Origin of the sequence: Kitasatospora sp. NPDC088264 (genome assembly GCF_040685715.1) — a bacterium.
Lineage (GTDB): Bacteria > Actinomycetota > Actinomycetes > Streptomycetales > Streptomycetaceae > Kitasatospora.
On record NZ_JBFBIR010000003.1, the window covers coordinates 110,713 to 167,619 of the forward strand.

Below are 56,907 nucleotides of genomic sequence, written 5' to 3' on the forward strand. Positions count from 1 at the left end.
CGTACCGAACGGCTGACCCCCGGGGCGCAGAACGGCAAGTCCACCGTCCTCCACTCGGACTACGGCACGCCGGTCACCGCTGCGGTGCCGGAGGCGGCCGACACGGTGGAACTGGCCGAGCTGGCGAAGCTGGGCAAGGGGGGCGCCACCGGCTGATCCGGGGCAGGGTGGCAAGGTGGCCGGAACGAAAGCCGCCGACGCGGCGCCCGGGCGAGAGGGGACCAGACGATGGCGGGACGACGGCGGTTGGCGGCGCTGGCCGCGGTCGTCCTGCTGGCGAGCGGGCTGGCCGGATGCGGCGGGGGTGGCGGCACGCCGGCCGTGCCCTCCGGCAGCCCGACCCCGACCAGTTCCTCGTCGACCGAGGCGGCCAAGCCCAGCGACCGCTCGCCGCACGGCGTCCTGGTCTCCGCCCAGCTGGCCATGCAGACCGCCCGCCGGGCCAAGGTCAGCTACCGGCTGGGAGCGGACGCCGGGGCCGGGCCGCTGTTCTGGCAGCCCAAGACGGCGCTCCAGATCAAGCGCTCCACCCCGGCCGACGCCGAGCAGCTGATCGTCGTGGACACCGTCGCCTACCAGGGCGGTGACGCCGCCACCGCGGCTCGCCAGGGCGGCCGGCACTGGGAGCGCTTCTCCGTCCCGCCGGACCCGGACGGCCACCGGGAGGTCCCGTACGCGGGGCTGATCGACCTGCTGAACCCGGTCGAGGCGCTGGCCGCCGCCACCGCCGACGGGGTGGACCCGCGGTTCGTGGGTGAGGAGAAGTTCGACGACTCGACGGTCGAGCACTACCGGATCACCACCACCGCCGAGCGCTACGCCGCCGCCCAGACCCAGCTGACCCAGGCCCGCCGGGACGGCCTGCGGGCCGCGCTGGCCCCCGGCGGCTCGATCTCGCTCACCGTGGACCTCTGGCTCAACGACAAGGACCAGCTGGTCCGGCTCCAGCGCACCGGCAGCGGTGACAGCGGCCGGGCGGACGACTCGATCCTCTACTCCGACTTCGCCGGCGCCCTGCTCTCGGTGCAGGCCCCGGCCGAGGCGGACACCGTGGACACCGGGCCCCGGACGGTCTCCCCACTGGCCCGCTGAGCCCCGTCCGGCGCGGCCGGCCCGGCGGGGATCGGCCGTTCAGAGGCGATTTGCCCCGGACGGCCGAGTCCGGTTACTGTTACCGAAGCCAAAGACCGCTGGTTGTCACCGTTCTCGCGAGGGATTCGGTGGCCGAAGGATCTGCGCTTCGTCGCAGGCAGCCCGCGCAGGTGTGTCTGGAGCTTCGACTTCCGGGTCCGCGTTCGCGCGAACATCCGTTGAGGTCGTTTCGAGCCCCGTGCGCCCTGCGCACCGGGGCTCATCTGCTTTTCCGCAGGCTTTCCTTCCGTCCGGTTGGTTCGAGGCGTGAATGGTCGACTTTCGCGGTCGGCCGGATTTCGACATCACGGAAGGAGGCGTAAGCCTATGGCAAGGCCCGACAAGGCTGCTGCCGTCGCCGAGATCACGGACAAGTTCCGTGGCTCCTCCGCGGCGCTGCTGACCGAGTACCGCGGTCTCTCGGTGAAGCAGGTCAAGACCCTGCGTCGCTCGCTCGGCGAGAACGCCGAGTACGCCGTGGTGAAGAACACGCTGACCAAGATCGCGGCCAACGAGGCCGGGATTTCGGAGCTCGACGACCTGTTCAACGGTCCGACGGCTGTCGCCTTCGTCACCGGTGACCCGGTGGAGTCGGCGAAGGCTCTGCGTGACTTCGCCAAGGAGAACCCCGCTCTCATCATCAAGGGCGGTGTCCTTGACGGTAAGGCGCTGTCCGCCGATGAGATCAAGAAGCTCGCGGACCTCGAGTCCCGCGAGGTGCTGCTCGCCAAGCTGGCGGGTGCCCTGAAGGCCAAGCAGTCCCAGGCTGCCGCGCTCTTCCAGGCCCTGCCGTCGAAGCTCGTCCGCACTGTGGACGCGCTGCGCGACAAGGTCGAGCAGGGCGGTGCCGGTACGCCGGCTCCCGCCGCCGAGGACGCCGCCGCCGAGTAATCGGCAGGCTCACGCCTCGCTGCGGGCCCGTGCCCGCCCCACCCGTACATACGGCATCACCTGCCGATTTAGTGGAAGGACGCCATCATGGCGAAGCTGTCCCAGGACGAGCTGCTCGCGCAGTTCGAGGACCTCACCCTCATCGAGCTCGCTGGCTTCGTGAAGGCCTTCGAGGAGAAGTTCGACGTCACCGCCGCCGCCCCGGTCGCCGTTGCCGCCGCCGGTGGCCCGGCCGCCGTTGAGGCCGTCGAGGAGCAGGACGAGTTCGACGTCATCCTCGATGGTGCCGGCGACAAGAAGATCCAGGTCATCAAGGAGGTGCGCACCCTGACCTCCCTCGGCCTGAAGGAGGCCAAGGACCTCGTTGACACCGCTGGTGCCAAGGTCCTGGAGAAGGTTGCCAAGGACGTTGCCGAGAAGGCCAAGGCCGCCCTCGAGGGCGCCGGCGCCAAGGTCACCGTCAAGTGACTTCTCGCCCCCTCTGAGGGGGCCTGAAGCCGGGCCGATCACCCTTGTGGGTGGTCGGCCCGGCTTTTTCGCGTTTCCGGCCCTGAGCGGCCCTGGGACGGCCCCGGGGCCGGTCCGCGGCCGGGATGTGCCGGTGTGGCCGAGAGCCCACTCGGCAGCGTCGGTGCGGACGGGTATGGTGATCACCGTCATCGACTGTGGCCCCCACCACGGCTTCTGTAACGCCGGGGGGCGTCCGGCCGATGGACGGGTCGAGGTCCGCACCGCCTGCGGGCCCTTGACGAACCCGGCGAGGCGCGCGATTCTCAAGGCGCGAGTCCGCCCGGTTGGTTTGCCCCTGGATGCATAACCAGTGGCTCAGGCGGGAAATGACTCCACGTGAGTTATGGGGCCCGGGCAGTGCCCGGGCCGGTGCAGTACCCGGTGGGCGTTCGCGTCCGCCGGCTACCGGGAGGAGTCTCCGATTCGGTTTCCGAATCAGAGCTGGACAGCAGTGTGCCCTTTGGCTACACTGTCCCTTTGCGCTGCCTGTTAGCTGCTCCGTGACTCGTCGCCCGGAGTCTGCGTTGCCCTGAAGGGGTCTGGCATCGCCTCCGCAAAGCGGCTCTGACCTGGGATCTCGATCCCGGCGGAGGCCAGTGGCGAGGGAGGCGGGACCAAGCCCGTGAAGGCCCGGCTGGTACGCGCGTAGTGAGCTCCGAGCCCTCGGAAGGACCCCCCTCTTGGCCGCGCCGCGCAACGCCTCGAACAATTCCGCCGCATCCACCGCCCCGCTCCGCGTCTCCTTCGCGAAGATCAAGGAGCCCCTCGAGGTCCCCAACCTCCTGGCCCTGCAGACCGAGAGCTTTGACTGGCTGCTCGGCAATGCGGCCTGGAAGTCCCGGGTCGAGGCGGCGTTGGAGAACGGTCAGGACGTCCCCACCAAGTCCGGTCTGGAGGAGATCTTCGAGGAGATCTCCCCGATCGAGGACTTCAGTGGGTCGATGTCGCTGACCTTCCGCGACCACCGTTTCGAGCCGCCGAAGAACTCGATTGACGAGTGCAAGGACCGCGACTTCACGTTCGCGGCTCCGCTCTTCGTCACGGCCGAGTTCACCAACAACGAGACCGGTGAGATCAAGTCTCAGACGGTCTTCATGGGCGACTTCCCGCTCATGACCCACAAGGGCACGTTCGTGATCAACGGCACCGAGCGTGTCGTCGTGTCGCAGCTGGTCCGCTCCCCGGGCGTGTACTTCGACTCCACCCTGGACAAGGTGTCCGACAAGGACATCTACTCCTGCAAGGTCATCCCCTCGCGTGGTGCCTGGCTGGAGATGGAGATCGACAAGCGCGACATGGTCGGCGTCCGCATCGACCGTAAGCGCAAGCAGTCCGTCACCGTGCTGCTCAAGGCGCTCGGCTGGACCAACGAGATGATTCTCGAGGAGTTCGGCGAGTACGAGTCCATGCGCAACACCCTGGAGAAGGACCACACCCAGGGCCAGGACGACGCGCTGCTGGACATCTACCGCAAGCTGCGTCCTGGCGAGCCGCCGACGCGCGAGGCCGCGCAGACGCTTCTGGAGAACCTGTACTTCAACCCGAAGCGCTACGACCTCGCCAAGGTGGGCCGCTACAAGGTCAACCGGAAGCTGGGCAACGCCGAGTCGCTGGACTCCGGCGTGCTCACCGAGCCCGACATCATCGGTGCGATCAAGTACCTGGTGAAGCTGCACGCCGGTGAGACCGAGTGGAACGACCAGACCGGTCGCGACATCGTGGTCGAGGTCGACGACATCGACCACTTCGGCAACCGTCGCCTGCGCAACGTCGGCGAGCTCATCCAGAACCAGGTCCGTACGGGTCTCGCCCGTATGGAGCGCGTCGTGCGCGAGCGCATGACCACCCAGGACGTCGAGGCGATCACGCCGCAGACCCTGATCAACATCCGGCCGGTCGTCGCCTCCATCAAGGAGTTCTTCGGCACCAGCCAGCTGTCGCAGTTCATGGACCAGACGAACCCGCTGTCGGGCCTGACCCACAAGCGCCGTCTGTCCGCCCTCGGCCCCGGTGGTCTCTCCCGTGAGCGCGCCGGCTTCGAGGTCCGTGACGTGCACCCCTCGCACTACGGGCGCATGTGTCCGATCGAGACCCCCGAAGGCCCGAACATCGGTCTGATCGGGTCGCTGGCCTCGTACGGCCGGGTCAACGCCTTCGGCTTCATCGAGACCCCGTACCGCAAGGTCATCGAGGGTGTCGTCACGGAGCAGGTCGACTACCTCACGGCCGACGAGGAGGACCGCTACGTCATCGCGCAGGCCAACGCCCCGCTGACGACGGAGCTGACCTTCGCCGAGCCGCGTGTCCTGGTCCGCCGCCGTGGCGGCGAGATCGACTACATCCCGGGCACCGAGATCGACTACATGGACGTCTCGCCGCGCCAGATGGTGTCGGTCGCGACCGCCATGATCCCGTTCCTCGAGCACGACGACGCCAACCGCGCGCTCATGGGCTCGAACATGATGCGCCAGGCGGTGCCGCTGCTGAAGAGCGAGGCTCCGCTGGTCGGTACCGGCATGGAGTACCGCTGCGCCGTCGACGCCGCGGACGTCATCACCGCCGAGAAGGCCGGTGTCGTCCAGGAGGTCTCGGCCGACTACGTCACCGTCGCCAACGACGACGGCACGTACACCACGTACCGCGCCGCCAAGTTCACCCGCTCCAACCAGGGCACCGCCTTCAACCAGAAGGTGCTCGTGGACGAGGGCGCCCGGGTCGAGTCCGGCCAGGTGCTGGCCGACGGCCCGTGCACCGACGAGGGCGAGATGGCCCTCGGCAAGAACCTGCTCGTGGCGTTCATGTCGTGGGAGGGTCACAACTACGAGGACGCGATCATCCTGTCGCAGCGCCTCGTGCAGGACGACGTCCTCTCCTCGATCCACATCGAGGAGCACGAGGTCGACGCCCGTGACACCAAGCTCGGCCCCGAGGAGATCACCCGGGACATCCCGAACGTCTCCGAGGAGGTCCTCGCCGACCTCGACGAGCGCGGCATCATCCGCATCGGCGCCGACGTCGTCACCGGCGACATCCTGGTCGGCAAGGTCACGCCCAAGGGCGAGACCGAGCTGACCCCGGAGGAGCGCCTGCTCCGCGCGATCTTCGGTGAGAAGGCCCGTGAGGTCCGCGACACCTCGCTGAAGGTGCCGCACGGTGAGTCCGGCAAGGTCATCGGCGTCCGCGTCTTCGACCGCGAAGAGGGCGACGAGCTGCCCCCGGGCGTGAACCAGCTGGTCCGCGTCTACGTGGCCCAGAAGCGCAAGATCACCAACGGTGACAAGCTCGCCGGCCGTCACGGCAACAAGGGCGTCATCTCGAAGATCCTGCCGGTCGAGGACATGCCGTTCCTGGAGGACGGCACCCCGGTCGACATCATCCTCAACCCGCTGGGCGTCCCGTCCCGAATGAACCCGGGACAGGTCCTGGAGATCCACCTCGGGTGGCTCGCCAAGCAGGGCTGGGACGTCTCCGGCCTCGCCGACGAGTGGGCCCAGCGCCTCCAGGCGATCGGCGCCGACACCGTCCAGGGCGGCACCAACCTCGCCACCCCGGTCTTCGACGGCGCCCGCGAGGACGAGATCACCGGCCTGCTGGACAACACCACCCTCACCCGTGACGGTGAGCGCCTGGTGAACTCCACCGGCAAGGCCCGGCTGTTCGACGGCCGCTCCGGCGAGCCGTTCCCGATGCCGGTCTCGGTCGGCTACATGTACATCCTCAAGCTGCACCACCTGGTCGACGACAAGCTGCACGCCCGTTCGACCGGTCCGTACTCGATGATCACCCAGCAGCCGCTCGGTGGTAAGGCGCAGTTCGGTGGTCAGCGCTTCGGTGAGATGGAGGTGTGGGCCCTTGAGGCGTACGGCGCTGCTTACGCGCTGCAGGAGCTGCTCACCATCAAGTCCGACGACGTCCTCGGCCGCGTGAAGGTCTACGAGGCCATCGTCAAGGGCGAGAACATCCCCGAGCCCGGCATTCCCGAGTCCTTCAAGGTCCTCATCAAGGAAATGCAGTCGCTCTGCCTCAACGTGGAGGTGCTGTCCTCGGACGGCCAGTCCATCGAGATGCGGGACTCCGACGAGGACGTGTTCCGCGCCGCCGAGGAGCTCGGCATTGACCTGTCCCGGCGCGAGCCGAGCAGCGTCGAAGAGGTCTGACGGAGGTTGGGCCGGCTGCCCGAGCAGCCGGCCCGCCCCCAGGCCCCCCTCAGACCACATGAACGACTCTCGACTTACGAAAGAGGGCTTGACGACCAGTGCTTGACGTCAACTTCTTCGACGAGCTCCGCATCGGCCTGGCCACCGCCGACGACATCCGCCAGTGGTCGCACGGCGAGGTCAAGAAGCCGGAGACCATCAACTACCGCACCCTGAAGCCCGAAAAGGACGGACTCTTCTGCGAGAAGATCTTCGGCCCCACCCGGGACTGGGAGTGCTACTGCGGTAAGTACAAGCGCGTCCGCTTCAAGGGCATCATCTGTGAGCGCTGCGGCGTCGAGGTGACCCGCGCCAAGGTGCGCCGTGAGCGGATGGGCCACATCGAGCTGGCCGCCCCGGTCACCCACATCTGGTACTTCAAGGGCGTGCCGTCCCGCCTGGGCTACCTGCTCGACCTGGCGCCGAAGGACCTCGAGAAGGTCATCTACTTCGCCGCCTACATGATCACCTGGGTCGACGACGAGCGCCGCCAGCGCGACCTGCCGTCCCTGGAGGCGCACGTCTCGGTCGAGCGCCAGCAGATCGAGAACCGCCGCGACTCCGACCTCGAGGCCCGTGCCAAGAAGGCCGAGACCGACCTGGCCGAGCTGGAGGCCGAGGGCGCCAAGGCCGACGTGCGCCGCAAGGTGCGCGAGGGCGCCGAGCGCGAGATGAAGCAGCTGCGCGACCGCGCGCAGCGCGAGCTCGACCGCCTCGACGAGGTGTGGGCCCGCTTCAAGAACCTCAAGGTCCAGGACCTCGAGGGCGACGAGCTGCTCTACCGCGAGCTGCGCGACCGCTTCGGCACCTACTTCTCCGGCTCGATGGGCGCGGCGGCCCTCAAGGACCGCCTCGAGACCTTCGACCTGGCGGAGGAGTCCGAGCGCCTGCGCGAGATCATCCGCACCGGCAAGGGCCAGAAGAAGACCCGTGCGCTGAAGCGCCTCAAGGTCGTCTCCGCGTTCCTGCAGACCACCAACAAGCCCAACGGCATGGTGCTGGACTGCGTCCCGGTCATCCCGCCGGACCTGCGTCCGATGGTGCAGCTGGACGGTGGCCGCTTCGCGACCTCCGACCTGAACGACCTGTACCGCCGCGTGATCAACCGCAACAACCGCCTGAAGCGGCTTCTCGACCTCGGCGCGCCCGAGATCATCGTGAACAACGAGAAGCGCATGCTCCAGGAGGCCGTCGACGCCCTGTTCGACAACGGCCGTCGCGGCCGTCCGGTCACCGGCCCGGGCAACCGCCCGCTGAAGTCCCTCAGCGACATGCTGAAGGGCAAGCAGGGTCGTTTCCGCCAGAACCTGCTCGGCAAGCGCGTCGACTACTCGGCCCGTTCGGTCATCGTCGTCGGCCCGCAGCTCAAGCTGCACCAGTGCGGTCTGCCCAAGGCCATGGCGCTGGAGCTCTTCAAGCCGTTCGTGATGAAGCGCCTGGTCGACCTGAACCACGCGCAGAACATCAAGTCGGCCAAGCGCATGGTCGAGCGTGCCCGCCCGGTCGTGTGGGACGTGCTCGAAGAGGTCATCGCCGAGCACCCCGTCCTGCTGAACCGTGCGCCCACCCTGCACCGCCTCGGCATCCAGGCCTTCGAGCCCCAGCTGGTCGAGGGCAAGGCCATCCAGATCCACCCGCTCGTCTGCACCGCGTTCAACGCGGACTTCGACGGTGACCAGATGGCCGTCCACCTGCCGCTCTCCGCGGAGGCGCAGGCCGAGGCCCGCATCCTGATGCTGTCCTCGAACAACATCCTGAAGCCGGCCGACGGTCGCCCCGTCACCATGCCGACCCAGGACATGGTGCTCGGTCTGTTCTTCCTGACCTCGGACCGGGAGACGGTGAAGGGCGGTGGCCGTTCCTTCTCCTCGACCGCCGAGGCCGTCATGGCCTTCGACGCCCGCGAGCTGGACGTCCAGGCCCCGATCGAGCTGCGCCTGCCGGCCGGCACCGTCCCGCCGCGCGGCTGGACCCCGCCGGTGGACGAGGAGGGCCAGACGGCCTGGTTCGACGGCGAGCCGTTCCGCCTGACCACCACCCTGGGCCGCGCGCTCTTCAACGAGCTGCTGCCCGAGGACTACCCGTTCGTCGACTACGAGGTGGGCAAGAAGCAGCTCTCCGCGATCGTCAACGACCTGGCGGAGCGCTACCCCAAGGTCGTCGTCGCGGCGACCCTGGACAACCTGAAGGCGGCCGGTTTCCACTGGTCGACCCGCTCGGGTGTCACCGTCTCGATCTCCGACGTCGTCGTCCCGCCGAACAAGCCCCAGATCCTCGAGGGCTACGAGGCGAAGGCGGAGAAGGTCCAGCGTCAGTACGAGCGCGGCCTGATCACCAACGACGAGCGCAAGCAGGAGCTCATCGGCATCTGGACCCAGGCGACCAACGAGGTCGCCGAGGCCATGAACGAGAACTTCCCGAAGACGAACCCCATCTTCATGATGGTCGACTCGGGTGCTCGTGGAAACATGATGCAGATGCGCCAGATCGCCGGTATGCGTGGTCTGGTGTCGAACGCCAAGAACGAGACCATCCCGCGACCCATCAAGGCGTCGTTCCGTGAGGGTCTCACCGTGCTGGAGTACTTCATCTCCACCCACGGTGCCCGTAAGGGTCTGGCGGACACCGCCCTCCGTACCGCCGACTCCGGCTACCTCACCCGTCGTCTGGTCGACGTCTCCCAGGACGTCATCATTCGCGAGGAGGACTGCGGCACCGAGCGCGGCCTGAAGCTGGCGATCGGCACCGTCGGTGCGGACGGCGTGCTGCGCAAGGCCGACGACGTCGAGACCAGCGTGTACGCCCGCATGCTCGCCGAGGACATCACGGTGGACGGCAAGCTCCTTGCCACCGCCAACACCGACCTCGGTGACGTGCTGATCGACGAGCTGATCCGCCACGGCATCGGCGAGGTCAAGACCCGCTCGATCCTGACCTGCGAGTCGGCCGTCGGCACCTGCGCCTTCTGCTACGGGCGTTCGCTGGCCACCGGCAAGCTGGTCGACATCGGTGAGGCGGTCGGCATCATCGCCGCCCAGTCCATCGGTGAGCCCGGTACCCAGCTGACGATGCGTACCTTCCACACCGGTGGTGTGGCCGGTGACGACATCACCCAGGGTCTGCCGCGTGTCGTCGAGCTCTTCGAGGCCCGTACCCCCAAGGGTGTGGCCCCGATCTCGGAGGCCACCGGCCGGGCGCGGATCGAGGACACCGAGAAGACCCGCAAGCTCGTCATCACCCCGGACGACGGCAGCGACGAGATCGCCTACCCCGTCTCCAAGCGTGTGAAGCTGCTGGTCAGCGAGGGCGAGGCGGTCGAGGTCGGCCAGAAGCTGACCATGGGTGCCACCAACCCGCACGACGTCCTGCGCATCATGGGCCAGCGTGCCGTCCAGATCCACCTGGTCGCCGAGGTCCAGAAGGTCTACAACTCGCAGGGTGTGTCGATCCACGACAAGCACATCGAGATCATCATCCGGCAGATGCTCCGCCGCGTGACGATCATCGAGTCGGGCGACGCCGAGCTGCTCCCGGGCGAGCTCGTCGAGCGCGGCCGCTTCGAGACCGAGAACCGTCGCGTGGTCGCCGAGGGCGGTCACCCCGCCTCCGGCCGTCCGCAGCTGATGGGTATCACCAAGGCCTCGCTGGCCACCGAGTCCTGGCTGTCGGCCGCCTCCTTCCAGGAGACGACCCGGGTCCTCACCGACGCGGCGATCCACGCCAAGTCGGACCCGCTGCTGGGCCTCAAGGAGAACGTCATCCTCGGTAAGCTCATCCCGGCCGGTACGGGTCTGCCCCGCTACCGCAACATCCGGGTCGAGCCGACCGAGGAGGCCAAGGCCGCGATGTACTCGGCCGTCGGCTACGACGACTACGACCTGTCGCCCTTCGGCGCCGGCTCCGGCCAGGCGGTCCCGCTGGACGACTACGACTACGGCCCGTACACCGGCTGAGTCCGACGTTCGGCTGTCAGGGCGGTCACCCCTCGCGGGGTGGCCGCCCTGCGGCGTTCCCGCTGCGGGGGCGAGGGGGCGAGGGGGCGAGGGGGCGAGGGGGCCGGGGGCCCTGCGGGGCACGGATTAGGTTCCCCGGCAGAAGTCGCGTAGAGTCGTGTTTACCGACGCGGGGTGGAGCAGCTCGGTAGCTCGCTGGGCTCATAACCCAGAGGTCGCAGGTTCAAATCCTGTCCCCGCTACTCAGTAGCAACGAAGGGCCCGGAGGCATCAAGCCTCCGGGCCCTTTCGTCGTTCCCGGGAGCGGCCCCTCCCTCGTGCGGGGGAGGGGCCGGAACCGCTCTGGCGAGGGAGGCGGGAGAGGGGACGGCCGGGGGAGGCTTCGCGTGTCGGGACGGCGGGGCTTTCGAAGGGGGCCGGGCATGAAGCGGGTACTGGGCGCGATGGCGATCACGGGGACGGTGCTGGTCGGGATGTCCGCCTGCCTGCCCTTCGGGGACGACCAGGAGCACCGGACCGTGGACTACGGGGTGTCGGAGCCGGTCGGGGAACTGGTGGTCGAGGCGCACACCGGCGGGATCGTGGTGACCGGCGGCGGCGACGCGGTGCACGTGACCGAGGAGCAGAACTACCGGGGCGAGGCGCCGCGGACCACGCACGAGGTGAAGGACGGCGTGCTGCGGCTGACGTACGACTGCCGGGGCTGCGGCGTCGGGTACACCGTGCAGGTGCCGGCCGGGACGAAGGTGCGGGTGACCCAGGAGACCGGCGGGGTACGGCTGGTCGGGCTGGCCGCCGAGGTGGAGGCCTCGGTGGACACCGGCGGGGTCGAGGCCACCCGGCTGACCTCGCAGACCGTCCGGTTGAGCACCCGGACCGGCGGGGTGCGGGCCGACTTCGCGGCGGCACCCGTGAAGGTGGAGGCGAAGGCGGAGACCGGCGGGGTGCGGGTCAGGGTGCCGGCCGGGGAGGCGTACGCGGTGGACGCGCACGCCGGGGCCGGCGGAGTGGAACTCGGGATCCCCTCGCAGCCGGGGGCGGCGCGCAGCATCGCGGCGCGCACGGGCGCCGGCGGAGTGTCGGTCGACGGTGTCTGACCGGGCCGTTCCGGAGGTCCTGCCGGTAGGGCATGATCTTCTCCGCGGGGGCGGCGCCCCCGGACCCGGGGGAGGGGCGGCGGTGGTGCGAGCGGCGCGCTGGCAGAGCTGGTCGGCCGGGCTGAGTCCGTACGTGCTGGACTCGCTGCTGGCCGTGGCATCGGCCGGGATCTCGGTCTGGGCGGTCGGCAACGACGACACGGCCTGGCCGTGGTGGGTCTACCTGGTGGCGGTGTCCACCTCGCTGTCGCTGCCCTGGCGGCGCCGGGCGCCGCTGGCCGCGCTGGCGGCGGGCAGCGTGGCCCTCATGACGCTGTCCGTGGTGGCGCACTCGGCGAGTCCGCAGGTGCCGCTGGCCGGGGTGATCGGCATCTACACGGTGGCGGAGCGCTCCCCGGACCGGCAGCGCTGGACGGTGCTGGCGGTGGTGGTGGTCGCCAACGTGATCGGCACCCACTCGCCCAACGGCATGCTGTTCAGCCTGCTCACCTCGGTCGGCTCGTTCGTCTTCGGCTCGCTGGTGCGCGCCCAGCGGCGGCTGGCCCGGCTGGAGGCCGAGCGGGCCCGCGAGGCGGGGGAACGGGCGGCGAGTGAGGCGGGCCGCGCGGTGGTGGAGGAGCGGGCCCGGATCGCCCGGGAGATGCACGACATCCTGGCGCACGCCGTCTCACTGATGATCATCCAGGCCGAGGCCGGGCCGCTGGTGGTGCACGCCAACCCGGACCGGGCGATCCGCGCCTTCGACACCATCGCCGACGCGGGCCGCGACGCGATGGTCCAACTGCGTCGCGTCCTCGGAGTACTGAAGGAGGAGGGGGCCGGCCCTGAGCTGGCTCCGCAGCCCCGGTTGGCCGAACTCGCCGACGTGGCAGAGCGGGTGCGCCGGGCCGGATCGGCGGTGGAGCTCGAACTGGCCGACGGGCTGGGCGCGGTGCCCGCCGACCTCCAGGCGGCGGCGTACCGGATCGTGCAGGAGGCGCTGACCAACACGGTCAAGCACTCCGGCGCCGACCGGGTGGCGGTCCGGGTGCGGCGGTCCGGGGACACCCTGGAGGTCATGGTGTCCGACAACGGGCGCGGGCTGCCGGTGACCGTCGGCGGCGCGGTGAACGGCTGGTCCGGCGGCCGCGGGCTGGTCGGCATCCGGGAGCGGGCGGCGGCCTGCGGCGGGCGGGCCGAGGCCGGGCCCGGACCGGAGGGCAAGGGCTTCCTGGTGAGTGCCCGGCTGCCGTTGGGGGTGGCGGGCGTGGTGGAGAAGGCGGGCGGATGAATCCGATTCGGGTGGTCGTCGCGGACGACCAGGAGCTGGTGCGGGCAGGGTTCGGGATGATCCTGGACGCGCAGCCCGACATCGAGGTGGTGGCCGAGGCGCGCGACGGCGCCGAGGCGGTCGAGGCGGTCCGCGCCCACGGCCCGGACGTCCTGCTGCTGGACGTCCGGATGCCGGTCATGGACGGGCTGGAGGCGGCCCGCCGGGTCTGCGCCGAGTTCCCGTCCACCAAGGTGATCATGCTGACCACCTTCGACGCCGACGACTACGTCTTCGACGCGCTGTACGCGGGCGCCAGCGGCTTCCTGCTCAAGGACGTCCGGCGGGACGACCTGGCGCACGGGGTGCGGATGGTGGCCTCCGGGGAGGCGCTGCTCGCGCCCTCGGTGACCAGGCGGCTGATCGGCGAGTTCGCCGCCCGCCGCCCGGGCTCGCCCGAGCGGGCGGTCCGGCCGCCGTCCAAGCTGCTGGAGCAGCTCACCCTGCGCGAGCAGGAGACCCTGCGGCTGCTGGCGCGCGGGCTCTCCAACGCGGAGATCGCGGCCGAGCTGGTGGTCAGCGAGCACACGGTGAAGACGCACGTCAGCAATGTGCTGAGCAAGCTGGGGCTGCGGGACCGGGTGCACGCGGTGGTGTTCGCGTACGAGGCCGGCGCGGTGGTGGCGGGGGAGGCGTAGGGCCCCCCTCCGGATCACGCCGGGCGCGCGGGGCCCCTGGTCGGGGCTCCCCCGTGCGGGGGAGGCGGCGGGTTCGCCGGTGCGGGCGATCCGCGACGAGGGGTGCGGCGGACAGCATCTGTGGTGTCGGAACGGACCACGGGCCACCAGCTACCTGCCGGGGCCGCGGATCACCACAGGAGACCGTCGGATGAACACCCCGCAGCAGAACCGCCGCACCGCCTACGCCGTCGTCGGCGCCCCCGCCCTGATGGCCCTCTACGGGGGGATCAGGCTGGTCCCGGGCTCCCGGGAACCCGGCCTCGGCTGGACGGTCGGCCACACCGCGATGTTCGCCGGGCTGCTGCTGTTCGCCCCGGTCCTGCTCGCCCTGCGCGGGCTGCTCGCCCCGCGCGGCACCACGGCCGGGCGGCTCGCGGCCGGTGCCGCGCTCGGGACGGCGTTCGTCGGCCTGGCGGCCTCGCTGGTGCAGATCGGGATCGATCTGTACGTCGGCCTGGCGGCGGCGGACAAGGCCGGGCAGTCGCGGCTGTTCGACCGCGTCCAGGGCGTCCCCGGGGTACTGCCGGCCGTCTACCAGATCGGCCCGCTGCTGTTCTACGTCGGCCTGCTGGCTCTGCTGGTCGCCGCCGCGGTGGGCGCGGCCCGGACGCTGCCCTGGTGGAGCCCGGTGCTGATGCTGGCCGGCACCGCCGCCTCGGGGGTCGACCTGGCGCTGATCCCGGTGGCCGCGGTCTGCTACCTGGCGGCGCTGGCCCCGCTGGCCCGCCGCTCCGCCGCTCCCCGCCCGGCACTGGTCTGACCGGCGCCGGTCTGACCGGTGTTGGTCCGACCGGGCGGTACGGACGGACGGCCGCTCCCGCAGGGGAGGGGCGGGCGCCCGTCAGCTCATCCGGAACACCGGTCCGCGCGGGGTGAACGGCAGCCCGGCGCCCCGGGGGACGAGGAAGGCGTGCTCGCGGCGCACCCGCAGCACGTCGCACGCGCCGTCGGTGATGACCAGCACGGGCGCCCCGCGCGGGAAGTCCTCGGCCCGCTCCAGCAGGTCGACGCCCGGCTGCAGCTCGGTGCCGCCGCGCCCGCGCACCCGGACCCGGCCGGCGATCTCGCCGACCGGGACGTACCCGGCGTCGTGCGGTGCGGCGTCGCAGTGCACCACCCGGGCCGCGGGCACGTCCCGGGCGGCCGCGTACGAGGCGATCGCGCCGAGCGCCTTGCCGAGCAGTACCCGGTTCATCGAGCCGGAGGTGTCCAGGACGACGCCGAAGGTGCAGCGCGGCACCTCCTCGGGCGGGTGGTAGCGGCCGGCCCGGGGGATGTCCGGGGTGGCGGACTGCCGGCGGGCCGGCCGGGAGTAGCTGCGGACCGGCTCCGGGCGGGGCACGAACTCGTCGAACCAGCGGGCCAGCCGGGCGTCCCAGGGCAGCGGCGGGTGGGCGAGGGCGCGGATCTCCTCGACCAGCCCGGCGGGCAGCAGCCCGCGTTCGCGCTGGTGCAGCTCGAAGCCCTGCTGGAGGCCGCGGCGGTAGAAGTCGTCGAGGTCCACGTAGTCGCGCGGGCCGCGGTCCAGCGGTGCGCCGAGGATGTCCGGGCGGTTCTTGCCGGCCAGGGTGGCGAGCCGGCGGATCCGGCGCTCGTCGCGGACGATCCGGTCGTACACCTCCTCGGCGGACAGCCCCTTCAGCTGCGGGTCGTGCAGCAGGCCTTCCGGCATGTCGCCGACGCCCATCTCCAGCAGCCACCCGTTGATGACGTAGTCGGCGGCGACGTTGAAGAGGAACGGATCCCGGCCGCCGCGACGCTCGCCGTGCCGCAGGGCGGCGTGCAGCATCTCGTGGCCGAGGATGAACCGCCACTCCTCGTCGGTCTGCTGGCGCAGCGGGTTGATGTAGACCTCGCCGGCCTCGGCGTTGACGGCGGCGATGGTGATGCCGTGGGCGCGGGCCAGTTCGGCGTCGGCGACGACGGTGAGGCCGGCCGCGATGCCGCCGAGCAGCGGGTAGGAGGAGACGAACCAGCCGAGCGCCCTGGTCCACGGCCGTACGGGCAGGCGCTCGCCGGTCTCCTGGTCGAAACGGCCGCCGGCCCGGTCCATCGCGGCGGACATGGTGCGGGTGAGGGCGGCGGCGAAGGCCATCGACCAGTCCTTCGGGGTGTGGCCGTAGTTCTGCCACTCGACCAGCAGCTGGTCGTGGTCGGCGGTGCCGGCCGTCCCGGCGGTGACGGCCGGCGGCAGGCCGTCGCGGCGCCAGCGGGCGGTCAGCTCCTCCTCGTCGCCGCCCGGGTACTCCTGCGGGAGGGCGACCGGGGGGCGGCCGACCGGGAAGGTCGCGAGGAAACGGTTCACCACCGCGCAGCGGGCCGCCTCCTCGTAGACGTCGGGCTGGACCCGGATACCCCGGGCGGCCGGGACGTGGCCGAAGCCCAGGTGCAGCAGGCAGTGCGCCAGCACCCAGGCCCACTCCTCCGGTTCGGCCCGGCGGCGCGGGTTGACGTGCACGGTGCCGTCGGAGTCGACCACCGCCCAGCCGCCGGGCGGGGCCAGCCCGCAGTCGTCCCGGCGGCAGAAATCGGCGGGCACGGCGTCGAAGGCCGGATTCTGGCGCAGCAGCCGGACTCCCTCGGCGAAGACCTCCGCGCCCGGGTCCGGCTTCTTCGCACCCTTCTGGACGGAAGGACTCACCGGCGGGCCTCGACCAGCCGGGGCATGTCCCGGGCCGCCTCGATCAGGAACCAGGAGGGCAGCACCGGATTGCCGTCCGCGCCGTCGGCGATCACCGTCTGGGCGACCTCCACCGAGATCTCGGCCAGCTGCACCAGCAGCGACTTGGCCCGGAAGGCGGTCTGCCGCTGCGCCCCCGAGGCGTGCTCCTTGCTGGCCGGCAGCTCCTTGACCAGGCGGCCGCGGAAGGCGTCGGCCAGGTAGTAGAGCAGGTCGCGGTCCTCCAGCCGGTGCGGCCAGCGGGCGTCGCCCTTGAGGATCGCCTCCAGGCCGTACGCGTTGCGGACGATCTTGGCGTAGCCGCAGAAGGCGATCGCGTGCTGCGGGGTGAGCAGCCCGTACGCGAGCACCTTGAGGGTCTCCTCGTCCAAGGTGGGGCCGAAGGAGTGCAGCGCGTCGGAGAGCATGTGCCAGGCGCGCGGGGTGGAGAACGGCTCCTCGGTCTTCGGCGGGGCGGACCACAGGTGGTCGGGCCGGTCGGTGACGTAGTCGATGACCCAGGGGTGGATGCCGGCGCCGGCCGCCCAGCGCAGCCAGTCCGCGGCGCTGGCCCGCAGGTGCACGTGGACCATGCGGTTGACCAGCGCGGACGCCATCGGCCGGGCGAGCGCGCCGTCGGTGGCGCGGTTCCCGGCGCCGATCACGATCGAGCCGGGCGGCAGCTCGTACGAGCCGATCCGGCGGTCCAGGATCAGCGAGTAGAACGCCTTCTGGACGTCCGGGGTCGCTGCGTTGAGCTCGTCCAGGAACAGGCAGTACGGCTCGTCGCGGGCGATCTGCTCGGGCGGGCAGAACCGGGAACGGCCCTCCGGGGTCAGCTGAGGGACACCGATCAGGTCCTCCGGGGCGAGCTGGGTGCCGACCAGGCTCACGCACTCCAGGCCGAGCGACTCGGCGAACTCCCGCACCAGCGAGGACTTCCCGATCCCGGGCGCGCCCCAGAGGAACACCGGCCGGACGGTGGCCAGCCCGAGCAGCAACTCGGGAATCTGGACGGGCGAGACGCTGACTGCTCCCTGCACGGGGCTCCTTGGCAAGTGGTGGGGTGACCGGCCCAGTGTGCGGCGGTAGTTGGCGCGGCGCACCCGGATTTTCGCTGGCGCCCCGAACCGGGCCGCCCGTACCGTCCGGGGCATGAACGCGAAACGCCCCCTGATCGCCGTCCTCACCGGCGCGGGCATCTCGACCGACTCGGGCATCCCCGACTACCGCGGCCCGCAGGGGCTCTGGCAGCGGGACCCGTCGGCCCAGGACCTGGTCACCATCGGCCCGTACCGTGCCGATCCCGAGGTGCGGCGGCGGGCGTGGCGGCTGAGGCTGGAGACGGGTGTGCTGGGGGCCGAGCCGAACGCCGGGCACCGGGCGCTGGTCGATCTGGAGCGCTCGGGGCTGCCGCTGCGGGTGCTCACCCAGAACGTGGACGGGCTGCACCAGCGGGCCGGGCTGGCCCCGCGCAAGGTGCTCGAACTGCACGGCACCGCACTGGAGGTGCAGTGTCTGGGCTGCGCGGCGACGGGGCCGATGGCGGAGGCGCTGCGGCGGGTCGAGGCGGGCGAGCCGGACCCGGCCTGCCGGGCGTGCGGGGGGATCCTGAAGCCGCGCACGGTGATGTTCGGCGAGAACCTGGACCAGGAGGTGCTCGGGCAGGCCGACTCGATCGCCCGCGCCTGCGACGTGTTCATCGCGGTCGGTACCAGCCTTCAGGTGTTCCCGGTGGCGGCGCTGCCGTACAACGCGGTGCGGACCGGGTCGAAGCTGATCATCCTGAACGCCGAGCCGACGCCGTGCGACGAGGCCGCCGACGAGGTGATCCGCGAGCCGATCTCCCAGGCGCTGCCGGCCCTGGTGCGCAGGCTGGTGGGGGAGGGGCTCTGAAGAAGGGGCTTAAAAACGGGTGAACCGCATGCGTACGATGATCCTTCCGGCTCCCCCCTCATGGCCTGGAGTGATCGAGCGATGACGACGACGGCGAAGTTCGACCCCTGGGCGGCGGCGTTCGTGGCCCACCCGTACGACGCGTACGCCGAGTTGCGCGAGCACGCGCCGGTGACGTACTTCGAGCCGACCGGGCAGTGGCTCGTCTCGCGGCACGAGGACGTCAGCGCGCTCCTGCGCGACCGGCGGCTCGGGCGCACCTACACCCACCGCTTCGGCCACCAGGAGTTCGGGCGGCCCGAACCCGACCCGGCGCACGAGCCCTTCCACACCCTCAACGACTTCGGGCTGCTCGACCTGGAGGCCCCCGACCACACCCGGATCCGCCGGCTGGTCTCCAAGGCCTTCACCCCGCGCATGGTCGAGGGCCTGCGGCCGACCGTCCAGCGGCTCGCCGGGGAACTCGTCGACGGCCTGCTCGCGGCCGGCGGCGGCGACCTGATCGCCGCCGTCGCCGAGCCACTGCCGGTCGCCGTGATCGCCGAGATGCTCGGCGTGCCGGAGGGCGACCGGCACCTGCTGCGGCCCTGGTCCGCCGACATCACCGGCATGTACGAGCTCAACCCGAGCGAGGAGGCCGCCCGCAAGGCCGTCACCGCGAGCACCGAGTTCTCCGACTACCTGCGCGCCCTCATCCGCGAACGCCGCACCGCCCCCGGCACCGACCTGATCAGCGCGCTGATCCAGGCCCAGGAGGGCTCCGACGCGCTCAGCGAGCAGGAGATGATCTCCACCTGCGTGCTGCTGCTCAACGCCGGCCACGAGGCGACCGTCAACACCACCGGCAACGGCTGGTGGGCGCTGTTCCGCAACCCCGGCGAACTCGCCCGGCTGCGCGGCGCGACCGACGCGCTCCTGCCCACCGCCATCGAGGAGCTGATGCGCTGGGACACCCCGCTGCAGCTGTTCGAACGGTGGGTCCTGGAGGACATCGAGCTGCGCGGCGTCACCATCCCGCGCGGCTCCGAGGTCGCCCTCCTCTTCGGCTCCGCCAACCGCGACCCCGAGCGCTTCACCGACCCCGACCGCCTCGACCTCGGCCGCACCGACAACCCCCACATCACCTTCGGCGCCGGCATCCACTTCTGCCTCGGCGCCCCGCTCGCCAGACTGGAACTCACCGAGTCCTACGGCGCCCTCCTGCGCCGCGCCCCCGGCCTGCGCCTGGCCCGCGAACCCGAGTGGAACCCGGGCTACGTGATCCGGGGCCTCAGGGAACTGGTGGTCGAGGTCTAGATCGAGGTCTGGGACAGGTCGGGTTCGGGGTCGGTTCGAGGAACGGGGGAGAGCTGTGGGCAAGGCGACGGGGTCACTGCTGGGGCTGGCGATCGGGGATGCGATCGGCCGGGTGACCGAGTTCAAGACGGTCGAGATGATTGCCGACGACCACCCTGACTGGCGGCAACTTCCGCTGCCCCCAAGGGCGCTGGTCACCGACGACACCCAGATGACCCTCGCCCTCGGCCGTGGTCTGCGCATTGCCCTGGAGCGCGGGCCGCTGACCCCGCTACGGCTGGAGCGGCCCGTTCGCGAGGAGTTCGTCGACTGGTGGCGCTCCCCGCAGAACAACCGTGCTCCCGGCATGACCTGCCTGCGCGCCTGCGAGCGGCTGAGCCGCCCCGCGTACCGCTGGCAGCAGGCGAGCGACGTCGGCTCCAAGGGCTGCGGCGCCAACATGCGGGTCGCTCCGGTCGGGCTGATCCGCGAACTCGACGCCCGCCAGCTCGCGGGCGCCGCGCAGTTGCAGTCCGCGCTCACCCACGGGCACCCGACCGCACTCGCCGCCAGTGACCTCACCGCGTACGCCATCCGCAAGCTCGCCGAGGACGTTCCGCCGGCCGGCCTGCCCGCGGTGCTGCGGGCGTACGCGCTGGCGAGCCGCGAGCGGTACGACGAGTTCTGGCTCGGCGACCTCGCCGCGCGCTGGCACGGCCACTCGCCGCAGGACGTCATCGCCCGCGGCTGGGACGACTGCCTGGCCGTGCTCGACCGGCTGGACGCCGCGCTCGCCGCGCCCGACGTCGAAGCGGACCCGTGTCTGGCCACCGGTGAGGGCTGGGTCGCCGAGGAGGCCTTCGCCACCGGCCTGCTCTGCTTTCTGCTGCTGCCGGACGACCCGGTGGCCGCCGTCCGCCGGGCCGCCTACTCCAGCGGCGACTCGGACTCCCTGGCCTGTCTGACCGGCGCCTTCGCCGGGGCCCGTCACGGGGAGTCGGTCTGGCCGCAGGAGTGGGTGGAGCGGATCGAGTACCGGGACGAGCTGCTCGAGCTCGGGGCGCTCTGGGACTGAGCTCCACGACCTGCGCTCTGGGACTGAGCTCCACGACCTGCGCTCTGGGCCCGGGCGGAACCGGGTTCGGGGGTGGTGCGTCGAAGGGCCATGACGAAGCGCAGCACCGCAGGGCATGGCCGTTCCCGCCGTCGGGTGGGGCTGCTTCTCGCCGCCGGGTTGGCCGTCGGCCCGGCGCTGGCCGGGTGCGGGAGTGCGGCGGGCGGGGGGCCCGTGGTGGTGCGGGCCTCGACGTCGGGGAGCCGGGCGGCGGTGGATCCGGGGCAGGTGGCGGCGGTGGCGGCCGGGACCAGCGCCTTCGGGCTGGACCTGCTGCACGCGCTGACCGCGACACCGGACGGGGCGGGGCGCAACGTCGTGGTCTCGCCGGCCGGGCTGGCGAGCGTGCTCGGGATGCTGCTGCCGGGGGCGCGCGGCGCCACCGCCGAGGAGTTGGCCAAGGCCCTGCACACCGGGCTCGACCCGCGACAGTACGCCCTCGCCGTCGGCGCGCCGGACCGCGGGAGCCGGGCCGGCGGCGACCAGGTCGTCCTGCGCCGGTCCGACGACCTGTGGACGCAGCAGGGCCTGGCCGTCGCCCCGGAGTACCTGGACACGCTCGCCGCCGCCTTCGACACCGGCGTGCACCCCGTCGACTTCGCCAAGGACCCGGCCGACGCCCGCAGGAGCATCAACGCGGCGGTGGAGAAGGCCACCGAGGGGCGGATCAAGGAGCTCTTCGGCCCGCGACAGATCACCGCCGAAACCCGGCTGGCACTCACCGACGCGCTCTACCTGAAGGCGGCGTGGGCCTCCGGGTTCAAGCCCGCGAACACCTCCGAGCGCCCCTTCCACCGGCTGGACGGCTCCACCCCGTCGGTGAGCACGATGAGCCGCACCGGCACCCTCCGGTACGCCGAGGGCTCCGGCGGCATCGTCGGCGAACCCTGGCAGGCCGTCGAACTCCCTTACGCGGGAGGCAGGTTGGCGATGGACCTGATCGTCCCCGCGCAGGGCGGGTACACGGCCTTCAGCAAGGGCCTGGACCAGGCCCAGCTCGACCGGATCCTCGGCGGGCTCGACGAGCGGTCCGTCGACCTGACCCTGCCGCGGTTCCACTTCGACACGGCCAACGACCTCGTCCCCGCCCTGCGCTCACTCGGCGTCAAGGCGGCCTTCGACGCGCCCGACTTCACCGGCATCACCGGCATCACCGCCAAGGAGCCGCTCGGCCTGGGCGCGGTGGTGCAGAAGGCCACCGTCGAGGTGAACGAGGACGGTACGGTCGCGGCGGCCGGCAGCGGCGCCGGGGTGGCGGCGATGGCGGCGCCGGCCGCGCCGGAGTCCGTCCAGCTGCACATCGACCGGCCGTTCCTGTTCCTGATCCGCGACACCGCCGACGGGCGGCCGCTGTTCCTCGGCCAGGTCACCGACCCGCAGGCGTCCTGAGCCGACCCGCAGGCGCCCTGAACCGACCCGCGGACGAAGCGGGCGAAGCGGGCGAAGCAGCCGGAGGAGGACCGGGCGTCACCAGGCCGGGTAGCGCCCGCCGAGCGCCGGGTGGGCCGGGTCGCGGCTGCCGAACAGCACCAGCAGGTCGTCCGCGACCCGCAGCAGTTCGGCCCGGCCCTCGACCGCCCCCGCCCACTCGGCGGGCAGCGCCGAGGCGCCGTACGCGGCGCCGACCAGGTTGCCGCAGACCGCGCCGGTGGAGTCGCTGTCCCCGGAGTGGTTCACCGACAGCAGCAGCGCGCTGCGCACCGGGTCGGGTTCGAGGGTGGTCGCCAGCAGCGAGTACACCGCGATGGCCAGGCACTCCTCGGCGATCCAGCCGAGCCCGACCCGCTCCACGGACTCCGCCGTCGGCTGCGACTCCTGGGCCACCCGGACGGCCCGGGCCAGCGCCTGCACCGTCTCCTTGGACCCCGGCAGCTCGCGGATCTGCTCCACGGTCTCGCCGACCGCCGCCCACGGCTCGGTCCCGTTGGCGAGCCGCTCGACCAGCGCCGCGAAGGCGCCCGCCGAGAGGTAGCCGGTCGGGTGCCCGTGGGTGATCTGGGCGCACTGCACGGCCAGCCCGAAGGACAGCTCGACGCCGAGCCGTGCCAGCCCGAACGGCGCCGAGCGCATCACCGTGCCGCAGCCCTTGGAGCCCGGGTTGATCGGCCCCGGCTGCCCGATCACGGACGGCGACTCGAACTCCGGGTGCTCGGACACCCCGCTCATGCAGGCGTTGCCGGGCGCCCGCGACGCGTACAGGAAGGGCCTGGTCAGCAGCCAGCCGTCGTACGGGCGGGGCTGCGGCGCGGTGTCCGGCGAGCCCTGGCGCTGGGTCAGCAGCCAGCGCCGGTACGCGGCGTGGACGGCCTCCGGCACCGAGCCGCCGCCGCCCGTCCAGCCGCGGACGAACGCGCGGATCAGGCCCTCGGCGGTGAACAGGGTCATCTGGGTGTCGTCGGTGACTTCGACCGGCCCGGCGCCGTCCGGCAGCCCGGTCACGCCGTCCGGCCCGTACCGCTGCTGGATCTGCTGGAGCTGCTGGAACTCCACCGGCCAGCCCAGCGCGTCGCCGACGGCCCCGCCGAGCAGCGCCCCGCGCACCCGGTCGCGGTATCCCGATTCGGCCGCCGACTCCGTCACGTCGATCCCCCTTGGTTCATGGCGGGATCCGTTCTATCAGGTCTACCGGCGGATCTGCCCGGCGCGCCCGTGCAGCGCGGCGCGGTCGGCGGCGGCGCGCCCGGCCGCCCAGCCCACGCCGTCGCTCACCCGGACCCGCTGCGAGACCAGCTTGGGGAACAGCCGGCCGACCTCGTCGTCCACCGCCTCGGAGCGGGCCGCGAGCGCGGGCAGCAGCCGTTCGTCGGGCAGCAGCTGCTCCTCGGTGCCGTCCTCGCGCAGGTGCCGGCCGGCCGCGGCGGCGCTGGTCGCGCGCTCGGTGGCGGCGGTCAGCCGCTCGCGGATCCGCGCCGCGTACGCGACCAGGAAGGAGTGCCGGAACGCCTTGCTGCGCGAGTCCCGGCGGGAGCCGGCCTTGTTGAGCGCGTGGGTGGCCTGCACCAGCAGCGAGGTGTAGAGCAGCTCGACGCCGTCCAGGTCGCCGTCGAAGCCGACGACGGTGCAGAACCCGAACTCCTTGGCCCACACCGCCCGGCACCGGTTGGCCGCCGCGACGGCGTCCAGCAGCATCGTCTTGGGGCTCTCGTACGGGTTGTCCACGCCGATCCGCAGCGCCGCCGGGGTGTTCCGGTCGTCGCCGGTGGCGGCCAGCAGCGCGTCGTCGATGCTGTGCTGGGCCATCAGCTGCTGGGCCTTGGCGGTGAGCGCCTCGGCCTCCTCCGGGTACTCGGTGGACTCGGCCTTGGCCAGCAGCGCCCGGATCCGGGCCAGCATCCGCGGCTCGCCGGCCTGCGGGCCGGCGGCGCGTTCGGCCTGCGGCCGCCGGCCGGGCGCGGGGCCGACCGGGGAGATCGGCGGCAGCCGGCCCCAGGTCCGCAGCAGCTCCAGGGCGGCGGTGGCGAGCGCGAAGCGGTCCAGCCGGTGCCGGTCGGCGAAGGCGCCGAGGTACTGCTCGTCACCCGGCCACCACACCTCGGCCTCCAGCTCGCGCAGCTGCTCGTGCCAGCGCCGGTCGAGGGCGGCCGCGGGGTGCCGACGGCCCTCGGCGGCGATCAGGTCCACCGCGAGGGCCAGGTGGACGGGCTTCAGCCCGCGTCGGACCACCCGGGCCAGGTCGGCCGGACGCCACCCGGCGGACCAGCAGCGGCCGACGGCGGTGTCCGCGTACCCCAGCAGGGCCCGGCTGACCGCCGGCCACTGCCCGGCCGAGGCGGCGAGCAGCGACGCCCCGGTGTCCAGGGCGAGGTCCAGCGTCTCGTCCGGGGCCGTCAGCACCGATCGCACCGCCTGCTCCAGCAGTGGGCCGGCGCCCCCGTCCCCGTCCTGCTGCGCGCGCTTGCCCACGGTGTGTCCCTGCTCTCCTCGACGGTCCGGCCCTCCCGCCCATGATGCCGGAGCGCCCGGCCCCTTCGACGGGACCGGGCGCTCCGGGTGACGCAGGCGACTCAGCGCTCGACGGCCTTGGCCAGGATCTCCGGGGCGCGCTCCAGCAGCCGCCCGGCCGCGAAGCGGATGCCGAGGGCGGCGATCAGGGCGCCGTAGAGCGGGCCGACCAGCAGGACCGGCCAGGTCGGGCCGGCGGAGAGCAGCGCCCAGCCGAGGTAGCCGCTCACCGGCAGGGAGAGCAACGCCACACCGAACAGCGAGCCGAACTGGTTGACCAGCACCAGGCCGCCCTGCCCGGGGGCGGCGTTGCGCATCGGGTTGCTGTCGGCCGGCATGGTGTACGGCGCGAGCACGCTGAGCGTCGCGCCGAGCGCGACGCCGCAGCCGAGCAGGGCGAGCGCGAGGCCGAGTGCGGACGGCAGGCCGGCCCAGTCGCCGGTGGCGGCGGCCAGCACGGGCCCGAGCACCAGCGTCACCGGAACGGCGTACGACAGCACTGCGTAGGCCCGGCCGCGCAGCTCGTCCCGGGCGTCGGCCGGGGTGAGCAGGGTGGCGGCGACCATCCAGAACGCCGAGCCGTCCATGCCGAACAGGTTGAGCATCTGCAGCCCGAGGAACATCCCGGTCATCGCCAGCAGGTAGACGCTCGACCAGCCCTGGACCATCGACAGCACGCAGATCACCAGCGTCATGCCGATGCTGGTGAACACCGCGGCCTTGGCCCGCGGCTCCCGCCAGGCGTACCGGAGGTGGCGCTGCATCACCGCGCCGACCCGGCCCTCGGGCAGGAAGCTCCAGCCGCGCGAGCTCTGCACGCCGCGGGCCACCTCCAGGGTGGAGGAGTCGGCGGTGACCATCAGCTCCTGGAGGCTGCCGCGCCACCAGCGCAGCAGCAGGGCGAGCAGCGCCGCGGCCGCGGCGAGCTGGAACAGCGCCAGCCCGTACCGCCCCTCGCCGGCGGTGCGGGCCGCGTCCGCCGCGCCGACCGGCGGCAGCCAGCGCAGCACGGAGGCGATCGGCGCCAGCGGGCTGAGGTCGAGGTGGTCCCCGGGCCGGCCGAAGACGCTCTGCGAGCCGACGTTGGCGGCCTGCACGAGCAGGGCGAACAGCAGTCCGCCGAAGATCGCGAAGTCCTTGCCGCGCCGGCTGGAGAGCATCCGGGCGTTGCCGGCGGCGACCGCCCGGGAGAGCGTGACCAGGCAGAGCACGGCCAGCGGGACGCCGACCAGCGCGGCCGCGGCCGAGGCACCGCCGTTGGCGCCGGACAGCGCCGCGCCGGTCACCAGCACCAGGCTGACCAGCGGGCCGGGCCCGATCAGCGCGGCCAGCAGTGAGCCGCGCAGCAGCGGGCCGGGCCGCAGCGGGAGCATGGTGAGCCGGGTCGGGTCGGCGCTCTCGTCGCTGGAGAAGAGGAACAGCGGCAGCGCCGCCCAGCCGAGGGTGAGCACGCCGAGCAGCATCACCCCGGCGTCCCCGGAGCCGTCGAAGCGCCCGTTCATCATGGCGAGGGCGAAGGCGATGCCGGCCGCGAAGGCCAGACCGAGGACGCCGCCGATGACGTACACGGCGGTCCGGCCGGGGCTGCGCCGCAGGCCGTTGCGCAGCAGCCGCAGCTTGAGCGCCACCAGGGCGCGGACCACCGTCCGCCCGTCGGGCACCGGGGTACGGGCGGCTGCGGGGGCGGTGCTCACTGCCCACCCCCGAGCTGCCCGCCCCCGAGCTGCGCGCCGGCCTGCCCACCGGCCTGTCCGCCGAGCCAGCCGAGCGCCTGGCCGTCGTCCTCGCGGACGCCGATCAGGCCGAGGAAGGCCTCGTGGAGGCTGCGCCCGCCGCGCACGGTGTCCAGCGGGCCGTGGGCGATCACCCGGCCGGCGTTGACCACGGCGACCCAGTCGCAGAGCTGTTCGACCAGTTCCATCACGTGGCTGGAGAAGACCACCGTGGATCCGGCCGCCGCGTACCGCTTGAGCACGCCGCGGATGGTCTGCGCGGAGACCGGGTCGACGCCCTCGAAGGGCTCGTCGAGGAACAGCACGTCGGGGTTGTGCAGCAGCGCGGCGGCCAGACCGATCTTCTTGCGCATGCCGGTGGAGTAGTCGGCGACCAGCTTGTCGGCGTCGCGGGCGAGGTCCAGGACGGCCAGCAGTTCCTCCGCGCGGCGGTCCACCTCGGCGCCGGGCAGGCCGCGCAGCCGCCCGTTGTACTGCAGCAGTTCGCGGCCGCTGAGCCGCTCGAACATCCGCAGCCCCTCGGGCAGGATGCCGATCCGGGCCTTGACCGCGACCGGGTCGGCCCAGACGTCGCCGCCGTGGATGAGGACGGTGCCCTGGTCGGGCCGGAGCAGGCCGGTGGCCATGGACAGCGTGGTGGTCTTGCCGGCGCCGTTCGGGCCGACCAGGCCGATGAAGGAGCCGGCCGGCAGCTCCAGGCTGAGTCCGGCGACGGCGGCCTGGCCGCCGAAGTGCTTCCACAGTCCCTGGATGCTGACGGCGGAGGGGGGAACGGGTGCGGGGTGGTCGGACGGCGGCGGCGCTGACGCCTGCATGGCGGCCTTCTCTGTTCGCTGGCGGATGGGTGTCTCGGACTCAGCCTGTCACTGCGGAAACGGACTGTCTCCCGAGTTGAGGATCCCCTGAGAGAGTGGGCCGAACGGGTGAGGCGCGCCGCCCGGACGGCGCGTTACGGCGGGTGCCGGGCTGGAATTGGCAACTACTCAGCTGCGCCGTTCGTCCTGCACTATGAGGGGCAGTGAGGGACAGCGAGGGGCGCGGGGCCGCGCCGGGTGCCGGGAGGTGCGGATGGCCGTTCAACCGTGGGGAGCCTCGGGCCCCGGCGAGCCGGATCGCCGCGGGGACCGGCAGCCCCAGCCCGTCCCGCAGTCCGTCCCGCAGCCCGGGTTCCACACGGGGATGCGCGCCGGGCACGCGGACCGGGACCGGACGATCGACGTGCTGAAGGCCGCGTTCGCCGAGGGCCGGCTCTCCGCCGAGGAGTACGAGCAGCGCCACGAGCAGGCCTCCGTCGCGCAGACCTACGGCCAGCTGGCCGGGCTGGTGTCCGACCTGCCCTCCGGCCCGATGCCGGCGCCGATGGCCTTCGCCGCCCCGCCCGTCCCGGCGACCTTCCTCCCGCCGCCTCCGCCGCCGGTTCGCTCCACCAACGGGCTGGCGGTCACCTCACTGGTCTTCGGCCTGACCGGCCTCTCGCTGCCCGCAGTGGTCGTCGGGCACATCGCGAAGGCCCAGCAGAGCAGCCACGACCGGGCCGGCGACTGGGTTTCCACCCTCGGCCTGCTCTTCGGCTACGCGGGCTGCGCGCTCTGGACGCTGCTGCTCCTGGTGATGCTGCAGGTGCCGGTCTGAGCGGGCCGCCCCGGGCGCGTCCCGCCCCGGTGGCGGCGGTCGGCGGGCTGTGGTAGAGCGGGTGGAGGGCGGCCCGACACCGGGTGGTCGCGTCCGGGACACTCCCGGGACATCCGGCCGAAGGTCGCGACCTGCGGCGTTGCATTTGTTTTGACCGCGCCCGATGCGCTAGGTACGCTCTGACCTTGTGCCTGGGGTGTCCCCGGGTCCTTGTGCGTGCATGCACACCGGTCGCCGCGCCGAGCCGGAGCGCCTTCCAGCGCCCCGCGCGTTGAGCGCCGTCGCTGTACATCAGCTCATGGGATTCCGTGTCGGAATAAGCCCAACACACCCGACCGCGTGGGTCGACCACGGGGCCGTGTGCGGGGGATCACCGCAGGTTAGTTTTACCAAGCCTTGGCACACAGAAAACGGAGAAACGGTGCCTACGATCCAGCAGCTGGTCCGAAAGGGCCGGCAGGACAAGGTCGAGAAGAACAAGACTCCCGCGCTGAAGGGTTCCCCGCAGCGTCGTGGGGTCTGCACGCGTGTGTACACGACCACCCCGAAGAAGCCGAACTCGGCTCTCCGCAAGGTCGCCCGTGTGCGCCTCACCAGCGGGATCGAGGTCACCGCTTACATCCCGGGCGAGGGCCACAATCTGCAGGAGCACTCCATCGTGCTGGTGCGCGGTGGTCGTGTGAAGGACCTTCCTGGTGTCCGCTACAAGATCATCCGCGGTTCGCTTGACACCCAGGGTGTCAAGAACCGCAAGCAGGCTCGCAGCCGCTACGGCGCCAAGAAGGAGAAGTAAGAATGCCTCGTAAGGGCCCCGCCCCGAAGCGCCCGGTCATCATCGACCCGGTTTACGGCTCCCCGGTCGTCACCCAGCTGGTCAACAAGATCCTGCTGCACGGCAAGCGCTCCACCGCCGAGCGGATCGTCTACGGCGCCCTCGAGGGCGTCCGTGAGAAGACCGGCTCGGACCCGGTCGTGGCGCTGAAGCGTGCGCTGGAGAACGTCAAGCCGGCCCTCGAGGTCAAGTCCCGCCGTGTCGGTGGCGCGACCTACCAGGTTCCGGTCGAGGTCCGTCCGGGCCGCGCCAGCACCCTGGCGCTGCGCTGGATGGTCGGTTACTCCCGCGCCCGTCGCGAGAAGACCATGACCGAGCGCCTGATGAACGAGATCCTCGACGCCAGCAACGGTCTGGGCGCTTCCGTGAAGCGTCGCGAGGACACCCACAAGATGGCCGAGTCCAACAAGGCCTTCGCGCACTACCGCTGGTAGTCCCTACCCCGTCACTAGACAGAGAGAGAACGAGCCACCATGGCTGCAACCTCCCTTGACCTCGCCAGGGTCCGCAACATCGGGATCATGGCGCACATCGACGCGGGCAAGACCACCACCACCGAGCGGATCCTGTTCTACACCGGCGTCTCGTACAAGATCGGTGAGGTCCACGATGGCGCTGCCACCATGGACTGGATGGAGCAGGAGCAGGAGCGCGGCATCACGATCACGTCGGCCGCGACGACCTGTCACTGGACGGTCGACGACGTCGACAACACCATCAACATCATCGACACCCCGGGTCACGTCGACTTCACCGTCGAGGTGGAGCGCTCGCTGCGCGTCCTCGACGGTGCCGTGACGGTGTTCGACGGTGTTGCCGGTGTCGAGCCCCAGTCCGAGACCGTGTGGCGGCAGGCTGACCGCTACGGCGTCCCGCGCATCTGCTTCATCAACAAGCTGGACCGCACGGGCGCGAACTTCTTCTTCTGCGTCAAGACCATCGTGGACCGCCTCGGCGCGACCCCGCTGGTCATGCAGCTCCCGATCGGTGCCGAGGCGGACTTCAAGGGCGTTGTCGACCTTGTCCGTATGAAGGCGCTGGTCTGGTCCGCCGAGGCCGCCAAGGGCGAGATGTACGACATCGTCGACATCCCGGCCGAGCTGCAGGAGCAGGCGAACGAGTACCGCGAGATGCTCCTGGACGAGGTGTCGAACGTCAGCGATGACGTGATGATGCTCGCCATGGAGGGCGAGGACGTCCCCGAGGAGCTGCTGTACGAGGCGATCCGCAAGGGCACCCTGGAGTCGGCCTTCACGCCGATCTTCTGCGGTACCGCGTTCAAGAACAAGGGCGTTCAGCCCCTGCTCGACGCGGTCGTCAAGTACCTCCCGTCGCCGCTGGACATCGAGTCGGTTGAGGGCACCAAGCCCAACGACCCGGAGACCAAGATCACCCGCAAGGCCTCGGACGACGAGCCCCTGGCCGCGCTGGCGTTCAAGATCATGTCCGACCCGCACCTGGGCAAGCTCACCTTCGTCCGGATCTACTCCGGCCGCCTGGAGTCCGGCACCTCGGTGCTGAACGCCGTGAAGGGCAAGAAGGAGCGCATCGGCAAGATCTACCGCATGCACGCGAACAAGCGTGAGGAGATCGAGTCGGTGGGCGCCGGCGACATCGTCGCCGTCATGGGCCTGAAGCAGACCACCACCGGTGAGACGCTGTCCGACGAGAAGGCCCCGGTCATCCTGGAGTCCATGGACTTCCCGGCCCCGGTCATCCGCGTCGCGATCGAGCCCAAGTCCAAGGGTGACCAGGAGAAGCTGGGTGTTGCCATCCAGCGTCTCGCCGAGGAGGACCCGTCCTTCCAGGTCAACACGGACGAGGAGACCGGCCAGACCATCATCGCGGGTATGGGCGAGCTGCACCTCGAGGTGCTGGTCGACCGTATGAAGCGTGAGTTCAAGGTCGAGGCCAACGTCGGCAAGCCGCAGGTCGCGTACCGCGAGACGATCCGTCAGGCCGTCGAGCGCATCGACTACACCCACAAGAAGCAGACCGGTGGTTCCGGTCAGTTCGCCAAGGTGCAGATCGCGATCGAGCCGCTCGAGCAGGCCGAGGGCTACGAGTTCGTCAACCAGGTCACCGGTGGCCGCGTGCCGCGGGAGTACATCCCGTCGGTCGACGCCGGTTGCCAGGAGGCCATGGAGTTCGGCATCCTCGCCGGCTACCCGCTGCAGGGTGTCCGCGTGAAGCTGCTCGACGGCCAGGCGCACGACGTCGACTCGTCCGAGCTCGCGTTCAAGATCGCCGGTTCGATGGCGTTCAAGGAAGGCGCGCGGAAGGCCAAGCCGGTCCTCCTCGAGCCGATGATGGCCGTCGAGGTCACCACGCCCGAGGACTACATGGGCGACGTGATCGGCGACATCAACTCTCGCCGTGGCCAGATCCGGTCCATGGACGAGCGTCACGGTGCCCGCGTCGTCACGGCGCTGGTGCCGCTCTCCGAGATGTTCGGCTACGTCGGTGATCTGCGCAGCAAGACCTCTGGTCGCGCGAGCTACTCGATGCAGTTCGACTCGTACGCCGAGGTTCCGAAGGCCGTGGCGGAGGAGATCATCGCCAAGGCCAAGGGCGAGTAAGGACCGGCGCCAGCCGGCTCCCTACGAGGCCGCGGCTGTCCCGATATTCGGGACGATTGCGAACCCTTAGGCTATTAGGGGGCGTCCCGGGAGGATCCGGTCGGATCCTCCCGGGGGGCCTCCGGCCCCCACCCCGCGGGACGGTGCGAGGTGCTTCCGGCACCTCGGGCCAAACCCGATCAAAGACCAACTGACGTCAGCACGGCGTACAGAACTGTCCTCAGGAGGACTGCAGTGGCGAAGGCGAAGTTCGAGCGGACGAAGCCCCACGTCAACATCGGCACCATTGGTCACATTGACCACGGTAAGACGACCCTTACCGCGGCCATCACCAAGGTGCTGCACGACGCGTACCCGGAGATCAACCCCTTCACGCCGTTCGACCAGATCGACAAGGCGCCGGAGGAGCGGCAGCGCGGTATCACCATCTCGATCGCGCACGTCGAGTACCAGACCGAGGCGCGTCACTACGCCCACGTCGACTGCCCGGGTCACGCGGACTACATCAAGAACATGATCACCGGTGCGGCCCAGATGGACGGTGCGATCCTCGTCGTCGCCGCCACCGACGGCCCGATGCCGCAGACCAAGGAGCACGTCCTCCTGGCCCGCCAGGTCGGCGTCCCCTACATCGTCGTCGCCCTGAACAAGGCCGACATGGTGGACGACGAGGAGATCCTGGAGCTCGTCGAGCTCGAGGTCCGCGAGCTCCTCTCGGAGTACGAGTTCCCGGGCGACGACCTGCCGGTCGTCCGCGTCTCCGCGCTGAAGGCGCTGGAGGGCGACAAGGAGTGGGGCGAGAAGCTCCTCGGCCTGATGCACGCCGTCGACGAGAGCATCCCGACCCCGGCCCGCGCCGTGGACCAGCCGTTCCTGATGCCGATCGAGGACGTCTTCACGATCACCGGTCGTGGCACCGTCGTCACCGGTCGTATCGAGCGTGGCATCCTCAAGGTCAACGAGACTGTCGACATCATCGGCATCAAGGAGACCAAGACCACCACCACGGTCACCGGCATCGAGATGTTCCGCAAGCTGCTCGACGAGGGCCAGGCCGGTGAGAACGTCGGTCTGCTGCTCCGTGGCATCAAGCGCGAGGACGTCGAGCGCGGCCAGGTCATCATCAAGCCGGGTTCGGTCACGCCGCACACCGACTTCGAGGCCCAGTCCTACATCCTGTCGAAGGACGAGGGTGGCCGCCACACCCCGTTCTTCAACAACTACCGCCCGCAGTTCTACTTCCGTACCACGGACGTGACCGGCGTCGTGACCCTCCCCGAGGGCACCGAGATGGTCATGCCGGGCGACAACACCGCCATGACGGTCGCGCTGATCCAGCCGATCGCCATGGAGGAGGGCCTGAAGTTCGCCATCCGTGAGGGTGGCCGCACCGTGGGCGCCGGCCAGGTCACCAAGATCATCAAGTAATTGATGTTCTGACCTGTCTGTCCCGTACAGGCGAACCGAAGGGCTCCGCACACCCAGGTGTGCGGAGCCCTTCGGCCTTCATCAGGCCTTCACCGGCTCTCACGGGCTGCTCATGGCCGGCTGTTATTGTCGGGCGACCGTCCAGCCCGCCGTCGCGGAAAGTGGGATCCAACGCATGCCAACGGCACCACTGTTGTCGGTCGTGATGCCGATCTACAACGAGCAGGAGGCGCTCCCGCTGACCGTCGAGCGGCTGCGGCCGATCCTGGACGGGCTCGGGGTCGACTACGAGGTCGTGGGCGTCGACGACGGCAGCACGGACGCCACCCCCGTCGTCCTGCAGAAGGTCCGGCAGGACTGGCCGGAGTTCCGCATCGTCCGCTTCGCCCGCAACTCGGGGCACCAGGCCGCGCTCACCGCCGGCATCCACCGGGCGCGCGGCGACTACGTGGTGAGCATCGACGCGGACCTCCAGGACCCGCCGGAGAAGATCCCGGAGATGCTCGACCTGGCCCGCGAGCAGGGCTTCGACGTCGTCTACGGCGTGCGCGGGGACCGCGCCACCGACACCGCCTTCAAGCGCCGGACGGCCGGCGCCTACTACTGGCTGATGCGCAAGCTGGTCGGCAAGCGGATGCCCAACCAGGCCGGCGACTTCCGCCTGCTCAGCCGCGCGGCCGTGGAGGCCCTCAAGCAGCTGCCCGAGCACCAGCCCGTCTACCGGCTGCTGGTGCCGTGGCTCGGCTTCCCCAGCGGCGAGGTGGTGTACGTCCGGGAGGAGCGGGTGGCCGGCGGCACCCACTACCCGCTGTCCAAGATGGTCCGGCTCGCGCTGGACAGCGTGACCAACTTCTCCGCCGCCCCGCTGCGGCTGGCCACCTGGCTGGGCCTGGTGAGCTTCGTGGTCTGCCTGGCCCTCGCGGTCTACACCACCCTCTCGTACGCGCTCGGTGCGACCGTGCCCGGCTGGTCCTCGCTGTTCATCGGCATGCTCTTCATCGGCGCCGTACAGCTGATCTGCGTCGGACTGCTGGGGGAGTACGTCGGCCGGATCTACTCGGCGGTGCAGGCCCGCCCGACCTACTTCGTCGGCTACGACTCGGCGGACGACGAACTGGCGCAGGACGCCGCGGCGCAGGACGACGCGCGGGGCCCGGGCCGGTGACCGTCACCGAGGGACCGGCGGAGCCCGTCGAGCCGGCCCCGTCGACCCGCCGCCAGCTGCCGTCCTTCCTGGTCATCGGCGTGCTCAGCACCGTCTTCTACCTGGCGCTGTTCGTCGCCGCGCGGTGGTTCACCGACCCGCAGGCGGCGAACCTGATCGCGCTGGCCGTCAGCGCGGTGGCCAACACCGCGGCCAACCGCCGTTTCACCTTCGGGGTCACCGGCTCGCAGGGCATGGTCCGGCACCAGCTCCAGGGCGCGGTGGCCTTCCTGATCGGGCTCGGCCTGAGCGCGGGCGTGCTCGCCCTGCTGGACCAGGTGGCGCCGAACGCCTCCCGGCCGGTGGAGGTCGCCGGACTGGTCGCCGCCAACGGCCTGGCCACGGTGGCCCGGTTCGTGCTGCTGAAGATCTGGGTCTTCCGGGGCTGAACCGGGGCTGAACGGCGGCCGTTCCCACTGGTTCGCGGACCGCCCACCCGGGCCCCTCAGCCCGTCGTGCCGACGGGCCCCTCGGTATGCTGTGGCTCGTAGCCTGCCCGCTGACGGTAGTGGAAGTCCGCACCCGGCCGGGGAGACGGGCGGCAGGGACTTGACCGAAGGGGCACGGCACCGTGTCGACCGTACATTCCTCGCCTGAGCGCGAGCTTCAACGTCCGACCGCACCGCCGGGGCCGCCGCCCGAGTCGACCACCGGTGGACGGTCCAGGCGCAACCCGCTCGTCCTGGCCGGGGGACTGGCCCTGTCCTGGCTGGTGCCGACCGGGCTGGTCGCGCTGGACCTGGGCGTCCTGCTGCTGCCGCTGCTGCTGTTCTCCATAGCCGCCGTGCTCCGGGTCGGCGGCGTGCTGCTCGACCGGCTGTTCGTCGCCGGGCTGGTGCTCGCCGGTTCGGTGCTGACGTTCGGCCTGCTCTTCTCGCTCTGGCCGTGGGGCCTCTCGCCGGTCGCCACCAGCGGCCTGATGTTCAGCGTGGTGACGGTCGCCGCCTGGGCCGCCCGCCGCGGCCCGCGCCTGCCGTTGCGCTTCCGCTGGTCCGACCTGCTGGTCCTGGGCACCGGTTACGGCGTCTGGCACTACCTGTTCCACCCGATCGCGGGAACGTCGGCGGCCGAGCGGGTCGCGTACTTCGCCACGTCGGAGGACCGGCTCGCGCACTTCTCCTTCTTCTCCGGCATCCAGAACGTCGGCGGCTTCAACTTCCTCCACCAGGACGCGGCCCGGTCCTTCCTGATACCGCCGTCCGAGGTGACGTACCCGCAGGGCTCCCACTTCCTGCTGGCCTGGACGGACACCCTCGTCCACTCCGCCGCCGACTCCGGCGACATGCTCTACACCATGAACCGGTACTTCCTGTACCTGCTGGTGGGCTACGCGCTGTTCTGCGCCGCGCTGGTCTGGGCGGCCCGGTGGATCGGCGGGCCGCGGCTGCGCGGCTGGCGCTGCGCGGCGGTGTGCGCGACCGTCGGCGCGATCATGTTCGCGAGCAACTACATGGACCTGATGGTCCACGGCTTCGACTCGACCTTCATCGGGCTGCTGCTGATAGCACTCGCGCTGGCCGTGCTGATCCGGCCGGCGATGGGCACCACCGAGTTCGTGCTGGCCGCGTCGGCCGGTCTGATCACCGTCACCTACGCGTACAACATCTACGGCGCCTTCGTCGGCGTGGCACTGCTGGGCGCACTGGCGGCGCACCGGCGCAAGTTCGCCGGGCGCTGGTGGTGGACCGCCGGCGCGCTGGCGTGCGCGCTGGGCGTGGCCGCGCTGCCGAGCGTCCTGTCCGTGCTGGGCAACCTCGACGTGGCCAGTGCCTCGAACATGAACGGCCCGAGCGTCGGGGCCGACCGCTCCATACTCATCGGCGGCGGGCTGCTCGGCCTGCTGGCCGCGGTCATGCCGCGCAACCGCCGGACCGCCGTCGGCCAGGCGCACCTCGCGGTCCTGCTCGGCACCGGCGGGCTGCTCAGCGCCTTCGCCGCCTACCAGCTGCACACCATCGGCAAGTACTCGTACTACTTCCACAAGATGACGGCCGTGGGCGTCGTGGTCAGCCTGATATCCCTCGGCGCCGTCGGGGTCATGCTGCAGAGCCCGTACCGGGGGACGGGCCGCACGCTGCCGAGCCGCCTCGGCGAGCTGGCGATGTCCGGCCTCGCCGTCGCCGCCGCGCTCAGCCTCTTCGCCAACGTGCAGTGGGGCTTCCTGACCACCAAGGACAACCCGTCCGCCTGGTCCGCCAACCCGCTGGTGGCCTGGGGACGCGGCGAGTTCAAGGGGGACATGGGCCCCAAGGGCGCGCAGGCGCTCGACATCTCGAGCAAGGGCCCGGTGATCGCGCTCTTCGCCAACGACGACTACAAGAACCTCAAGGCCACGTGGCTCGCCTCGCTGCTGAACCGGCGCGGGGGCGACATGACGGCGCTGTACGACATCCACTGGGTGTCCATCGGCGGTCCCCAGGTGAAGGAGGAGGACTACCAGAAGTCTCTGGGCCGCCTCAAGGGAGCCATCGACAAGCTCCCGGCCGCGCCCGTCCCGCCGACCGTCCTGACCGCCGACCCCTCCGTGGGCGACCGGATCAAGCGGGACCTGGCGGCGCAGGGTGTCACGGTGACGGTGCTGAGCGATCCTCAGAACCTTTGGACGGAGCCGTGGTCCCGTACCTTCCCGGGGGTCTGAGGGTGGGGGCCACCGTCATCGGACGTTCACGGCTACCCGCTACTATTCACAGCAATCGCACGGCCGGGCCGGCCTCGTGCGGAGACGTGTGGCAAGGTCGGCCGGTTAATTCGGTGATCATGTGATGAAGAACCCGATCGCCAAGCTGCTCGGGGTGCTACCCCCGGGGGCCCGGCTCGTGGTCGGTGGGACGGTCGTGCTCGGCGCCTCGGCGTACGTCTACATGGCGCTCGTGGGCTACAGCCTGGGCACGGCCGGTGCAGCCAGGGTGACGATGCTCTGGACGATCGTGATGTCCGTCGGGTGGGGTCTGTTCCAGCCCGTCGAACTGGAGCTGACGCGGCTGGTCGCCGCCCGCAAGGTGTCCGGGGCGGGGGCACTGCCCGCGGTACGGCGGATGCTGCTGCTCGCCCTGGCGATCCTGGCCGTGGCCTGCGCGGTGCTGGCCGCCGCCGCCGGCCCGATCGCCGACCAGCTGTTCGGCGGTGACCGGACCCTCGTGGTGGCCCTCGCCGGCGGCATGGCGGGCCTCGCGGTGAGCTCGGTCTCCCGCGGTGCGCTGGCCGGCCTCGGGCTGTTCGGCCCCTACGGCACCCAGCTGGCCGTCGACGGTGCCCTGCGCATCGGGCTGGCCGCGCTGACCGCCGTCCTCGGGCTGCACTCGGCGCTGGCCTTCGGCCTGATCCTGGTGGTCGCCCCGGTCGCCGCCTCGCTGATCGGCCTGCGCGGCATCCTCGCCGACCGCGCCCCCGGGCCGGAGGTGTCCTGGCGCCAGCTCACCAGCGGGCTCGGCCTGCTGATCGGCTCCGTGATGCTCAGCCAGCTGGTGGTGAACGCGACCGTCGTCTGCGTGCGCCTGCTCGCTCCGAAGCACTCCGAGGCGTCCGACGCCCTGGTCTTCGCCCTCGGCCAGGCCGTGGTGATGGCCCGCGTGCCGCTCTTCGCCTACAGCGCCCTCCAGGCCTCCATGGTCTCCGCGCTCTCGGGTGCCACCGCGGCCGGCGACCACGCCGAGTTCCGCAAGGTGCTGACCCGCACCACGGCGATCGTCGCCGCCATGTGCATCGGCGGCGGGCTGCCGGTCATCGCGCTCGGCGCCTGGCTCAACCCGCTGCTCTTCAACGCCAAGGACCTGCTCAACCCGCTGGACTTCACCTGGCTCGTCCTCGGCACCCTCTGCTACGTCCTCGCGACGGTCTTCGGCCAGGCGCTGATGTCGAGCGCCCAGCACCGCCGACAGCTGGTGGGCTGGACGGCCGGTTCCGTAGCATTGGTTGCGGTCGCCCTCTCCCCGGGTGACGTCGGTCTCCGTGCCGAGCTCGCGTACCTGGCCGGCGCGCTGGTCAGCGCCGTCCTGATGCTGTGGGCGCTGTACCGCGCGTTCCCCTCCCGCCCCGCCGCCTCCGGGCACTCCGGGCTGGACAGCAGGAGCGCGGCCGAGCCGCTGCGGACCTCGTGACGGCGGGGGACCGGACTGTGATTGGCCGACGACGCCCGTGATCACCACCGACAGACAGACCGAGGCACGCGACGCCGTGCCGTTCGCCAAGCATGGAGCCCCTGTGTCCGACTATGACAACGTCTGGCTGGTGATCCCGGCCTACAACGAAGGCCAGGTGATCGCCGAGGTCGTGGAGGGGGCACGCAAGACCTTCCCCAACATCGTGGTGATCGACGACGGCTGCACCGACGACACGGCGAAGCACGTCATGACGACCGGCGCCCACCTGGTGCGGCACCCGGTCAACCTGGGCCAGGGCGCAGCGCTGCAGACCGGCCTGAAGTACGCGCTGGGGCAGGAGGGCGCCGAGTACTTCGCCACCTTCGACGCGGACGGCCAGCACCAGACCGCCGACGTGGAGAAGATGGTGGCGCTGCTGCGCCAGGACGAGGCCGACATCGTGCTCGGCTCCCGCTTCATCGAGCAGACCGGCCAGGTGCCGTGGATCAAGCGGGTCGTGCTCCGCACCGCCGCCGCGGTCAGCCCGACCGCCCGCAAGCTCAAGCTCACCGACGCGCACAACGGTCTGCGCGTGATGAACCGGGAGGCGGCCAGCCGCATCCGGATCACCATGAACGGCATGGCCCACGCTTCGGAGATCGTCTCCTTCCTCGCCGGCTCGGACCTCCGGGTTGCAGAGGTGCCGGTGGACATCCTCTACACCGACTACTCGCGCGCCAAGGGCCAGTCCCTGATCAACGGCGTGAACATCCTCTTCGACATCTCGCTGCGGGAGCGTAACCGCCGATGAATCACCTCTGGATCCAGCTGATCCTCGTCCTGGCCGCCGTGGGCATGGCCCTCCTGTTCGTCCGGCGCTGGGACGCCGCGAACACCCGGGCGTGGAAGCGCATCGCCTTCTCGCTCTTCGTCATCGCCAACGTCATCGCGATCCTGTGGCCGGCCGGCGTGACCAAGCTGGCCACCGCACTGGGCGTCGGCCGTGGCACGGACCTGGTGCTCTACCTGATGGTCATCGCCATGGGCTTCCTGACGCTCAACACCTACCTGCGCTTCCGGTCGCTGGAGAAGAAGCTCACCGACCTGGCCCGTACGGTCGCCATCACCGAGGGCGTCCGTCACAACAACGACCGCCTCGACGCTCCGGTCGGCTCCGACCACTGATCGCGTTCCACGCGACAGGGCACAGGGTTTGAGGGCCGGTACCCCCGACGGGGTGCCGGCCCTCAGCCGTGCGTGCGGGTGAGCGCGCCGCCGGAGAGGCCGGCGAACGGTCCCTTCGACCGTCGGCCACCGGGTCGAACGGTGACGCCCGTTCGTCCGTTGTCAAAGAGGGGGCGCCGATGTGTGCCGTCTTCTTGGGCTCCGGAAAATCCGGACATTACCGAGTTCATTCATCCCCCGGCCGCCCGGTGGACGTATTTCTGTGTGCCAGAATTTCCGATCGGCGGCCTCTGCGCACCCGCTTTCCGCCCCCCGGCGCCGGTGTGGGCCGACCGGCTGACGCACGGGCCCGGCAAAGCTGGTTGACTTGGGGCGCCCCGCTGGCCGCGGCCGGGCGGCACCGAAGCGTGATCCAGGACCAGGAGGTGCGGCGCCGTCATGAGCGTCGATTTCGTCATCCCGTACTACGGCGATCCGGAGTACCTGTTCGCCACCATCGACAGCATCCGGGCCCAGCACCAGCAGGACTGGCGGCTGACCGTCGTGGACGACCAGTACCCGGGCTTCCGGGCGCCCCAGTACATCGAGAGCCTGAACGACGAGCGGATCCGGTACATCCGCAACGCGGAGCGGCTGGGCCCCAACGGCAACACCTACAAGGCCTCCACCCTGGCCGAGCGCGAGTTCGTCTCGATGATGGGCGCCGACGACCTGCTGGAGCCCGACTACCTGGACGTCGTCCTGGAGCGCCTGCGGGCCGACCCGAACGCGATCGCGGTCCAGCCGGGCGTGCGGGTGATGGACAGCGACGGGACCCTGGTGCCCTCGCTCGGCATCGGCGACAAGGTCAAGCGCCGGATCAGCGCGCCGGCCCGCAAGGCCGGGGTGATCAGCGGCGAGGCCGCGGTGAAGAGCCTGCTGTCCGGCAACTGGCTGTACACGCCGTCGCTCACCTACCGCCAGTCCGCGCTGTCGAAGATCCCGTACCGCCCGGACATCGACGCCATCCACGACCTGGCGTTCATGGTCGACATGCTGATGGAGGGCGGCAACCTGCTGGTCGACGAGCGCGAGGTGTTCCGCTACCGGCGCCACCAGGCCAGCGACTCCTCGAACCGGGTCAAGGACGGCAAGCGCTTCGACGAGGAGCTGCGGTACTACTCGCTGATCTCCAAGGAGCTGCGCGCCAAGGGCTGGACCAACGCCGCGCGCTCGGCCGACCTGCACCTCTCGTCCCGCCTGCACGCCCTGATGGTCGCCGCCGGCCGGCTCGGCGCGGGTGACTTCTCCCACGCCGGCGCCATGGTCGGCCGCGCGGTCCGCAGCAGCTGACCGGAGCGTGTCCGAGGGCGGTGCCGGCAGCCGGCCGGAGGCCCCCGGGTCACGGCGCCCCGAGGCGCCCGGCCGAATTCGACGGGGCGGGAGTAAGCGCTTCGGCCGGCCGCTGGGCTCTAGGTGGGTGAGGGGGTGCTCATGGGGAGCACCGACGACCGACCGGGCGGATCCTGCTGAACCACCACGCCCAAGCCCCGATACGGCCGGCACGGGGTCCTTGCCCGAGGCTTCGGCTTCTGGTAAGCGCCCTATGATGGCCGCTGATCGCCGGTCCACTGAGCCATCCTTCGCCACTCATCGGACGTGGCCACTGCACGGAAGTGACTGACATGACTGATCTGGCCACCAGCCCGGTCGGCGGCTCCAGCAAGGAGTCGCTCGAACCGGAGGGCGCGATCGCGCCCCGCCCCGGACGGCTCGACGGCCTGCTGGAGCGCCCCTGGGCGGTCCGCTCGGCCGAGGCCCTGGTCTCGATCGTGGCGGCGTTCGGCTTCGCGCTGCTCTGCACCCGCATCGACGTCAACCCGCTGAACCGGGTGGGCCAGGTCAGCGGTCTGGCCATGCTCCAGAAGTACGCCGCCATCGTGGGCCTGCCCATCCTGGCGGTGCTGCTGTACGCCGCCTACCGGGGCAGCCTGGCCCGGTACCAGCTGGCCCAGCGACTGGTCTGCGCGGCCGTCGCCGGACTGGCCACCGGTGCGGTCGCGGGCGGGATCGCAGTGGCGCTGAACGGTACCCAGTGGGGCCTCGGCGGTCAGGAGGGCGACCCGGGCAACCTCATGGGCATGGCCAACGACATGCTGCGGGGCAAGGGCCTGCCCGGCGTCTACCCGCCCGGCTTCCCGGCGCTGCTGGCGGTCTGGTCGAAGCTGTTCTACGGCGGCGTCGGCGGCGTCGGCTACGCCATGAAGGACGTCCAGCTGATCTGCAGCGCACTGGTCGGCCCGATGGCGTACCTCTCCTGGCGGCTGATGCTGCGGCCGGTCTGGGCGCTGCTGATCGCCGTCCCGTCGGCGATCCTCTTCCTCGACCCGATCCGGCCGTACAGCCACGTCACGATGCTGGTCATGGTGCCGATGCTGGCCGCCGCCCTGCGGGAGCTCCGCCGGTCGCACGAGCTGTCCACCCGGTCCACGGTGCTGCGCGGCCTCGGCTTCGGCGTCTCGTTCGGCCTGATGTTCCTCTGGTACTCGGGCTGGTTCATCTGGGCCGCGCCCGGCGTCCTCGTCCTGACGCTGTTCGTCGTCCCGTGGCGCCAGGGCGCCGCCCGGATCAAGCGGGCGCTGCTGTTCCTCGGCGTGACGCTGGTGAGCGCCGGCGTGGTCGGCTCGCCGCTGCTGTACGAGCTGGTGCGGCTGGGCGCCCAGGCCAAGGACCGGTACGCGTACCTCTCGGTGTACATCGACCCGGCGTACATCATGAGCTGGGCCTCGGACCGCAACGGCGACCTGAACTACCACGACTTCCCGTGGCGCGGTGAGCTCGCCGGGCAGAGCGCCTACACCCTGCTGCTGCTCGCCGGGGTCGCGCTGGCGCTGGGCCTCGGGCTGCGCAGCATCGCCGTCCGGACCGTGACGGCCACCCTGATCAGCGCCTGGCTGCTGCGCTTCTGGTTCGCCTCCCAGATGGCCCAGACGAAGTCCATCCAGCTGTACCCGCGGACGACCTGGATCATCCTCTACGCGTTGATGATCCTCGCGGTGCTCGGCCTGATGTTCCTCGTCCAGCGGGGCACCGGTTGGCTGCGCACGGTGCAGCGGGTCGGCACCGACGGGCGGCCGGCGCCGCTGACCCTGCGGCCCGCGGTCACCGGCCGGCTGGTCGCCGGCGCGGTCTGCGCGGTGGCGCTGTTCGCCACCATGGCGGCCTCCTGGTCGGCGGACCGCTACATGCCGACCACCAGGCCCGAGTTCGTGCCGGTCGCCGGGGCCAAGGGCATCGACATGGGCGCGGACGCCTGGCGCGCGCACATCCTGGTGAACCGCGACGGCAAGTGCCCGAAGTACGACCCGGCCGGGCCGACCGACTGCGCGCCGGTGAACAAGGAGCTCAAGGAGTACAACAACGAGCCCGACAAGGGTCAGCTGTGGTGCGCCAACGTGACCGGTGACGAGTGGGCGCTGACCTGCGGGAGCAAGCGACCCTGGTGACGCGGGTCCGCGGCGGTGAGCGCCGCGGTTGGGGACGGTCACCCGATCGGGGCCGGTGAGGGCGACCTCACCGGCCCCGATTGGCATCCGGGCTGCTCCATGTGGCAGTATGTCCAAGTTGCTCGGTTGAGTTGCCGATGCTGCGCGCCTCCCGCCGGGAGGACTGGAAGCGAGTCCCAGGTATTCGTCGTTCCCGTGATGGCCGTTAAGCGTGAAGTCGACGCCACGGCAGCTGCGGGGCGAAAGTACGGGAATCTTCCGGGAAGCGTATGCGGGGCCTCGACCCGGCCCCCCACCCCGAAATCTTGAAACCGACGAGTTGTTCGCCGGTTTTTTGCAAGCGCGAGTGCGACACGCCCGAGCGCGGGGGTCGGAGGGTGGTCGTGCAGTGACTAAGGACAAAGGACTACTGAGTAGCCATGGCGGGACAGAAGATCCGCATCCGGCTCAAGGCCTACGACCACGAGGTCATCGATTCCTCGGCGAAGAAGATCGTCGAGACGGTGATCCGTACTGGTGCGCAGGTCGCAGGCCCGGTGCCGCTGCCCACTGAGAAGAACGTGTACTGCGTCATCCGCTCGCCGCACAAGTACAAGGACTCGCGCGAGCACTTCGAGATGCGTACTCACAAGCGTCTGATCGACATCCTCGACCCCACGCCGAAGACGGTTGACTCGCTCATGCGTCTCGACCTGCCGGCTGGCGTCGACATCGAGATCAAGCTCTGAGAGGCGCACCGAAGATGGCTAAGCAGATTAAGGGCATCCTGGGCGAGAAGCTCGGCATGACCCAGGTCTGGGACGAGAACAACCGGATCGTTCCGGTGACCGTCGTCAAGGCTGGGCCCAATGTCGTGACCCAGGTCCACACCGCTGACAGTCCGGCCGGCTACGACGCCGTCCAGATCGGCTTCGGCGAGATCGACCCCCGCAAGGTGAACAAGCCCCTCGCGGGCCACTTCGCCAAGGCCGGTGTCACCCCGCGCCGCCACCTGGTCGAGCTCCGTACCACGGACGCGTCCGAGTACACCCTCGGCCAGGAGATCACCGCGGAGCTGTTCGAGGCGGGTGTCAAGGTCGACGTGACCGGCACCTCCAAGGGCAAGGGCTTCGCCGGTGTCATGAAGCGCCACAACTTCCGGGGCCTCGGCGCCGGTCACGGTGTGCAGCGCAAGCACCGCTCGCCCGGCTCGATCGGTGGCTGCGCCACCCCGGGTCGCGTGTTCAAGGGCGTGAGGATGGCCGGCCGGATGGGCCACGAGCGTGTGACCACCCAGAACCTGACCATCCATGCCGTTGACGCGGAGAAGGGGCTGCTCCTGATCAAGGGCGCAATCCCGGGCCCGAACGGCGGCCTCGTCCTCGTCCGCACTGCGGCGAAGGGGCTGTGAGGATATGAGCACCATTGACATCCTGTCGCCCTCGGGCGACAAGACCGGCAGCCTCGAGCTGCCGGCCGAGATCTTCGACGCGAAGGTCAGCGTTCCGCTGATGCACCAGGTCGTCGTGGCGCAGCTCGCTGCGGCCCGTCAGGGCACCCACAAGACCAAGACTCGCGCCGAGGTCCGCGGTGGCGGCAAGAAGCCGTACCGCCAGAAGGGCACCGGCCGCGCCCGTCAGGGCTCGACCCGCGCCCCGCAGTTCGCCGGCGGTGGCGTCGTGCACGGTCCCGTGCCGCGCGACTACTCGCAGCGGACCCCGAAGAAGATGATCGCCGCCGCCCTGCGCGGTGCGCTCACCGACCGGGCCCGCCACAACCGCATCCACGTCGTCACCGACGTGATCGCGGCCGAGGCGCCGTCGACCAAGGCCGCCAAGGGTCTGTTCGGCAAGATCACCGAGCGCAAGAACATCCTCCTCGTCGTCGAGCGTGCCGACGAGCTGGGTCTGAAGAGCGCCCGCAACCTGCCGCACGTGCACATCCTGGACGCCGGTCAGCTGAACACCTACGACGTGCTCGTCTCCGACGATGTGGTCTTCACCCAGGCCGCCTTCGAGCGTTTCGTGGCGGGTCCCGCCGCGTCCGCCAAGGCCGTGGCTGCTGAGGGCGAGCTCGAAGGGAGCGCCGCCTGATGGCTGCAGAGATCACGAGCAAGACGTTCACGGACCCCCGTGACGTCCTGGTGAAGCCGGTCATCTCGGAGAAGAGCTACTCGCTCCTCGACGAGAACAAGTACACGTTCGTCGTGTCGCCCGGTGCCAACAAGACCCAGATCAAGCAGGCCGTCGAGGCGGTCTTCTCGGTCAAGGTCGAGTCCGTCAACACGCTCAACCGTCAGGGCAAGCGCAAGCGCTCCAAGACGGGCTTTGGCAAGCGCAAGGACACCAAGCGCGCCATCGTGACGCTGGCTGAGGGCAACCGCATCGACATCTTCGGTGGTCCGGTCTCCTAACGGAGATCGTGATCGTCGATAAGGACGAGGACGAGAGAGCCAAATGGGCATCCGCAAGTACAAGCCGACTACGCCGGGCCGTCGTGGCTCCAGCGTGGCCGACTTCGTAGAGATCACGCGGTCCACGCCGGAGAAGTCGCTGGTTCGCCCCCTGCACAGCAAGGGCGGCCGTAACAACGCCGGTCGGATCACCGTTCGCCACCAGGGTGGCGGTCACAAGCGCGCCTACCGCGTGATCGACTTCCGTCGTCACGACAAGGACGGCGTGCCGGCCAAGGTCGCGCACATCGAGTACGACCCGAACCGCACCGCGCGCATCGCGCTCCTGCACTACGCGGACGGCGAGAAGCGCTACATCATCGCGCCGCGCGGTATCGCGCAGGGTGACCGGATCGAGAACGGCGCTGGCGCCGACATCAAGCCGGGCAACAACCTGCCGCTTCGCAACATCCCGGTCGGTACCACCATCCACGCGGTGGAGCTGCGTCCCGGTGGCGGTGCCAAGATGGCCCGCTCCGCCGGTGCCGGCATCCAGCTGCTGGCGCGTGAGGGCAAGATGGCGCACCTGCGCATGCCCTCCGGTGAGATCCGCCTGGTGGACGCGCGCTGCCGCGCCACCGTCGGTGAGGTCGGCAACGCCGAGCAGTCGAACATCAACTGGGGCAAGGCCGGCCGCATGCGCTGGAAGGGCGTCCGCCCGACCGTGCGTGGTGTCGCCATGAACCCGATCGACCACCCGCACGGTGGTGGTGAGGGTAAGACCTCTGGTGGCCGCCACCCGGTCTCGCCGTGGGGCCAGAAGGAGGGTCGCACTCGTAGCCCGAAGAAGGCTTCGAACGCCCTCATCGTGCGCCGCCGCAAGACCAACAAGAAGCGCTAGGAGCAGGTCAGATGCCGCGCAGTCTCAAGAAGGGCCCCTTCATCGACGGCCACCTTCTCAAGAAGGTGGACGCGCAGAACGAGGCGGGTACCCAGAACGTCATCAAGACCTGGTCCCGTCGCTCCGTGATCTTCCCGGCCATGCTCGGCCACACGATCGCGGTGCACGATGGCCGTAAGCACGTCCCGGTGTTCGTCACCGAGTCGATGGTCGGCCACAAGCTCGGCGAGTTCGCGCCGACGCGTACCTTCCGCGGTCACGTCAAGGACGACCGCAAGTCGAAGCGTCGCTAGTCGCCAGCGAGATTACCGACTCAATGACTTACACCAGCAAGGGGACAACCATGGAAGCCAGGGCCCAGGCGCGGTACATCCGCGTCACGCCCATGAAGGCCCGCCGCGTGGTGGACCTCATCCGTGGCCTGCCGGCCACGGAGGCCCAGGCCGTCCTGCGTTTCGCTCCGCAGGCCGCCACCGTGCCCGTCGGCAAGGTGCTCGACAGCGCCATTGCCAACGCCGCGCACAACTACAACCACTCCAACGTGGACGACCTCGTCATCAGCGAGGCGTATGTTGACGAGGGCCCGACCCTGAAGCGGTTCCGTCCGCGTGCGCAGGGTCGTGCCTTCCGGATCCGCAAGCGGACCAGCCACATCACCGTGGTCGTCAGCAGCAAGGAAGGGACCCGGTAATGGGCCAGAAGGTTAACCCGCACGGGTTCCGCCTTGGCATCAGCACGGACTTCAAGTCCCGCTGGTACGCCGACAAGCTGTACAAGGACTACGTCAAGGAAGACGTCGCCATTCGTCGCATGATGACGAAGGGCATGGAGCGCGCCGGCATCTCCAAGGTCGAGATCGAGCGCACCCGCGACCGCGTCCGCGTTGACATCCACACCGCTCGCCCCGGCATCGTCATCGGCCGCCGTGGCACCGAGGCCGACCGCATCCGCGGCGACCTCGAGAAGCTGACCGGCAAGCAGGTCCAGCTGAACATCCTCGAGGTCAAGAACCCCGAGCTGGACGCCCAGCTCGTGGCTCAGGGCGTCGCGGAGCAGCTGTCCTCCCGCGTCTCCTTCCGTCGTGCCATGCGCAAGTCGATGCAGGGCACCATGAAGTCCGGCGCCAAGGGCATCAAGGTCCAGTGCTCCGGTCGTCTCGGCGGCGCCGAGATGAGCCGTTCGGAGTTCTACCGCGAGGGCCGTGTGCCGCTGCACACCCTGCGCGCGAACGTCGACTACGGCTTCTTCGAGGCCAAGACGACCTTCGGCCGCATCGGTGTGAAGGTCTGGATCTACAAGGGCGACGTCAAGAACATCGCCGAGGTCCGCGCTGAGAACGCCGCTGCCCGCTCGGGCAACCGCCCGGCCCGTCCCGAGGGTGGTCGTCCCGCCCGCGGTGGCGAGCGCCGTGGTGGCGAGCGCGGTGGCCGTGGCCGTCGCCCCGCCGCTGCCGAGGCCTCCGCGGCCCCGGCCGCCGAGGCTCCGGCTGCCGAGAACACCGGAACGGAGGCCTGACTCCAATGCTGATCCCCCGTCGGGTCAAGCACCGCAAGCAGCACCACCCCAAGCGCCGTGGCGCTGCCAAGGGTGGCACCGAGCTCGCCTTCGGCGAGTACGGCATCCAGGCCGTCACCCCGGCCTACGTGACGAACCGGCAGATCGAGTCCGCTCGTATCGCCGTCACCCGTCACATCAAGCGTGGCGGCAAGGTCTGGATCAACATCTACCCGGACCGTCCGCTCACCAAGAAGCCGGCCGAGACCCGCATGGGTTCCGGTAAGGGTTCGCCCGAGTGGTGGATCGCGAACGTGCACCCGGGTCGGGTCATGTTCGAGCTGTCGTACCCCAACGAGAAGGTGGCTCGTGAGGCGCTGACCCGCGCTGCTCACAAGCTCCCGATGAAGTGCCGGATCATCCGGCGCGAGGCAGGTGAGAGCTGATGTCGGCCGGCACCAAGGCTGCTGACCTCCGCGAGCTGGACAACGAGGGTCTCGTTGCCAAGCTCCGTGAGGCCAAGGAGGAGCTGTTCAACCTCCGCTTCCAGGCGGCGACCGGGCAGCTCGACAACCACGGACGGCTCAAGCTCGTCCGTAAGGACATCGCGCGGATCTACACCCTGATGCGCGAGCGCGAGCTGGGCATCGAGACGGTGGAGAACGCCTGATGACTGAGAACACCAACGAGACGCGCGGTTTCCGCAAGACCCGTGAGGGTCTCGTCGTCAGCGACAAGATGGACAAGACCGTCGTCGTCGCCGTCGAGGACCGCGTCAAGCACGCTCTGTACGGCAAGGTCATCCGCCGTACGAACAAGCTGAAGGCGCACGACGAGGCGAACGCCTGCGGCATCGGCGACCGGGTCCTCCTGGCGGAGACCCGCCCGCTGTCCGCGACGAAGCGCTGGCGCGTCGTCGAGATCCTCGAGAAGGCCAAGTAACGAAGTTGATGCGGTACGGCCGTATGTGCACCAGGCCCCTCGTGGGCGCTGGTGTGAGCAGCGGCCGGCCCGTCAGCTCTCGTTGACGATCAGGAGAAAGCTGTGATCCAGCAGGAGTCGCGACTGCGTGTCGCCGACAACACGGGCGCGAAGGAAATCCTTTGCATCCGCGTTCTCGGTGGCTCCGGTCGTCGCTACGCCGGCATCGGGGACGTCATCGTCGCGACCGTCAAGGACGCGATCCCCGGCGGTTCGGTGAAGAAGGGTGACGTCGTCAAGTGCGTCGTCGTCCGTACCGTGAAGTCGCGTCGTCGTCCGGATGGCTCGTACATCCGCTTCGACGAGAACGCCGCGGTCGTTCTGAAGAACACCGATGGTGACCCCCGTGGTACCCGCATCTTCGGCCCGGTGGGCCGCGAGCTGCGTGACAAGAAGTTCATGAAGATCATCTCGCTTGCGCCGGAGGTGCTCTAACTCATGGCGAACAGCATGAAGATCAAGAAGGGTGACCTGGTTCAGGTCATCACCGGCAAGGACCGCGGCAAGCAGGGCAAGGTCATCCAGGCCATGCCCGCCGAGAACAAGGTCCTGGTCGAGGGTGTGAACCGGGTCAAGAAGCACACCAAGCCGGGCCCGGGCACTCAGGGTGGCATCGTCACCGTCGAGGCCCCGGTGCACGTCTCCAACGTCCAGCTGGTCGTGGAGAAGGACGGCAAGAAGGTCGTCACCCGCGTTGGCTACCGCTTCGATGACGAGGGCAACAAGATCCGCGTTGCCAAGCGAACCGGTGAGGACATCTGATGTCTGAGACGACTGTTGAGAAGGTGACCCCCCGTCTCAAGGAGCGTTACAACTCCGAGATCAAGGGTCAGCTGCAGGAGCAGTTCTCGTACGAGAACGTCATGCTGACGCCCGGCCTGGTCAAGGTCGTCGTCAACATGGGTGTCGGCGAGGCCGCCCGTGACAGCAAGCTGATCGAGGGCGCGATCCGCGACCTCACCGCCATCACCGGTCAGAAGCCGGCGGTGACGAAGGCTCGCAAGTCCATCGCGCAGTTCAAGCTGCGTGAGGGCCAGCCGATCGGCACCCACGTCACCCTCCGTGGTGACCGCATGTGGGAGTTCCTGGACCGTCTGGTGTCGCTGGCCCTGCCGCGTATCCGTGACTTCCGTGGCCTCTCCCCGAAGCAGTTCGACGGCCGTGGCAACTACACCTTCGGTCTGACCGAGCAGGTCATGTTCCACGAGATCGACCAGGACAAGGTCGACCGTCAGCGCGGTATGGACATCACCGTCGTGACCACCGCCCAGACCGACGACGAGGGCCGGGCGCTCCTGCGCGCTCTGGGCTTCCCGTTCAAGGAGGCGTAACCACATGGCGAAGAAGTCCCTCATCGCGAAGTCCGAGCGCAAGCCGAAGTTCGGCGTCCGGGCCTACACCCGGTGCCAGCGCTGCGGCCGTCCGCACTCGGTGTACCGCAAGTTCGGCCTCTGCCGTGTCTGCCTTCGTGAGATGGCGCACCGCGGCGAGCTGCCGGGCGTGACCAAGAGCTCCTGGTAACCAGGACCTCGCGGTAACGCCATAGCGAAGCAGGTGTGCCCGACCCCACAGAGCCCCTTTTTTGGGGCTGCGTACGGAATCCCGTAGGGTAGTGAGGTCGGGCCCCCTGTCGCGGCAGCTCCGTAGCTGCCGTCGACCCTCTTCGGAGGGCTCGCACCCAGTCTTACGACGCCGCAGGTCCCCTGCGTCTGTGCCCCTGCCGCACTCCTCGGAGTGCGGCGGGGGGACCTGGCGCGGAGAAACCACGGCGAGAGAGGCCTGAGGCCATCATGACCATGACCGACCCCATCGCAGACATGCTCACGCGTCTGCGTAACGCTAACTCGGCGTACCACGACTCCGTGGCGATGCCGGCCAGCAAGATCAAGGCGCACGTCGCCGAGATCCTGCAGCAGGAGGGGTACATCTCCTCCTACAAGGTTGAGGAGCCCGTTGAGGGCGAGGTCGGCAAGAAGCTGACCATCGAGCTCAAGTTCGGTCCCAACCGTGAGCGCTCGATCGCTGGCATCAAGCGGATCAGCAAGCCGGGCCTGCGGGTCTACGCAAAGTCCACCAACCTGCCGAAGGTGCTCGGCGGCCTGGGCGTGGCGATCATCTCCACGTCCTCGGGTCTCCTCACCGACAAGCAGGCCGCCAAGAAGGGCGTAGGCGGAGAAGTTCTCGCCTACGTCTGGTAATTCGGGAAACGGAGGTACAGCAATGTCGCGCATTGGACGGCTGCCCATCCAGGTCCCCGCTGGCGTGGACGTCACCATCGATGGCCAGGCGGTCTCGGTGAAGGGCCCCAAGGGCTCCCTCACCCACGTTGTCGCCGCGCCGATCGAGATCGGTAAGGGCGAGGACGGCACGCTGCTCGTCACCCGCCCCAACGACGAGCGTCTGTCGAAGGCCCTGCACGGCCTTTCCCGCACGCTGGTGGCGAACATGATCACCGGCGTGACCGCGGGCTACCGCAAGTCGCTGGAGATCAGCGGTGTCGGCTACCGAGTTCTGGCGAAGGGCTCCGACATGGAGTTCCAGCTGGGCTACAGCCACCCGATCCTGGTCGAGGCCCCCGAGGGCATTTCCTTCGTCGTCGAGTCGGCCACCAAGTTCCACGTGGACGGCATCGACAAGCAGAAGGTCGGCGAGGTCGCCGCGAAGATCCGCAAGCTGCGCAAGCCCGACCCGTACAAGGCCAAGGGCGTCAAGTACGCGGGCGAGGTCATCCGCCGCAAGGTCGGAAAGAGTGGTAAGTAAGCGATGAGCGTCTCTGTCAAGATCGGCAAGGGCAACGCCTACAAGAGCGCCGCTCGTAAGCGCCGCGCGATCCGCGTTCGCAAGCGCGTCGTCGGCACCGAGGTGCGTCCGCGCCTCGTCGTGACGCGCTCGAACCGTCACATGGTCGCCCAGGTCATCGACGACGCCAAGGGTCACACCCTGGCGTCGGCGTCCACCCTCGACGTGTCCATCAAGGGCGCCGAGGGCGACAAGACCGAGCTGGCCAAGAAGGTCGGGAGCCTGGTCGCCGAGCGCGCCAAGGCTGCCGGCATCGAGTCGGTCGTCTTCGACCGCGCGGGCAACCGGTACGCCGGCCGCATCGCCGCCCTGGCGGACGCGGCTCGCGAGGCCGGGCTCGACTTCTAAGCCGCTCGTCGACTCAGTCGACGGACGTAATCGAGAGAGGTAATTCCAATGGCTGGACCCCAGCGCCGCGGTAGCGGCGCCGGCGGTGGCACCGGCGGTGGCGAGCGGCGCGACCGTAAGCGTGACGACCGGGGCAACGCCCCCGCCGTCGAGAAGACCGCTTACGTCGAGCGCGTTGTCGCGATCAACCGTGTCGCCAAGGTTGTCAAGGGTGGTCGTCGTTTCAGCTTCACCGCGCTGGTCGTGGTGGGCGACGGTGACGGCACCGTGGGTGTCGGTTACGGGAAGGCGAAGGAGGTTCCGGCCGCCATCGCCAAGGGTGTTGAGGAGGCCAAGAAGAACTTCTTCAAGGTCCCCCGTATCCAGGGCACCATCCCGCACCCGATCCAGGGTGAGAAGGCCGCCGGCGTCGTGCTCCTGAAGCCCGCCGCCCCCGGTACCGGTGTTATCGCCGGTGGTCCGGTGCGCGCCGTCCTGGAGTGCGCCGGCATTCACGACATCCTGTCGAAGTCGCTCGGCTCGGACAACGCGATCAACATCGTGCACGCCACCGTGGCTGCTCTGAAGGGCCTCGTGCGCCCCGAGGAGATCGCCGCTCGTCGTGGCCTGCCGCTGGAGGACGTGGCCCCCGCCGCTCTGCTGCGGGCGCGTGCTGCAGGGGTGAGCGCCTGATGGCTCGCCTGAAGATCACGCAGACCAAGTCGTACATCGGCAGCAAGCAGAATCACCGTGACACCCTGCGTTCGCTTGGTCTCAAGCGCATGCACGACGTCGTGGTGAAGGAGGACCGTCCCGAGATCCGCGGGATGGCCCACACGGTCCGTCACCTGGTGACGGTTGAGGAGGTGGACTGATCATGGGCGACAACCCGATCAAGATCCACAACCTGCGTCCCGCCCCGGGTGCCAAGACCGACAAGATCCGCGTGGGTCGTGGTGAGGGCTCCAAGGGTAAGACCGCCGGTCGTGGTACCAAGGGCACCAAGGCCCGCTACCAGGTTCCGCAGCGCTTCGAGGGTGGCCAGATGCCGCTCCACATGCGCCTGCCGAAGCTGAAGGGCTTCAAGAACCCGTTCAAGATCACGTTCCAGGTCGTCAACCTCGACAAGCTGGCCGAGCTCTACCCGCAGGGTGGAGAGGTCACCGTCGAGGACCTGGTCGCCAAGGGCGCGGTTCGCAAGAACTCCCTCGTCAAGGTGCTCGGCACCGGCGAGATCTCGGTTGCGCTGCAGGTGACGGTCGACGCCGTCTCCGGCTCCGCCGCCGAGAAGATCACCGCCGCCGGCGGTACCGTCACCGAGCTCGTCTGAGCCCGCTGACTTCCGTGCGAGCCCCGCACCTCCTTCGGGAGGCGCGGGGCTCGCGCGTTTTCCGGGCATCGCGTTTTCCGGGCATTCCGTTGACGTGCCCTCGTTCTTTTGTGTGGCAAACCCGGGCATCCCGTACCCCGTGAGTGGGGGAGGGGCGGTACGCGCTTCTTCCGAGTGGCTGCGCACTGTTAGAGTCCGTGGAGTTCCCTTGTAGGCTGCGCGTAGGCTCGCCTGTGCCGTCTGTACGGGAGCCCGTACCGCCAAAACTCCCATTCAGGACCGACCCTCCCGCCGACGACGCGCGGGAGGCGCAGGAGGCACCGTGCTCAGTGCGTTCGCGCGGGCGTTCCAGACGCCCGACCTGCGCAAGAAGCTGCTGTTCACGCTGGGCATCATGGTGCTGTTCCGCCTGGGCTCGCACATTCCGATCCCCGGCGTGAGCTTCACGGCCGTGAACGAGTGTGTGAAGGACACCAAGAACAACGGCCTCTTCGGGCTCGTCAACCTGTTCAGCGGTGGCGCGCTCCTCCAGCTGACGATCTTCGCGCTCGGCATCATGCCGTACATCACCGCGAGCATCATCCTCCAGCTCCTCACGGTCGTGATCCCGCGACTGGAAGCGCTGAAGAAGGAGGGCCAGGCCGGCCAGACGAAGATCACCCAGTACACCCGCTACCTGACCATCGCGCTCGCCGTGCTCCAGGGCACCGGCATCGTGGCGACGGCCTCCAGCGGCGCGCTGTTCTCCGGCTGCCCGGTGGGCAACCAGATCGTCCCGGACACGAGCGTGTTCCGGATCGCCGTCATGGTGATCACGATGACCGCCGGCACCACGGTGATCATGTGGCTGGGCGAGCTGATCACGGACCGCGGCATCGGCAACGGCATGTCGCTGCTGATCTTCACCTCGATCGCCGCGCAGTTCCCGTCCTCGATGTGGGCGATCAAGGGCTCCGGCACCATCGGTGGCGGCTGGGTCGAGTTCCTGTCCGTGGTCGCGGTCGGCATCATCGTTGTGATGCTGGTCATCTTCGTCGAGCAGGCCCAGCGCCGGATCCCGGTGCAGTACGCGAAGCGGATGATCGGCCGGCGGGCGTTCGGCGGCACGTCGACCTACATCCCGCTCAAGGTGAACCAGGCCGGTGTCATCCCGGTCATCTTCGCCTCGTCGCTGCTGTACATCCCGGCCCTGGTGGTCCAGCTGACCGGTAGCCAGTCGGGCTGGGCGGTGTGGGTCACCCAGCACTTCGTCAAGGGCGACCACCCGATCTACATGGCGACCTACTTCCTGCTGATCGTCTTCTTCGCCTTCTTCTACGTCGCGATCTCCTTCAACCCCGAAGAAGTTGCCGACAATATGAAGAAGTATGGTGGCTTCATCCCGGGCATCCGGGCCGGCCGACCGACGGCCGAGTACCTGAACTACGTGCTGACCCGAATCACGTGGCCGGGTTCGCTCTACCTGGGCCTGATCGCGTTGATCCCGATGATCGCCCTGGTCGCCTTCGGACAGCAGACCAACTTCCCGTTCGGCGGCACCAGCGTGCTCATCGTCGTCGGCGTCGGACTCGAAACTGTGAAGCAGATCGAGAGCCAGCTCCAGCAGCGCAATTACGAAGGGTTCCTCCGCTGATGCGTATCGTCCTCGTTGGTCCTCCCGGGGCCGGGAAGGGTACTCAGGCGCACCTGCTCGCCAAGACCCTGTCCATTCCCCACATCTCCACCGGCGACCTGTTCCGCGCCAACATCGGTCAGGGCACCCCGCTGGGGCTCGAGGCCAAGAGCTACATGGACGCGGGTCGCCTGGTGCCGGATGAGGTCACCATCGGGATGGCCAAGGACCGCATGCTCCAGGAGGACGCCGCGGGCGGCTTCCTGCTCGACGGCTTCCCCCGCAACCTCGGCCAGGCCAAGGCGCTCGACGACTTCCTCGCCGAGCAGGGGATCAAGCTGGACGGCGTGCTGGACCTGGAGGTCCCCGAGGACGAGGTGGTCCGTCGGATCGCCGGCCGCCGCCTGTGCCGCAACGACGGGGGCCACGTCTTCCACGTGGACTACAACCCGCCGAAGGCCGAGGGCGTCTGCGACGAGTGCGGCGGCGAGCTGTACCAGCGCTCGGACGACACCGAGGACAAGGTGCGCACCCGGCTGGAGGTCTACCACACGGAGACCGAGCCGATCATCGACTACTACGCCCAGCAGGGCCTGGTGGCGACCATCTCGGCCCTCGGCAAGGTGGACGAGGTCACCCGCCGCGCGATCGAGGCGCTGAAGCAGGACAACTGAGTTTCCCGGCGACGCCGTACGGCCGCGCTCCCCGATCCCGGGCGGCGCGGCCGTACGGCGTCGTACGGTGGTAGGCAGTGGCAAACAGAACGTGGAAGGCGTGACCAGATGGTGGAGATCAAGACCCCCGAGCAGATCGCGAAGATGCGAGCGGCCGGGCTGGTCGTCGCCGAGGCGCTGAAGGCCTGCCGGGAGGCGGTCGCCCCGGGGGTGACCACCCAGGAGCTCAACGACATCGCGGACAAGGTCATCACCGACCACGGTGCGACCTCCAACTTCCGCGCCGACCACGGCGGTCTGTGGTTCCCCGGGGTGATCTGCGCCTCGGTGAACAACGAGGTCGTGCACGGTATCCCCGGTGACCGGGTGCTCCAGGAGGGCGACGTCATCTCGATCGACTGCGGCGCCATCCTGGACGGCTGGCACGGAGACTCGGCGATCACCGTGGCGGTCGGCGAGGTCCGCCCCGAGGTCGAGATGCTGAGCCGGGTGACCGAGGGCTCGATGTGGGCCGGCATCGCCCAGATGAAGAAGAACAACCGCCTGGTCGACGTCTCCAAGGCGATCGAGGGCTTCATCCGCCGCCAGCCGCTGCCCCCCAAGGGCAAGTGGGGCATCACCGAGGGCTACGGCGGCCACGGCATCGGCACCGCGATGCACATGGAGCCGCACGTGCTGAACTACGTCGAGCGCGGCCGCGGCAAGGGCCCGAAGCTGATCCCCGGCACCGTGCTGGCGATCGAGCCGATGGTCTCGCTGGGCACCCCGCACACCGCCGTGCTGGAGGACGACTGGACGGTCGTCACCAACGACGGCACCTGGGCCTCGCACTGGGAGCACTCGGTGGCCGTCACCGAGCAGGGCCCGCTGGTCCTGACGGCCTTCGACGGCGGCAAGGCGGAGCTCGCGAAGCTGGGCATCACCGCCGCCCCGGACCCGCTCGGCTAGTCTCGCGACGGTCGGCTGAGCGGCCAACTTCCGCTGCTGACAAGGGATCAGGGCCCTGGGGGTTTGGACCTCCAGGGCTTTTGTCCTATTTTTATCGGCTGGCAGTGGCTTCAGTAGCGGCTTCAGCAGCTTCGATCGATCGGGAGAGTGCAGTGCTCAAGGGATTCCGCGACTTCATGATGCGCGGCAACGTCGTCGACATGGCGGTCGGTGTCGTCATCGGCGCCGCGTTCACCGGGGTGGTGACCGGCTTCGTGTCGGCCTTCCTCACCCCGCTGGTCGGCGTCGGGGTCGGCGCGGCCGGCGACTTCAGCTCGTACAAGGCGACGGTGGCCGGGGTCACGTTCCCGTACGGCCAGTTCCTCAACGTGCTGATCGCCTTCGTGATGACCGCGGCGGTGCTGTACTTCTGCGTCGTGCTGCCGGTCACCAAGGCGACAGCGCGGTACCTGCCGAAGAAGCCGAAGGCCCCCAAGCGGCCCTGCCCCGAGTGCCTGACCGAGATCCCCGCGGCCGCCCGCCGCTGCGCGGCCTGCACCGCCCACGTCGAGCCGCTGAAGGTCACCGCCGGGTTCTGACCCGCCGGAACGTCACGGTGGCTGCCTTCGGGGGACCTCGTTTTGGCCCACCGGACGCACTGGCGTAGGATGGACCGTCGGC

57 protein-coding genes and 1 tRNA gene are annotated in these 56,907 nt (G+C 70.0%); 52 read left to right on the forward strand and 6 right to left on the reverse strand.

Annotation, left to right across the window (positions count from 1 at the left end):
* Positions 1–228: 228 nt before the first annotated feature.
* From AB0O82_RS04110 to AB0O82_RS04155, 10 genes are all read left to right on the forward strand, one after another.
* Complete coding sequence (locus AB0O82_RS04110) at positions 229–1,092, forward strand: hypothetical protein (RefSeq protein WP_363580063.1); 864 nt, start codon at positions 229–231, stop codon at positions 1,090–1,092.
* 366 nt (positions 1,093–1,458) lie between these two features.
* Entirely contained in the window at positions 1,459–2,022 is a 564-nt protein-coding gene (gene rplJ / locus AB0O82_RS04115) for a 50S ribosomal protein L10 (RefSeq protein ID WP_063348937.1), read from the forward strand.
* Between the two features lie 84 nt (positions 2,023–2,106).
* Positions 2,107–2,490, forward strand: a complete 384-nt coding sequence (gene rplL, locus AB0O82_RS04120) for a 50S ribosomal protein L7/L12 (protein ID WP_208869184.1) — start codon at positions 2,107–2,109, stop codon at positions 2,488–2,490.
* Positions 2,491–3,212: 722 nt separating this feature from the next.
* Positions 3,213–6,689 carry a DNA-directed RNA polymerase subunit beta gene (rpoB, locus tag AB0O82_RS04125; protein ID WP_350877059.1) on the forward strand — a complete coding sequence of 1,159 codons (3,477 nt, stop codon included), beginning with the start codon at positions 3,213–3,215 and terminating at the stop codon, positions 6,687–6,689.
* A gap of 98 nt (positions 6,690–6,787) precedes the next feature.
* On the forward strand, positions 6,788–10,681 hold the full coding sequence (locus tag AB0O82_RS04130; RefSeq protein ID WP_350877062.1) for a DNA-directed RNA polymerase subunit beta': 3,894 nt from the start codon (positions 6,788–6,790) through the stop codon (positions 10,679–10,681).
* A 168-nt stretch (positions 10,682–10,849) separates the two neighbouring features.
* Positions 10,850–10,923, forward strand: a tRNA-Met gene (locus tag AB0O82_RS04135).
* A 180-nt stretch (positions 10,924–11,103) separates the two neighbouring features.
* Positions 11,104–11,778, forward strand: a complete 675-nt coding sequence (locus AB0O82_RS04140) for a hypothetical protein (RefSeq protein WP_363580066.1) — start codon at positions 11,104–11,106, stop codon at positions 11,776–11,778.
* Between the two features lie 82 nt (positions 11,779–11,860).
* Positions 11,861–13,048 (forward strand): sensor histidine kinase, encoded by a 1,188-nt coding sequence (locus tag AB0O82_RS04145; protein ID WP_363580068.1) that lies wholly within the window; start codon positions 11,861–11,863, stop codon positions 13,046–13,048.
* On the forward strand, positions 13,045–13,725 hold the full coding sequence (locus tag AB0O82_RS04150) for a response regulator transcription factor (RefSeq protein WP_363580070.1): 681 nt from the start codon (positions 13,045–13,047) through the stop codon (positions 13,723–13,725). Before AB0O82_RS04145 ends, AB0O82_RS04150 begins: the two co-directional genes overlap by 4 nt.
* 190 nt (positions 13,726–13,915) lie before the next feature.
* Positions 13,916–14,527, forward strand: coding sequence for a hypothetical protein (locus AB0O82_RS04155; protein WP_363580072.1), 612 nt, complete (start codon positions 13,916–13,918; stop codon positions 14,525–14,527).
* A gap of 81 nt (positions 14,528–14,608) precedes the next feature.
* On the opposite strand, the gene AB0O82_RS04160 is transcribed toward AB0O82_RS04155, so the two are convergent.
* The gene (locus AB0O82_RS04160; protein ID WP_363580074.1) at positions 14,609–16,408 is read right to left on the reverse strand and encodes a hypothetical protein; all 1,800 of its coding nucleotides are present in this window, start codon (positions 16,406–16,408) and stop codon (positions 14,609–14,611) included.
* The gene (locus AB0O82_RS04165; RefSeq protein WP_363369345.1) at positions 16,405–17,469 is read right to left on the reverse strand and encodes a MoxR family ATPase; all 1,065 of its coding nucleotides are present in this window, start codon (positions 17,467–17,469) and stop codon (positions 16,405–16,407) included. The genes AB0O82_RS04160 and AB0O82_RS04165 overlap by 4 nt, the downstream gene beginning before the upstream one ends.
* Positions 17,470–17,581: 112 nt before the next feature.
* Between AB0O82_RS04165 and AB0O82_RS04170 the strand changes: the two genes are divergently transcribed.
* The 4 genes from AB0O82_RS04170 to AB0O82_RS04185 all read left to right on the forward strand — a co-directional run bounded on the left by AB0O82_RS04170 (position 17,582) and on the right by AB0O82_RS04185 (position 22,100).
* The gene (locus tag AB0O82_RS04170) at positions 17,582–18,322 is read left to right on the forward strand and encodes an NAD-dependent deacylase (protein WP_363580076.1); all 741 of its coding nucleotides are present in this window, start codon (positions 17,582–17,584) and stop codon (positions 18,320–18,322) included.
* A gap of 81 nt (positions 18,323–18,403) precedes the next feature.
* Positions 18,404–19,618 carry a cytochrome P450 gene (locus tag AB0O82_RS04175; RefSeq protein WP_363580078.1) on the forward strand — a complete coding sequence of 405 codons (1,215 nt, stop codon included), beginning with the start codon at positions 18,404–18,406 and terminating at the stop codon, positions 19,616–19,618.
* A 55-nt stretch (positions 19,619–19,673) separates the two neighbouring features.
* A complete protein-coding gene (locus AB0O82_RS04180; protein ID WP_363580080.1) occupies positions 19,674–20,672 on the forward strand; it encodes an ADP-ribosylglycohydrolase family protein in 999 nt (332 codons plus the stop codon).
* A 252-nt stretch (positions 20,673–20,924) separates the two neighbouring features.
* Positions 20,925–22,100, forward strand: coding sequence for a serpin family protein (locus AB0O82_RS04185; RefSeq protein WP_363580082.1), 1,176 nt, complete (start codon positions 20,925–20,927; stop codon positions 22,098–22,100).
* A gap of 78 nt (positions 22,101–22,178) precedes the next feature.
* Here AB0O82_RS04185 and AB0O82_RS04190 read toward each other — a convergent pair whose 3' ends face one another.
* The 4 genes from AB0O82_RS04190 to AB0O82_RS04205 all read right to left on the reverse strand — a co-directional run bounded on the left by AB0O82_RS04190 (position 22,179) and on the right by AB0O82_RS04205 (position 27,201).
* On the reverse strand, positions 22,179–23,291 hold the full coding sequence (locus AB0O82_RS04190; RefSeq protein ID WP_363580084.1) for an ADP-ribosylglycohydrolase family protein: 1,113 nt from the start codon (positions 23,289–23,291) through the stop codon (positions 22,179–22,181).
* A 42-nt stretch (positions 23,292–23,333) separates the two neighbouring features.
* Entirely contained in the window at positions 23,334–24,614 is a 1,281-nt protein-coding gene (locus AB0O82_RS04195) for a DUF2786 domain-containing protein (RefSeq protein ID WP_363580086.1), read from the reverse strand.
* Between the two features lie 101 nt (positions 24,615–24,715).
* Positions 24,716–26,347, reverse strand: a complete 1,632-nt coding sequence (locus tag AB0O82_RS04200; RefSeq protein ID WP_363580088.1) for a transporter — start codon at positions 26,345–26,347, stop codon at positions 24,716–24,718.
* Positions 26,344–27,201: an ABC transporter ATP-binding protein gene (locus AB0O82_RS04205; RefSeq protein WP_363580090.1), complete on the reverse strand. Its 858-nt coding sequence runs from the start codon at positions 27,199–27,201 to the stop codon at positions 26,344–26,346. The genes AB0O82_RS04200 and AB0O82_RS04205 overlap by 4 nt, the downstream gene beginning before the upstream one ends.
* A 253-nt stretch (positions 27,202–27,454) precedes the next feature.
* Here AB0O82_RS04205 and AB0O82_RS04210 point away from each other — a divergent pair, with 253 nt between their 5' ends.
* The 38 genes from AB0O82_RS04210 to mscL all read left to right on the forward strand — a co-directional run bounded on the left by AB0O82_RS04210 (position 27,455) and on the right by mscL (position 56,825).
* On the forward strand, positions 27,455–28,018 hold the full coding sequence (locus AB0O82_RS04210; protein WP_363580092.1) for a DUF1707 and DUF4190 domain-containing protein: 564 nt from the start codon (positions 27,455–27,457) through the stop codon (positions 28,016–28,018).
* Between the two features lie 421 nt (positions 28,019–28,439).
* Complete coding sequence (rpsL, locus tag AB0O82_RS04215; protein WP_014144289.1) at positions 28,440–28,811, forward strand: 30S ribosomal protein S12; 372 nt, start codon at positions 28,440–28,442, stop codon at positions 28,809–28,811.
* Positions 28,812–28,813: 2 nt separating this feature from the next.
* The gene (gene rpsG / locus AB0O82_RS04220; protein ID WP_148644378.1) at positions 28,814–29,284 is read left to right on the forward strand and encodes a 30S ribosomal protein S7; all 471 of its coding nucleotides are present in this window, start codon (positions 28,814–28,816) and stop codon (positions 29,282–29,284) included.
* 39 nt (positions 29,285–29,323) lie between these two features.
* Positions 29,324–31,429, forward strand: coding sequence for an elongation factor G (gene fusA, locus AB0O82_RS04225; protein WP_063348955.1), 2,106 nt, complete (start codon positions 29,324–29,326; stop codon positions 31,427–31,429).
* Between the two features lie 234 nt (positions 31,430–31,663).
* On the forward strand, positions 31,664–32,857 hold the full coding sequence (tuf, locus tag AB0O82_RS04230) for an elongation factor Tu (RefSeq protein ID WP_031063092.1): 1,194 nt from the start codon (positions 31,664–31,666) through the stop codon (positions 32,855–32,857).
* Positions 32,858–33,032: 175 nt separating this feature from the next.
* Positions 33,033–34,022 carry a glycosyltransferase family 2 protein gene (locus AB0O82_RS04235; RefSeq protein ID WP_363580094.1) on the forward strand — a complete coding sequence of 330 codons (990 nt, stop codon included), beginning with the start codon at positions 33,033–33,035 and terminating at the stop codon, positions 34,020–34,022.
* On the forward strand, positions 34,019–34,450 hold the full coding sequence (locus AB0O82_RS04240) for a GtrA family protein (RefSeq protein ID WP_363580096.1): 432 nt from the start codon (positions 34,019–34,021) through the stop codon (positions 34,448–34,450). The genes AB0O82_RS04235 and AB0O82_RS04240 overlap by 4 nt, the downstream gene beginning before the upstream one ends.
* 182 nt (positions 34,451–34,632) lie before the next feature.
* Positions 34,633–36,699, forward strand: coding sequence for a hypothetical protein (locus AB0O82_RS04245; protein WP_363580098.1), 2,067 nt, complete (start codon positions 34,633–34,635; stop codon positions 36,697–36,699).
* Between the two features lie 124 nt (positions 36,700–36,823).
* On the forward strand, positions 36,824–38,158 hold the full coding sequence (locus AB0O82_RS04250) for a hypothetical protein (protein WP_363580100.1): 1,335 nt from the start codon (positions 36,824–36,826) through the stop codon (positions 38,156–38,158).
* A gap of 103 nt (positions 38,159–38,261) precedes the next feature.
* Positions 38,262–38,951 (forward strand): glycosyltransferase family 2 protein, encoded by a 690-nt coding sequence (locus tag AB0O82_RS04255; RefSeq protein WP_363580102.1) that lies wholly within the window; start codon positions 38,262–38,264, stop codon positions 38,949–38,951.
* On the forward strand, positions 38,948–39,325 hold the full coding sequence (locus tag AB0O82_RS04260; protein ID WP_363580104.1) for a DUF2304 domain-containing protein: 378 nt from the start codon (positions 38,948–38,950) through the stop codon (positions 39,323–39,325). The genes AB0O82_RS04255 and AB0O82_RS04260 overlap by 4 nt, the downstream gene beginning before the upstream one ends.
* A gap of 438 nt (positions 39,326–39,763) precedes the next feature.
* Positions 39,764–40,657 (forward strand): glycosyltransferase, encoded by an 894-nt coding sequence (locus AB0O82_RS04265; RefSeq protein ID WP_363580106.1) that lies wholly within the window; start codon positions 39,764–39,766, stop codon positions 40,655–40,657.
* A 332-nt stretch (positions 40,658–40,989) separates the two neighbouring features.
* Positions 40,990–42,810, forward strand: coding sequence for a hypothetical protein (locus AB0O82_RS04270; protein ID WP_363580108.1), 1,821 nt, complete (start codon positions 40,990–40,992; stop codon positions 42,808–42,810).
* Positions 42,811–43,229: 419 nt separating this feature from the next.
* The gene (gene rpsJ / locus AB0O82_RS04275) at positions 43,230–43,538 is read left to right on the forward strand and encodes a 30S ribosomal protein S10 (RefSeq protein WP_012785157.1); all 309 of its coding nucleotides are present in this window, start codon (positions 43,230–43,232) and stop codon (positions 43,536–43,538) included.
* Between the two features lie 14 nt (positions 43,539–43,552).
* Positions 43,553–44,200 carry a 50S ribosomal protein L3 gene (rplC, locus tag AB0O82_RS04280; protein WP_327677876.1) on the forward strand — a complete coding sequence of 216 codons (648 nt, stop codon included), beginning with the start codon at positions 43,553–43,555 and terminating at the stop codon, positions 44,198–44,200.
* 4 nt (positions 44,201–44,204) lie between these two features.
* Positions 44,205–44,882 carry a 50S ribosomal protein L4 gene (gene rplD / locus AB0O82_RS04285; protein ID WP_350877106.1) on the forward strand — a complete coding sequence of 226 codons (678 nt, stop codon included), beginning with the start codon at positions 44,205–44,207 and terminating at the stop codon, positions 44,880–44,882.
* Positions 44,879–45,202: a 50S ribosomal protein L23 gene (gene rplW, locus AB0O82_RS04290; protein WP_104816576.1), complete on the forward strand. Its 324-nt coding sequence runs from the start codon at positions 44,879–44,881 to the stop codon at positions 45,200–45,202. Before rplD ends, rplW begins: the two co-directional genes overlap by 4 nt.
* A 43-nt stretch (positions 45,203–45,245) precedes the next feature.
* A complete protein-coding gene (rplB, locus tag AB0O82_RS04295) occupies positions 45,246–46,082 on the forward strand; it encodes a 50S ribosomal protein L2 (RefSeq protein ID WP_063348968.1) in 837 nt (278 codons plus the stop codon).
* An 11-nt stretch (positions 46,083–46,093) separates the two neighbouring features.
* Positions 46,094–46,375, forward strand: a complete 282-nt coding sequence (gene rpsS / locus AB0O82_RS04300; protein WP_030055821.1) for a 30S ribosomal protein S19 — start codon at positions 46,094–46,096, stop codon at positions 46,373–46,375.
* Between the two features lie 50 nt (positions 46,376–46,425).
* Complete coding sequence (gene rplV, locus AB0O82_RS04305) at positions 46,426–46,773, forward strand: 50S ribosomal protein L22 (protein ID WP_363580111.1); 348 nt, start codon at positions 46,426–46,428, stop codon at positions 46,771–46,773.
* Complete coding sequence (gene rpsC / locus AB0O82_RS04310) at positions 46,773–47,597, forward strand: 30S ribosomal protein S3 (RefSeq protein WP_363580113.1); 825 nt, start codon at positions 46,773–46,775, stop codon at positions 47,595–47,597. The genes rplV and rpsC overlap by 1 nt, the downstream gene beginning before the upstream one ends.
* Positions 47,598–47,602: 5 nt before the next feature.
* Positions 47,603–48,022 (forward strand): 50S ribosomal protein L16, encoded by a 420-nt coding sequence (rplP, locus tag AB0O82_RS04315; RefSeq protein WP_030055824.1) that lies wholly within the window; start codon positions 47,603–47,605, stop codon positions 48,020–48,022.
* On the forward strand, positions 48,022–48,246 hold the full coding sequence (gene rpmC, locus AB0O82_RS04320; protein ID WP_063348970.1) for a 50S ribosomal protein L29: 225 nt from the start codon (positions 48,022–48,024) through the stop codon (positions 48,244–48,246). Before rplP ends, rpmC begins: the two co-directional genes overlap by 1 nt.
* Complete coding sequence (rpsQ, locus tag AB0O82_RS04325; protein WP_030055826.1) at positions 48,246–48,518, forward strand: 30S ribosomal protein S17; 273 nt, start codon at positions 48,246–48,248, stop codon at positions 48,516–48,518. Before rpmC ends, rpsQ begins: the two co-directional genes overlap by 1 nt.
* A 102-nt stretch (positions 48,519–48,620) precedes the next feature.
* Complete coding sequence (gene rplN, locus AB0O82_RS04330; RefSeq protein ID WP_030393301.1) at positions 48,621–48,992, forward strand: 50S ribosomal protein L14; 372 nt, start codon at positions 48,621–48,623, stop codon at positions 48,990–48,992.
* Between the two features lie 15 nt (positions 48,993–49,007).
* On the forward strand, positions 49,008–49,319 hold the full coding sequence (gene rplX, locus AB0O82_RS04335; RefSeq protein WP_030055828.1) for a 50S ribosomal protein L24: 312 nt from the start codon (positions 49,008–49,010) through the stop codon (positions 49,317–49,319).
* The gene (gene rplE / locus AB0O82_RS04340; protein WP_030393302.1) at positions 49,319–49,888 is read left to right on the forward strand and encodes a 50S ribosomal protein L5; all 570 of its coding nucleotides are present in this window, start codon (positions 49,319–49,321) and stop codon (positions 49,886–49,888) included. The genes rplX and rplE overlap by 1 nt, the downstream gene beginning before the upstream one ends.
* Before the next feature lie 4 nt (positions 49,889–49,892).
* The gene (locus tag AB0O82_RS04345; protein ID WP_030055830.1) at positions 49,893–50,078 is read left to right on the forward strand and encodes a type Z 30S ribosomal protein S14; all 186 of its coding nucleotides are present in this window, start codon (positions 49,893–49,895) and stop codon (positions 50,076–50,078) included.
* A 269-nt stretch (positions 50,079–50,347) separates the two neighbouring features.
* Positions 50,348–50,755 carry a 30S ribosomal protein S8 gene (gene rpsH, locus AB0O82_RS04350; RefSeq protein WP_030055831.1) on the forward strand — a complete coding sequence of 136 codons (408 nt, stop codon included), beginning with the start codon at positions 50,348–50,350 and terminating at the stop codon, positions 50,753–50,755.
* 22 nt (positions 50,756–50,777) lie between these two features.
* The gene (gene rplF / locus AB0O82_RS04355; RefSeq protein WP_030055832.1) at positions 50,778–51,317 is read left to right on the forward strand and encodes a 50S ribosomal protein L6; all 540 of its coding nucleotides are present in this window, start codon (positions 50,778–50,780) and stop codon (positions 51,315–51,317) included.
* Between the two features lie 3 nt (positions 51,318–51,320).
* Positions 51,321–51,704, forward strand: coding sequence for a 50S ribosomal protein L18 (gene rplR / locus AB0O82_RS04360; protein ID WP_030280785.1), 384 nt, complete (start codon positions 51,321–51,323; stop codon positions 51,702–51,704).
* 48 nt (positions 51,705–51,752) lie between these two features.
* Complete coding sequence (gene rpsE, locus AB0O82_RS04365) at positions 51,753–52,376, forward strand: 30S ribosomal protein S5 (RefSeq protein WP_030055834.1); 624 nt, start codon at positions 51,753–51,755, stop codon at positions 52,374–52,376.
* Positions 52,376–52,558, forward strand: a complete 183-nt coding sequence (gene rpmD, locus AB0O82_RS04370) for a 50S ribosomal protein L30 (protein WP_030055835.1) — start codon at positions 52,376–52,378, stop codon at positions 52,556–52,558. The genes rpsE and rpmD overlap by 1 nt, the downstream gene beginning before the upstream one ends.
* Complete coding sequence (gene rplO / locus AB0O82_RS04375) at positions 52,558–53,013, forward strand: 50S ribosomal protein L15 (RefSeq protein WP_097237491.1); 456 nt, start codon at positions 52,558–52,560, stop codon at positions 53,011–53,013. Before rpmD ends, rplO begins: the two co-directional genes overlap by 1 nt.
* Before the next feature lie 322 nt (positions 53,014–53,335).
* Positions 53,336–54,646, forward strand: a complete 1,311-nt coding sequence (secY, locus tag AB0O82_RS04380; RefSeq protein ID WP_063348973.1) for a preprotein translocase subunit SecY — start codon at positions 53,336–53,338, stop codon at positions 54,644–54,646.
* Positions 54,646–55,299 (forward strand): adenylate kinase, encoded by a 654-nt coding sequence (locus tag AB0O82_RS04385; RefSeq protein WP_363580115.1) that lies wholly within the window; start codon positions 54,646–54,648, stop codon positions 55,297–55,299. The genes secY and AB0O82_RS04385 overlap by 1 nt, the downstream gene beginning before the upstream one ends.
* 108 nt (positions 55,300–55,407) lie before the next feature.
* On the forward strand, positions 55,408–56,247 hold the full coding sequence (map, locus tag AB0O82_RS04390) for a type I methionyl aminopeptidase (protein WP_363580117.1): 840 nt from the start codon (positions 55,408–55,410) through the stop codon (positions 56,245–56,247).
* Positions 56,248–56,399: 152 nt separating this feature from the next.
* Positions 56,400–56,825, forward strand: coding sequence for a large conductance mechanosensitive channel protein MscL (mscL, locus tag AB0O82_RS04395; RefSeq protein WP_363580119.1), 426 nt, complete (start codon positions 56,400–56,402; stop codon positions 56,823–56,825).
* Positions 56,826–56,907: the final 82 nt, after the last annotated feature.

Bases quoted from the DNA above. Each gene is read 5' to 3' on its own strand.
- AB0O82_RS04110 (WP_363580063.1), top strand. From the start codon at position 229: ATGGCGGGACGACGGCGGTTGGCGGCGCTGGCCGCGGTCGTCCTGCTG.
- rplJ (WP_063348937.1), top strand. From the start codon at position 1,459: ATGGCAAGGCCCGACAAGGCTGCTGCCGTCGCCGAGATCACGGACAAG.
- AB0O82_RS04140 (WP_363580066.1), top strand. From the start codon at position 11,104: ATGAAGCGGGTACTGGGCGCGATGGCGATCACGGGGACGGTGCTGGTC.
- AB0O82_RS04150 (WP_363580070.1), top strand. From the start codon at position 13,045: ATGAATCCGATTCGGGTGGTCGTCGCGGACGACCAGGAGCTGGTGCGG.
- AB0O82_RS04155 (WP_363580072.1), top strand. From the start codon at position 13,916: ATGAACACCCCGCAGCAGAACCGCCGCACCGCCTACGCCGTCGTCGGC.
- AB0O82_RS04170 (WP_363580076.1), top strand. From the start codon at position 17,582: ATGAACGCGAAACGCCCCCTGATCGCCGTCCTCACCGGCGCGGGCATC.
- AB0O82_RS04175 (WP_363580078.1), top strand. From the start codon at position 18,404: ATGACGACGACGGCGAAGTTCGACCCCTGGGCGGCGGCGTTCGTGGCC.
- AB0O82_RS04205 (WP_363580090.1), bottom strand. From the start codon at position 27,201: ATGCAGGCGTCAGCGCCGCCGCCGTCCGACCACCCCGCACCCGTTCCC.
- AB0O82_RS04210 (WP_363580092.1), top strand. From the start codon at position 27,455: ATGGCCGTTCAACCGTGGGGAGCCTCGGGCCCCGGCGAGCCGGATCGC.
- rpsG (WP_148644378.1), top strand. From the start codon at position 28,814: ATGCCTCGTAAGGGCCCCGCCCCGAAGCGCCCGGTCATCATCGACCCG.
- fusA (WP_063348955.1), top strand. From the start codon at position 29,324: ATGGCTGCAACCTCCCTTGACCTCGCCAGGGTCCGCAACATCGGGATC.
- AB0O82_RS04235 (WP_363580094.1), top strand. From the start codon at position 33,033: ATGCCAACGGCACCACTGTTGTCGGTCGTGATGCCGATCTACAACGAG.
- AB0O82_RS04250 (WP_363580100.1), top strand. From the start codon at position 36,824: ATGAAGAACCCGATCGCCAAGCTGCTCGGGGTGCTACCCCCGGGGGCC.
- AB0O82_RS04260 (WP_363580104.1), top strand. From the start codon at position 38,948: ATGAATCACCTCTGGATCCAGCTGATCCTCGTCCTGGCCGCCGTGGGC.
- AB0O82_RS04265 (WP_363580106.1), top strand. From the start codon at position 39,764: ATGAGCGTCGATTTCGTCATCCCGTACTACGGCGATCCGGAGTACCTG.
- AB0O82_RS04270 (WP_363580108.1), top strand. From the start codon at position 40,990: ATGACTGATCTGGCCACCAGCCCGGTCGGCGGCTCCAGCAAGGAGTCG.
- rpsJ (WP_012785157.1), top strand. From the start codon at position 43,230: ATGGCGGGACAGAAGATCCGCATCCGGCTCAAGGCCTACGACCACGAG.
- rplC (WP_327677876.1), top strand. From the start codon at position 43,553: ATGGCTAAGCAGATTAAGGGCATCCTGGGCGAGAAGCTCGGCATGACC.
- rplD (WP_350877106.1), top strand. From the start codon at position 44,205: ATGAGCACCATTGACATCCTGTCGCCCTCGGGCGACAAGACCGGCAGC.
- rplB (WP_063348968.1), top strand. From the start codon at position 45,246: ATGGGCATCCGCAAGTACAAGCCGACTACGCCGGGCCGTCGTGGCTCC.
- rpsS (WP_030055821.1), top strand. From the start codon at position 46,094: ATGCCGCGCAGTCTCAAGAAGGGCCCCTTCATCGACGGCCACCTTCTC.
- rplV (WP_363580111.1), top strand. From the start codon at position 46,426: ATGGAAGCCAGGGCCCAGGCGCGGTACATCCGCGTCACGCCCATGAAG.
- rpsC (WP_363580113.1), top strand. From the start codon at position 46,773: ATGGGCCAGAAGGTTAACCCGCACGGGTTCCGCCTTGGCATCAGCACG.
- rplP (WP_030055824.1), top strand. From the start codon at position 47,603: ATGCTGATCCCCCGTCGGGTCAAGCACCGCAAGCAGCACCACCCCAAG.
- rpmC (WP_063348970.1), top strand. From the start codon at position 48,022: ATGTCGGCCGGCACCAAGGCTGCTGACCTCCGCGAGCTGGACAACGAG.
- rpsQ (WP_030055826.1), top strand. From the start codon at position 48,246: ATGACTGAGAACACCAACGAGACGCGCGGTTTCCGCAAGACCCGTGAG.
- rplX (WP_030055828.1), top strand. From the start codon at position 49,008: ATGAAGATCAAGAAGGGTGACCTGGTTCAGGTCATCACCGGCAAGGAC.
- rplE (WP_030393302.1), top strand. From the start codon at position 49,319: ATGTCTGAGACGACTGTTGAGAAGGTGACCCCCCGTCTCAAGGAGCGT.
- AB0O82_RS04345 (WP_030055830.1), top strand. From the start codon at position 49,893: ATGGCGAAGAAGTCCCTCATCGCGAAGTCCGAGCGCAAGCCGAAGTTC.
- rpsH (WP_030055831.1), top strand. From the start codon at position 50,348: ATGACCATGACCGACCCCATCGCAGACATGCTCACGCGTCTGCGTAAC.
- rplF (WP_030055832.1), top strand. From the start codon at position 50,778: ATGTCGCGCATTGGACGGCTGCCCATCCAGGTCCCCGCTGGCGTGGAC.
- rplR (WP_030280785.1), top strand. From the start codon at position 51,321: ATGAGCGTCTCTGTCAAGATCGGCAAGGGCAACGCCTACAAGAGCGCC.
- rpsE (WP_030055834.1), top strand. From the start codon at position 51,753: ATGGCTGGACCCCAGCGCCGCGGTAGCGGCGCCGGCGGTGGCACCGGC.
- rpmD (WP_030055835.1), top strand. From the start codon at position 52,376: ATGGCTCGCCTGAAGATCACGCAGACCAAGTCGTACATCGGCAGCAAG.
- AB0O82_RS04385 (WP_363580115.1), top strand. From the start codon at position 54,646: ATGCGTATCGTCCTCGTTGGTCCTCCCGGGGCCGGGAAGGGTACTCAG.
- map (WP_363580117.1), top strand. From the start codon at position 55,408: ATGGTGGAGATCAAGACCCCCGAGCAGATCGCGAAGATGCGAGCGGCC.